This is a genomic window from Aminobacter sp. HY435 (genome assembly GCF_027568395.1).
In the GTDB taxonomy this organism is placed as follows: domain Bacteria; phylum Pseudomonadota; class Alphaproteobacteria; order Rhizobiales; family Rhizobiaceae; genus Aminobacter.
In genome coordinates this window covers 1-55,696 of the sequence record NZ_JANKZL010000006.1, presented here as the reverse complement: position 1 = coordinate 55,696, position 55,696 = coordinate 1, and the positions used below count along the sequence as shown (strand labels likewise).

Below are 55,696 nucleotides of genomic sequence, written 5' to 3'. Positions count from 1 at the left end.
GAATTCCAGCGCGTAGTCGCGGTCCGACACGCTGTCGAGCGAGTTGCGGGTCGGCTCGCGGAAACCGAGCGCCTTGGCCGTCTGGAAGCGGTCGATGGGGAAGCCGGTGCCGGCAAGGGCGGCGGCGCCCAGCGGGCTTTCGTTCATGCGCTCGATGGCGTCGCGGACGCGGCTCAAGTCGCGGGCGAACATCTCGACATAGGCCATGCAATGGTGGCCGAAGGTCACCGGCTGGGCCGTCTGGAGATGGGTGAAGCCGGGCATGACGGTCGAGGCGTGCTGTTCGGCGCGTTCGAGGAAGGCCGCGATCAGCCCCTTCAGCGCCTCGGCGACGCGGTGGAACTCGTCCTTGACCCAGAGGCGGAAATCGACCGCCACCTGGTCGTTGCGCGAGCGTGCCGTGTGCAGGCGACCGGCGGACGGCCCGATCAAATCGGCAAGCCGGGCCTCGATGTTCATGTGGATGTCTTCGAGCCGCGTCGAGAAGGCGAACTTGCCGTCCTCGATTTCTCGCAGGATCGTGTTCAGCCCGTGAGCGATTTTCTGTTGATCCTCGGACGAAATAATGCCCGTTGACGCCAGCATTTCGGAATGGGCGACGGACCCGCGGATGTCCTGGGCGTAGAGCTTCTTGTCGAAGCCGATCGAGGCGTTGATCGCCTCCATGATCGCGGCCGGGCCCGAGGCAAAACGTCCGCCCCACATCTGGTTGCTGGCCTTCTTGTCGCTCATCGTGATACCCGGGCTCCGGAGAAAATTGATTAGATGTCGGACCGCAGAAAAATGTTTCCCACGTCACGCCATATCGCTCTTGCCGCCGTCGCGGGCGTGATCGCCGGCGCGGTCGCGGTATATGTCAGCTCGACCCTTCCTGGCAACAAGATGCCGGCGCCAGCAGTGGTGGCGAACGACACGGCTTCTTCCGCCAGCGCTGACGACAAGCTCTGCGCCGCCAAGGCGGACAGCGCAAAGGCAATTGCCGCCGCCGCCACCGGCCATGTCGCGGCGATGATGCCGGCCGATCCGCCGCGCTCGCTGAAGAACCTCGCCTTCAACGGTCCGGACGGAAAGCCGATGACCGTCGCCGACCATTCCGGCCGTACGCTGCTCATCAATCTGTGGGCGACATGGTGCGCGCCCTGCCGTGCCGAGATGCCCGCGCTCGACGCACTCGAGCGCGAAATGGGCGGCGAGAATTTCGAGGTCGTTGCGGTCAATGTCGACACCGGCGACGACAGCAAGCCGAAGAAGTTTTTCGAGGAGATCGGCATCGCTTCGCTCGGCTTCTATCGCGACAACACGCTCGCGCTGTTCAATGACCTGAAGAAGCAGGGCCTGGCGCTCGGCTTGCCGGTCACGCTGCTGGTCGACGGCGACGGCTGCCTGCTCGCTAACATGAACGGCCCGGCGGAGTGGGCCAGCCCCGACGCCAAGAAGCTCATCGAGGCCGCGCTCGCCAAATAAGGCCCACACGTCCACACACTCTTGTTATCTTGCATCTGCAATTCAAGATTGCATTGTTGAGCCGACGCTTTCGCGGTTTTCATCCACGAAGAGGCCTGCGTGGCATATCTATTCCATTTCCAGCCTTTCGCTGGCCGGTGTTGCCGGCAGTTGAGATGGGTCTAATTCTTGCCGAGTTGCTTTCGTTTTCTGGAAAAGCGAAAGCCTGTCATGAGGTTGTGGAGAAAGTGAAATCGAAGCGAGCCAAGTGCGACCTTCATGCGATCGCTACAAAACTGTTGTAGCGCTGTCATAATCCGACAATACTGCTCCCCGCGGAACTAAACATTTCGCCAACCAGAACGGGAGCGAGACATGAAGACCCTAGGCTTCGCGGCCGGAGTTGCCGCCACCATTACGTTGCTTTCCAGCACCTCCGCCTTCGCAGTCACCGAGATTTCGTGGTGGCACGCCATGACCGGCGCGAACAACGAGGTCGTCAACCAGCTGTCCGACGAGTTCAACAAGAGCCAGAGCGAATACAAGATCGTTCCGGTCTTCAAGGGCACCTACCCCGAGACGCTGAACGCCGGCATCGCCGCCTTCCGCGCCAAGCAGCCGCCTGCCATCATGCAGGTCTTCGATGCCGGCACGGGCACGATGATGGGTGCCGAAGGCGCGATCAAGCCGGTCGCCGAGATCCTGTCGATGGGCGGCCAGGCGTTCGACAAGAGCCAGTACCTGCCGGGCATCGTAGCCTACTATTCGAAGCCCGACGGCACGATGCTGTCGTTCCCGTACAATTCGTCCTCGCCGATCCTCTATTACAACAAGGACATCTTCCAGAAGGCCGGCCTCGATGTCGACAACCCGCCCAAGACCTGGGCCGAGGTCTGGGACGCCGCCAAGAAGATCAGGTCGAGCGGTGCTGCCCCTTGCGGCTTCACCTCGACCTGGCTGACCTGGATCCACACCGAGAATTTCGCCGCCTGGAACAATGTGTCCTACGGCACCAATGAAAACGGCATCGGCGGCACTGACGTCGAGCTCAAGATCAACGCCCCGGCATTCGTCAAGCACTTCCAGGAGCTCGCCGACCTCGCCAAGGACGGCACCTTCAAGTATGGCGGCCGCACCTCCGAGGCCAAGCAGATCTTCCTCGCCGGCGAATGCGGCATCTTCACCGAATCCTCCGGCGGTCTCGGCGACATCGTCAAGTCCGGCATGAACTATGGCACCGGCCAGCTGCCTTACGAGGCTGACGCTGCGGGTGCGCCGCAGAACACCATCCCGGGCGGCGCTTCGCTGTGGGTCTTCGCCGGCCTGCCCGAAGAGCAGTACAAGGGCGTCGCCGCGTTCTTCAACTTCCTGTCGCAGACGCCGATCCAGGCTCGCCTGCACCAGGTTTCTGGCTACCTGCCGGTGACGCTCGCCGCTTACGAGGAAACCAAGAAGTCGGGCTTCTACGACAAGAATCCGGCCCGCGAGATCCCGATCAAGCAGATGATGGGCAAGGCCCCGACCGAAAACTCGAAGGGTGTGCGCCTCGTCAACCTGCCGCAGGTCCGCGACATCCAGAACGAAGAGTACGAGAAGATGCTCGCCGGTCAGCAGACCGCGCAGCAGGCCCTCGACAACGCTGTTGCGCGGGGCAACAAGGCGATCCAGGAAGCGATCGGCAACTGATGCTCGCTTAATGTCATCGTAGCGCCGCCCCTCATCCGCCTGCCGGCACCTTCTCCCCGTAACGACGGGGAGAAGGGACAAGCGGCACGGTGAACGCCCTCCCTCTCCCCGTCCTTCACGGGGAGAGGGTAAGGGTGAGGGGCGGCGCAAACGCTGAGCCGAAAGGCGAAACGCCCTATACGAGGCCCGCATTGTCCCCACGCGTCGTCTTTCCCAACAAGATCCTGCCCTACCTGCTGGTCGCGCCGCAGCTGGCGATCACCATGGTCTTCTTTTACTGGCCGGCCAGCCAGGCGTTGCGCCAATCGATGCTGCGCGAAGACCCGTTCGGGCTGTCCTCGAAGTTCGTCTGGTTCGCCAATTTCAAGAAGGTGCTGTCGGATCCGAACTACCTGAATTCGGTTCAGGTCACGGCTGTCTTCTCGATCGCCACCGCCGCCGTCGCCATGGGCACGGCGCTGCTTCTTGCCGTCATGGCCGAGAAGGTGGTGCGCAGCCGCGGCCTCTACCGCACCCTGATGATCTGGCCTTACGCGGTCGCGCCGGCGATCGCCGGCATGCTGTGGCTTTTCCTGTTCAACCCGTCGATCGGTTCGCTGGCCTATGGCCTGCGCTGGCTCGGCATCCACTGGGATCCGTTGCTCGACGGCGATCAGGCGATGGTGCTGGTTGTGGCCGCCGCTTCATGGAAGCAGATCAGCTACAACTTCCTGTTTTTCGTCGCCGGCCTGCAGGCGATCCCCAAGACGCTGATCGAGGCGGCGGCCATCGATGGCGCCGGCGAGAACAAGCGCTTCTGGACGATCGTCTTCCCGCTGCTCGCGCCGACCACCTTCTTCCTGCTCGTGGTCAACACCGTCTATGCCTTCTTCGACACCTTCGGCATCATCCACGCCGTCACAGGCGGCGGTCCGGGCAAGGCCACCGAGACGCTGGTCTACAAGGTCTACAATGACGGCTTCGTCAATCTGATCCTCGGCGACTCGGCGGCGCAGTCGGTGATCCTGATGGTCATCGTGATTGCGCTGACCGCGATCCAGTTCCGCTATGTCGAAAAGAAGGTGCATTATGGCTGAGCCGAAGGCACTTCCGCCCGCAAGCGGGCACGACAAGCTGATGATTGGCCAGTCGGCGGCCAGCATCTATGTCGCGCACGCTATCCTGATCCTCGGCATCGTGATCGTCGCCTTCCCGATCTACTACACCTTCGTCGCCTCGACGCATTCGCTGCAGACGATCCTGCGGCCGCCGCTGCCGCTGTTGCCGGGCGACCGTTTTGTCGAGAACTACTCCGAGGCGCTGTTCGGCGGCGTCGGGCGCATCGGCGGAGTCAGCGTCACGACGCTCCTGCTTAACACCACCATCGTTGCGCTCGGCATCGCCATCGGCAAGATCATCATCTCGATCCTGTCGGCCTATGCCATCGTCTTTTTCCGCTTCCCGGGTCGGATGGTGTTCTTCTGGCTGATCTTCATCACGCTGATGCTGCCGGTCGAGGTCCGCATCCTGCCGACCTACAAGGTGATGGTCGATCTCGGCCTGATCGACACCTATGCCGGGCTGATCGTGCCGCTGATCGCGTCGGCGACGGCGACGCTCCTGTTCCGCCAATTCTTCCTCACCATTCCGGGTGAACTGGTCGAGGCGGCACGGGTCGATGGCGCGGGTCCCTGGCGCTTCTTCAAGGATATCCTGCTGCCCTTGTCGCGCACCAACATGGCGGCCTTGTTCGTCATCCTCTTCATCTATGGCTGGACGCAATATCTCTGGCCGCTGCTCGTCACCAACCGCAACGACATGAACACCATCGTGATTGCGCTCAGGAAGATGATCTCTTTCGCCGACGCCGACACCGAATGGCATCTGGTGATGGTCACTTCGATGCTCGCCATCATCCCGCCGATCCTGGTCGTGGTGCTGATGCAGCGCTGGTTCGTCCGCGGTCTCGTTGAAACGGAGAAATAATGGCAACCGTCGATCTCAAGGACGTACGCAAGGTCTATCCGGGCGGCGTCGAAGCGGTGAAGGGCGTGTCGATCGCCATCCCGGACAAGGCACTGTGCGTGCTCGTCGGGCCGTCGGGCTGCGGCAAGTCCACGCTGTTACGCATGGTAGCAGGCCTCGAAACCATCTCGGCCGGCACTTGCTCGATCGACGGCAAGGTGGTCAACGCCATCGGCCCGACCGAACGCGACATTGCCATGGTGTTCCAGAACTATGCGCTCTATCCGCATATGAAGGTCTACGACAATATGGCCTATGGCCTGCGCAACCGCGGCACGCCCAAGGAGGAAATCGACAGGCGGGTGCGCGCCACAGCCCAGACGCTGGAACTCGATCACTTGCTCGAACGCCGCCCGCGCGAACTGTCGGGCGGCCAGCGCCAGCGCGTCGCCATGGGCCGCGCCATCGTGCGCAACCCCAAGGTCTTCCTGTTCGACGAGCCGCTCTCCAACCTCGACGCCAAGCTGCGCGGCCAGATGCGGGTCGAGATCAAGAGCCTGCAGCGCAAGCTCGGCGTCACCTCGGTCTATGTCACCCATGACCAGCTCGAGGCAATGACGCTGGCCGACGTCCTGGTGGTGATGAACGCCGGCCTGGTCGAGCAGCTAGGCGCGCCGCTCGACATCTACGAGAAGCCGGCCTCGACCTTCGTCGCCTCCTTCATCGGCGCGCCGCCGATGAATCTCTTGCCGCTGCGCGGCGGCCAGCTCGAAGGCGCCATCACGCTTCCTGCGGTGGCCGGCAATGCCACGACGATCGGCTTCAGGCCGGAGGATTGCGAGGTGGGGGTGGACGGCGCCACCTCGAATGACGGCCTCCGGCTGATGGCCAATATCGAAGGCGTCGAACCGGTGGGCGCCGAGAGTTTCCTCTACTGCCAGGCCGGCGGCGGCAAGATCGTCGTGCGCGTGGCTGGTCGCACGGAAGTGCAGGCCGGGGACCAGCTGCCGATCTTTGCGAGGCGCGAAAAGCTGCATTTCTTCGGCAGCGACGGGAAGAGGGTCTAGGCTGGCGAGGGTGGCGCGCTTCGCTGGTGCAATTGCTCTGTCGTGCGTCCTTCGACAGGCTCAGGATGAGGACGTTGGCGCTGACGCTGCCTCGAACTGAGCCTTCAGGGTAGCTGCCGGCACCCACGCTCCTCATCCTGAGCCTGTCGAAGGACGCACGACCGCCCAACAGCACTCCTTAAGCCGGATCGCTCGAATTTTAAGACCCGCTTCGGCCACGACGAGGGCGACGAGGCGCTGCGCATGATCGTTGCGGCGATCCAGCTCGCCGTCTTCCTGCCTGGAACATCACCGGTCAACGCCGCCGACATCGCCGCGCGCATCCGCCCTCGGTGGCCGAGGCACCTTTCCAGCCCGGCGGCACGAGCCACAGCCGGAGTCGACACCGGGCTGGCATGCGCCCAACCTTTTGAACTGACGGCTGCTAGCGCGTCGGAACCGGGTGCTCGCCGCGATAGTCGTAGAAGCCGCGGCCGGTCTTGCGGCCGAGCCAGCCAGCTTCGACATACTTCACCAGCAGCGGGCAGGGGCGATACTTCGAATCCGACAGGCCGTCATGCAGCACCTGCATGATCGACAGGCAGGTGTCGAGGCCGATGAAATCGGCCAGCTGCAGCGGTCCCATCGGGTGGTTGGCGCCGAGCTTCATCGCGGTGTCGATGGCTTCAACGGTGCCGACGCCTTCGTAGAGCGTATAGATCGCCTCGTTGATCATCGGCAAAAGGATGCGGTTGACGATGAAGGCGGGGAAGTCTTCGGAGACGGTGACCGTCTTGTCGAGGTTGCGGACAAATTCCTTGGCCGCCTCGAAGGTCTTGTCCTCGGTGGCGATGCCGCGCACCAGCTCGACCAGTTTCATCACCGGAACCGGGTTCATGAAGTGGATGCCGATGAAGCGTTCCGGACGATCGGTCTGAGCCGCAAGGCGGGTGATCGAGATCGACGACGTGTTGGTGGCGAGGACAGCCTCCGGATTGAGCAGCGGACAGAGCTGCGCGTAGATCTTGCGCTTGATCGTCTCGTCTTCGGTTGCCGCCTCGATGACCAGGTCCGCGCTGGCGAGATCAGCCATTGCCGGTGCTGAGGAAATGCGCGCCATGGCGTCCTTGCGCGCCTGGTCGTCGAGCTTGCCCGAGGCGACGTGGCGGGCCAGGTTGCCGTTGATGGTGGCGATGCCCTTTTCGATGCGCTCGGGAGAGATGTCGTAGATCAGCACATTATATCCGGCCAGCGCCGAAACATATGCGATCCCGCCGCCCATCTGGCCCGCACCAACAATGCCGACCGTCTCGATCTTACCCGTCATCACACCTATCCCGTCGTCTTTTTATGAATTTGTGCAATGCAAACTAAATGGCCGGGGTAGCGTTCGTCTACCCCGGCCATCACATTTAATACCTCACCCGGCAAGGCGTCAAAGCGCCTTTTCGAGTTCCGGCAGGACGGTGAAGAGGTCGCCGACGATGCCGTAGTCGGCGACCTGGAAGATCGGCGCCTCTTCGTCCTTGTTGATGGCGACGATGACCTTGGAGTCCTTCATGCCGGCGAGGTGCTGGATGGCGCCCGAAATGCCGCAGGCGATGTAGAGATCCGGCGCCACGACCTTGCCGGTCTGGCCGACCTGCCAGTCGTTGGGGGCGTAGCCGGCGTCGACCGCGGCGCGCGAGGCGCCGACAGCGGCGCCGAGCTTGTCGGCGACCGGCAGGATGACTTCCTGGAACTTCTCGGCGGAACCCAGCGCCCGGCCGCCCGAGATGATGATCTTGGCCGAGGTCAGCTCCGGACGGTCGCTCTCCGACAGCTTGTTTTCGACGAAGGTCGACAGGCCCGGGTTGGCGGCAGCCGAGACAGTCTCGACGGCGGCCGAACCGCCTTCAGGTGCCGCCTGGAAGGAAGCGGTGCGGACGGTGATGACCTTCTTGGCGTCGGTCGCCTGCACCGTCTGGATGGCGTTGCCGGCGTAGATCGGCCGCTTGAAGGTGTCGGCCGAGATCACCTCGATGATTTCCGACACCTGGGCGACGTCGAGGAGGGCTGCGACGCGCGGGGCGACGTTCTTGCCGGTCGAGGTCGCGGCAGCGACGATGGCATCGTAGTTGCCGGCGAGGCCGACAATGAGAGCCGCGGTCGGCTCGGCCAGGCGCTCGGCCAGCTCGTCGGCCTCGGCGAGCAGAACCTTGCGCACGCCCTTGAGCTTGGCGGCCGCATCGGCGGCAGCCGCAGCACCCTTGCCGGCAACCAGCACGTCGATGTCGGAGCCGATCTTGAGCGCCGCCGACAGCGCCTTGGCGGTCTGGTCGGAGAGCGAAGCGTTGTCGTGTTCGGCGATGAGGAGAATTGCCATGTTTTTGATCCCTTTCCGCTTCGCCTAGAGCACGCCGGCTTCGTTCTTCAGCTTGTCGACAAGCTCGGCGACAGACTTGACCTTGACGCCAGCCTTGCGGCCACCCGGCTCCTCGGTCTTGATGACCTTGAGGCGCGGTGTGACGTCGGCGCCGAAATCTGCCGCGGTCTTTTCGTCGAGCGGCTTCTTCTTGGCCTTCATGATGTTGGGCAGCGAGGCGTAGCGCGGCTGGTTGAGGCGCAGGTCGACCGTCACGATGGCAGGCATCTTGAGGTCGACGGTCTGCAGGCCGCCGTCAACTTCGCGCGTCACCTTGGCACGATCGCCGGCGAGTTCGATCCTCGAGGCAAACGTGCCCTGGGCCCAGCCCAGCAGCGCCGCCAGCATCTGGCCGGTCTGGTTCGAATCGTCGTCGATCGCCTGCTTGCCGAGCAGCACCAGGCCCGGCTGTTCAGCCTCGACCACGCCCTTCAGCACCTTGGCGACGCCGAGCGGCTCGACGGCTTCGTCGACCTTGACGAGGATGGCGCGGTCGGCGCCCATGGCGAGCGCCGTGCGCAGCGTTTCCTGGGCCTGGGCAGCTCCGATCGAGACGACGACGATCTCCTCGACCTTGCCGGCTTCCTTGAGCCGGATCGCCTCTTCGACGGCGATCTCGTCGAACGGGTTCATCGCCATCTTCACATTGGCGAGCTCAACGCCCGAACCGTCGCTCTTCACGCGCACCTTCACGTTCGCATCGACAACCCGCTTCACCGGGACGAGAACTTTCATCGGCTTGGTACCTCTCTGAACAGCGATATTGTGCGCGCTATAGCAGCGCTTGGGGCCGCGCAATTGTCGATTGCCGACATACTGAGCGGAAAAACAGACTTGATCTCGTGCTTTTGGTAGCGGGAGGGCTGCCGCAAGCGCGCGGACCGTAGTTGTGGGCGAAGTCGGCTGTCAATATCCGTTTGGACGTCAAATCGTTTGAAAACCCGCTTTGCTCTTTACCTTTGCCGGCCCCAGCGCGGGGCGGCCTGAGGGGCAGTCGGTGGCTGTGGTTGAGGCCCCGGCGCGACGGGCTCCTCCGCCTGTTTTGGCGCTGCCGCTGTCTGCTCGGCTTCGGCAAACAGCGGAACGTCGCGGCTGCGCAGCAGCACCACCAGGATCGCCCCCGCGATGATGCCGCCGACATGGGCCGCCCAGCTGACTTCGTCGTCGCCACCGATGGCTATCATGCCGAACTGGAAGACGACCCACAGTATCAATGGAATCCAGGCCGGGATGCGCAGCGGGATTCGGGCGAAAGCCAGCACCCATACCTTCACGCGTGGGTAAAGGATCAGATACGCGACGACCACACCGGCTATGGCGCCGGACGCGCCGATCAGCGGGGTCTCGGAGTCGGGGATGATCCAGCCATGCAGATAGGCGCCGGCCACCGCGCACAGCAGATAGAAGATCAGGAAGCGGAAATGGCCGAGCGCGTCTTCGACGTTGTCGCCGAACACCCACAAGAACAGCATGTTGCCGAGAAGGTGGAAGATATCGCCGTGCAGGAAGGAATAGGTGACGTAGCTCAGTTGCTCCGGGATGATGACCAGGTCCGGCGACAGCTCGGCGGTATCATGGACGACGGAGGGAATGTAGCCTAGGCCGAGCACCGCGGCCGTCATGAACTCTTCGGTGCCGAGCGTGGTGACGAAATAGGCGATGACGTTGAAGGCGATCAGGCCGAAGGTGACGTATTGAAGCCTGATGTGGCGCAGATGGTTCGAATCGTAGAGCGGAATGAACATGCGGCTCGCTTCCGCCCTCCTGGCGCAATTGTCGGTTATCGATTCTTACCCGGCACCCATAACACATCGGCTTTTCCGTTGTCATTGACGACGCGGGCAGCAACGAACAGCAGGTCGGACACGCGGTTGATGTAGCGGATGCCCTCGCGGTTGACATGCTCTGCCGGGTCCTGGCTGAGCGCTACCATGACCCGCTCGGCGCGCCGCGCCACGGTACGGGCAAGATGAAGCGCCGCCGCCGCAGGTGAGCCGCCGTTCAGCACAAACGAGCGCAGCGGCGCCAGATTGGCGTTCAGAAGATCGATATCGGCTTCGATGCGCGCCGTCTGCGAAGCCACGATGCGCAGCGGCTCGTAGCCAAGGTCCTTGCCGGTGTCGGGCGTGGAGAGATCGGCGCCGAGGTCGAACATGTCGTTCTGGATGCGGTTGAGCATCGCATCGATGTCGGGGTTCTCGGCAGCGGTATGCACGCGCGCCATGCCGATGCAGGCGTTGGCCTCGTCGACGGCGCCATAGGCCTCGACGCGAAGGTCGGACTTCAGGCGGCGTTCGCCGCTGCCAAGCCCCGTCGTGCCGTCGTCGCCGGTGCGGGTGTAGATCTTGTTGAGCTTGACCATGCCGATACCTGCTCAGCGGTGCGTGAAATAGAGAGTCAGTACGATGAATACCAGCGCGATGGCCTGGAGCAGCACGCGCGCCTGCATCAGCTTGTTCGAGGTGCTGCCCGAGCCGCCGCGCAACATGTTGATCAGGCCGCGGATCAGCACGATCACGACGGCGACCATGAAGAGGACGGCGATGATGTTGAACACGGATGCCATGCAAGTTTCCTGTCCTGTTGGCCGTCGCCGGTCTCAGCCCTGACGCGCCAGTATCCTGTAAAGCAGCGAGGCCGGAAGAAGCCGCTTCAGCGTGACGCCGATTCTCGCCGGAATCGTCACAACATAATGTGGACGGGGGCGCGGCGACAGCAGGGCGTGTCGCAATACCGCATACACGGCGTCCGGACCCAGCTTCAGCCGCGATTTGGAGCCGCCGCCCGACAGCCGGGCGATCTGGGCGCGATAGGCCTCGTGATGCACCGAATGCTCGCGGTCGATGTAGCGCTGGAACCATGGCAGGCCATTGCTGGCGATCTTCGAGGTCACGGGTCCGGGCTCGATCATCGAGACATGCACGCCCGAACCCGCCAGTTCCTGGCGCATGCACAGCATCAGCCCTTCGAGCGCATGCTTGGAGGCGGCATAGGCGCCGCGGAATGGCACCGGCGTCAGCCCGAGGATCGACGAACAGTTGACGATGCGGCCCTGGCCCTGCGCCCGCATGATGGGCACGATGCGGCGCGTCAGGTCATGCCAGCCGAAGAAGTTGGCCTCGAACTGGTCGCGCAACGCCGCAACCGGCAGGTCCTCGACAGCACCAGCCTGGGCGTGGGCGCCGTTGTTGAACAGCGCGCCGAGGCTTCCGCCGGTACGCGCAAGCACGGCCTCAACCAGGGTTTCAATCGAAACCGGATCGGCATAGTCGAGGTAAAATGCCTCGATCCCGGCGGACTCGAGCGCAGCGATATCGTCGGGCTTGCGCGCCGTGGCAAAGACGCGCCAGCCCTCGGCCTTCAGCGCGCGCGCGCAATAGGCGCCGATGCCGGACGATGCGCCGGTGACGATTATCGTGCGTAACTCCTTGATTGAGCTCACTTCACTGCGCCAAGACTTGCCATTTGGGTCAAACCCTTCCCATATTCGCGACTTGGAAACAATCGGATGGAGCGGTAAACTGGAGCTGATGCGCAAGATCGTCGCCGTGCGGCGCGTGCTCTTCGACGCAGTCGGCCATTTCCATGACGACGACGGCTGGGCAATGGCCAGTCATCTCGCGATCTCGGCGTTGATGGCGCTGTTTCCGTTCCTCATCTTCGCCACCACGCTGGCCAGCTTCCTCGGCGCTGACGCTTTTGCCGAAACGGCGGTGCATCTGGTGTTCGACACCTGGCCCGACCAGATCGCTGCCCCGATCGCCCGGGAGGTGGTCAACGTGCTGACGGTACAGCGAACCGACCTGTTGACCTACGGTGTGGTGCTTGCGGCCTACTTCGCCTCAAACGGCGTCGAGGCGCTGCGCACCTCGCTCAACCGCGCCTACCGCGTCGTCGAAACGCGCACGATCTGGTTCCGGCGCACCCAAAGCCTGATTTTCGTTTTCATCGCCACGGTCAGCTTCGTTGCCATTTCGGTGCTGCTGGTCTTCGCGCCGATCATCGCGCGCATCCTTGAAGCCAGGTTCGAATGGATCAAGCCCTATATGGGCACCATCACCGTGTGGCGATTCTCCGTCGCCTCGGCGGTCATCGTCCTGGGCCTGGTTGCGGTGCATATGTGGTTGCCCGCCGGCCGGCGCCGCTTCCTCAGCATCGTGCCGGGCATCATCTTCACACTTGTCGCCTGGCTGATCGGGTCTACGGTGTTCGCTGCCTATCTCGATACTTTCGCGTCCTACGTGACGACCTATGCCGGACTGGCCTCGATCATGATCGCGATCGTGTTCCTCTACATCATCTCGGCGATCTTCATCCTGGGCGGCGAACTCAACGCCGCGATCAGCCGCTACCTGGAAGCGCGTGCCCGCGTGCCTGGCTGAGCGGTCGCCAGGCCCACGCCCAAGGTGGCGATCGCCATACCGACGAGCTGGATGGTCGACAGTTGCTCACCGAACAGCAGCCAGGCGATGACTGCGGTTACTGCCGGCACCAGGTAGAACAGCGACGCGACTTTCGACATTTCGCCGTCGCGGATCATCACCATCAGCAGGAAGATGGCGCCGATCGACAGCACCAGAACCAGCCAGGCCATGGCGAAGATCAGCTCGCCGTTGATCGTTGTCTGCCGCGTTTCGAAGGCGAATGAGGCGATTGTCATCAGGATCGCGGCGCCGACATATTGCCAGAATGTACCGGTCACCAGATCGCCGGTCGAGCCGGCGCGCTTCTGCCAGATGGTGCCGGCGCTGATGCCGGCCATGGCGATGAGCGAAGCGGTCAGTGTCTGCCAGGTGACGCCGCCGCCGATGGCACCGAGCTTGGGCCACAAGACCGTGACGACGCCGACGAACCCGACAGCCAGTCCGATCCAATGGCGCGGGCGGATCTGTTCGCCCAGCAGCTTGCCGGCCAATACGGCAGTGACGAGCGGCTGCAGTCCGGCGATCAGCGCCGACATTCCAGCCGGCAGGCCCTGATGGATCGCCCAGAAGACGCCGCCGAGGTAAACGCCGTGCAGCATCATGCCGATCAGCACAGCGTGGAAGACGGCGCGCGGCCCAAGGCGCTTCGCGCCGATCGCCAGGATGATGCCGCCGAGAATCACGAAGGCCAATACGAAGCGCACGGCCAGGAAGGTGAAGGGTTCCGCCCATGGCATGGCGTAGCGTGCGCCGATGAAGCCGGTCGCCCACAGCAGCACGAAGGTGGCCGGGATCAGCCGCTTGGGAGAGGTCATTGAGGACACCACGGGCATGGTCGGGCGACTTGCCCGGCGAGGACTTAATGAGATCGCTCTAATGCCGAATATTCGGGCAAGCAAAACGAAACGATTGATCCATAGATTCAGTCCGCCTGATCCGACGATCCGATCTGGAACCCAACGTCCCGGATGCGGCCGGGAGACAACTGCACTTCGGCCTCTGAGAGGACTGCTGATGTTGTGGAATCTCGACCCCGGCTGGTTGATGATGGCGGTCGCGTTCGTCGCTGTCATGGCGTTCTTCTTTGGCGCAGCACTCGACGCCATCATGAAGGACGACGGCTTTGGCCCGATCGGCAACATGATCTTGTTTACGGCAGGGTTCTTCGGAGCTGTGCTGATCGCAAACAGCTATGGCATTACATTGCGCGAACTCAACCTTGCCGTTGCCTGGGGGCTCGGCGGAGCGTTCGTCTTCATCAGCGTGCTTGCGCTGCTGAAGGCCGGCATCGCGCGGTTATTGCAGCCCTAGCTTCGACCTGACCGACTGCGGCGTCTCACCGGCCTGGCGCAACGCGTCCAGGCCGGTGTCGCGCAGGCTCTTGGAGAGCTTGCGTCCATCCGGTCCGAGCACCAGGCGATGGTGAAAATAGGTGGGCTGCGGCAGTCCAAGCGCGTCCTGCAGCAGCCGCTGCAGCGAGGTCGCGAAATAGAGGTCGCGGCCACGCACGACGTGGCTCACGCCCTGCAGCGCGTCATCGACGACCACCGACAAATGGTAGCTGGTCGGAATCTCGCGCCGGGCGATGATGACGTCCCCCCACTCAAGCGGATCGGCGAAGATAGCTTCGGAGGCACTCATCGTTTCGTCGGCCCATTCGCGCCAGCCTATGCGGCTTTTCAGGCGCGACAGCGCTGCCGCCGTATCGAGCCGCCAGGCGAAGGGCGTGGCGGCATCGATGCGTTCGGAGCGCTGCCGCATCGACAGGCGCCTGTCATTGCCCGGATATAGCGGGGCACCATCGGGGTCGCGCGGCCAGTGTTGTCCGCCGGCCTCATGCTCGACGATCGCCGCCCGGATTTCGCCGCGGCTCATGAATGCAGGGTAGACAAGATCCTCGCGCCGCAACCGGTCGAGCGCTTCGGCGTATGCGCCGAAATGCTCCGATTGCCGCCGAACAGGCTCCTCCCAACGCATGCCGAGCCAGGTCAGGTCGCGCAGGATCGCGGCCTCGAACTCCAGCGTGCAGCGGGTCAGGTCAATGTCTTCGATGCGCAGAAGCAACCGGCCGCCACAGCCGTCGGCCATGCGCTGGTTGGTCAGCGCCGACAGCGCATGGCCAAGATGCAACTCGCCGTTCGGGCTAGGGGCGAAGCGAAAGACAGGAGCGGTCATGAACGTTGCGGTTTCGGATTGAACGTCTGCTGCGCCGATTGCTACGTTGTCCGCCGCAACCCGACAAGAGACGCCATGCGCCGGATTTCCAACCTCGATGACATTGCAAGCGGCCTCGATGCCCTTTGCGCGCTCGATCCGCGGCTGGCGGCAGTGCGCGGCGCTGCCGGCGAGGTGCCGCTGAGGCTCACCGATCCGGGCTTCGCCAGCCTGGCGTCGATCATTGTTTCGCAGCAGGTCTCGACGGCGAGCGCCAAGGCGATCTTCGGTCGCCTGGCCAGCCTCATCGATCCGCTGACGCCTGATGCGCTGCTTGGCGCAGGCGAGGATGTCTTCCGTCTGGCCGGCCTGTCGCGGCCCAAGCAGCGGACGCTGCTGGCGGTCGCCCAGGCGGCGAGCCAAGGGCTCGACCTCGACGGCCTGTGCCTGCTGGATGCCGGCGAGGCCATGGAGCGGCTGGTCGCGATACCCGGCATCGGGCCATGGACCGCGGAAGTGTATCTGCTGTTTGCCGCAGGCCATCCGGACATTTTTCCGGCACGCGACGTGGCCCTGCAGTCGGCTGTCGGCCAGGCGCTCGGCATCGATCCGCGGCCGGGAGAGAAGGCGCTGATTCGGCTTGCCGAATCATGGGCGCCGTGGCGGGGAGTCGCCTCGAGGCTGTTCTGGGCGTATTATCGCGAAACCCGTGGCCGCGATGGCGCGCCGCCGGCCGGAAATCCTCAGTAAATGCGCAAGATCGCGCAATTTTGACGGGGTTTATGACCGGCTAGGCGCTTCACATTCCTGTCACCTCGGGCTTACAGTATTCGCACCGTTAGGTTCGAAGACCAAGGAGGTAAGCGAAGTGACGGTTGCCGTGTCTCCGGATGGGCTCCCAGCACTAGTGCTGAACGCGGATTACCGTCCGCTCAGCTACTACCCCTTGTCGCTGTGGTCCTGGCAGGATGCGATCAAGGCGGTGTTCCTTGATCGGGTCAACATCGTCGCCGAATACGACCACGCGGTGTCTTCGCCCACTTTTTCGATGAAGCTGCCGAGCGTCGTCAGCCTGAAGCACTATGTGAAGCCTTCGCGCTACCCGGCATTCACGCGTTTCAACGTGTTCCTGCGCGACCGCTTCCAGTGCCAGTATTGCGGCACGCCCGAGGATCTGACCTTCGATCACGTCGTCCCACGCCACAGCGGTGGTGCGACGACCTGGGAAAACGTCGTCGCCGCCTGCTCACCCTGCAATCTCAGGAAGGGCGGGCTGATGCCGGCTCAGGCCAAGATGTGGCCGCTGCAGAAGCCGTTCCAGCCGACAGTGCATGACCTGCACAACAATGGCCGGCTGTTTCCGCCCAACCATCTGCATGAAAGCTGGGTGGACTACCTCTACTGGGATGTCGAACTCGAGCCGTAGAGTTCACCGCGAGCTTTCGGTTCCCACGGACCTCATGACCGCTACGCCCGGCTCCCGAAAGCCCAGTCATTCGACTCACCCTGACGAATTCTTGGCGGACCCTGCCTCGATCTGTCTTGCTCAAGCCTTCTTGAACGCGGCGCGCATGGCGACGAACGCCAGCAACGCACTGGCGATGACGTTCCAGCCGGCGAAGGACAGGCCGAGCACGCGCAGCGCGGCATCTTCACAACGTGGCGGCACGACCTCATTGAGGATGTCGAGCAGGCCCTTTCCGCCGGTGTCGATCGTTCCGGTCACCGCGGCGCAGTCGGCCGGGCCGGCCCACCAGCGCCATTCGACGCCAGCATGGAAGACGCCGAGATAGAGACCGTAGAGCATCAGCAGGCCGCCGGCGACCAGCAGGCCGCGACTCAACCAGCCCGGCCAGCGCATGGACGACGACAGGGCCGCAACCGCCATCAACGGCGCGCCGACATAGTAGGGCGTGCGCTGCTCAAGGCAGAGCTTGCAGGGCAGGTAGCCGCCGATGTGTTCGAAGCCGAGAGCTGTTCCGACCACCGCCGCCATGGCGAAGGCGAGGAAGAGCGCAGCCAGGGTCTGGCGGCGGCCGGTCGAGGAACTGAGCGAGGTCATGTCTTGATGTCCGAACTGGTGCTGGCGGCCGTCCGGGCCGGTCAGTGGAGGTATCTGACGAGAAGATAAAGCAAAATGAGGGCGGCGGCAGCCAGGCCGGCGAGCAGGCCGAGACGCTTCTCGATGAACTGCCTGATCGGCTCGCCATAGGTGCGCAGCAGCCAGGCGAGGAACAGGAAGCGCGCGCCGCGTGCGACGATCGCCGAGAAGATGAACCAGCCGAGCGGGAAGCCGACGACGCCGGCGAGGATCGTCACGACCTTGATCGGCGGCAGGTGGGCGAGGCCCGAGGTCACCAGCATCAGCAGGATGATGCCGGTACCCGAGGCGACCTTGAGCGCTTCGAAGTCGTCATACTTGCCGTAGAATTCGAGCACCGGCCTGGCGATCGCCTCGAAGGCATAGTGGCCGATGTACCAGCCGGCGATGCCTCCGAGCACCGAAGCGACCGTCGCCACGATTGCGTAGCGGTAGGCGCGGTCGGGACGCGAAAGCGCCATCGGCAAGTAGAGCACGTCGGCGGGCACGAGGAAGATCGAGCTTTCGACAAAGGCGATGAAGGCCAGCCACCATTCGGCGGATTTCCTTGCCGCGAGCGACAAGGTCCAGTCATAGAGTCGGCGAAGCATCTGATCCCCTTGAAATCTGCGCTGCCTGTGTAGGAAGAATTGTCGCGCCGCACAATGCCGGGTCGCTTCACGAAATCGAAAGCCGCCGCGACATGCGGTTGCGAGAGCATTGCCCGGCGCCGGAATGCGCTGCCGGGAAAGGAAGTTGCACAAACAGCCGCCTGGACAGTTGACGACAGGCCGCCCGACCGTATAGTCCGCGACCATTCTGTCCTTCTGGGGCAGGCCCCTATGGCGGAATTGGTAGACGCGCTCGACTCAAAATCGAGTTCCGCAAGGAGTGCTGGTTCGATCCCGGCTAGGGGCACCACCTTATCTCGCGGAGGAGCGGAGACGAACGTCCATGCTCGAACGGCGCGACACCTACGCCGCCCTCTATCGTGATTTCCGCTGGAACATTCCGAAGAAGTTCAACATCGGGACCGCCGTTTCGGACCGTTGGGCCGCTGTCGACCCCGAACGCACGGCGCTGATTGAATATCGTGTCGAGGGTGCGGAACAGCGGCTTTCGTTCGGCGAGCTGTCGCGGCGCTCGAATGCCTTTGCCAACGCACTGCGCGCCAAGGGCGTGAAGCGCGGCGACCGGGTGGCGCTGCTTTTGCCGCAGAGCTTCGAGACGGCGATCGCCCATATCGCGATCTACAAGCTCGGCGCGATCGCCGTGCCACTGGCCTTGCTGTTCGGCGTCGAGGCGCTGGAGTATCGGCTGCAGACGGCCGGCGTCAGGGCCGTCGTCACCAACGCGCAGGGTTTTGCCAAGGTGAGCCAGATCGGCGCGCGGCTACCCGAGCTTGAGGCTATGGTCGTTGTCGAGGGCGGTGGGGAGGACGATTTCCACCGGCTGGTCGCATCGCATTCCCCGGTCTTCGAGGCGGAAAACACCGGACCGGATGATCCGGCGATGATGATTTTCACCTCGGGTACGACCGGCCCACCAAAAGGTGCGCTGCACGGACATCGGGTGTTGCTTGGCCACCTGCCCGGCATCCAGATGGCACAGGAATTCATGCCGCAGCCAGGCGACTTGATGTGGACGCCAGCCGACTGGGCGTGGGCCGGAGGCCTGCTCAACCTGCTTTTGCCGGCGCTCTACTTCGGCTTGCCTGTGGTGGCGGCGCGCTTCGAGAAATTCGATCCGGAAGCGGCGCTGGTGCTTGTCGAGAAGGTGGGCGTGCGCAATGCCTTCATTCCGCCGACGGCACTGCGCATGCTGAAAACCGTGCCCGAAATCCGCAAACGCTTCCGGCTGCCGCTGCGCAGCATCGGTTCGGCCGGCGAGGCGCTGGGGCGCGAAACCTACGACTGGGCCGCAGCCGAGCTTGGGCTGGTGGTCAACGAGTTCTACGGCCAGACCGAGTGCAACGCCGTGCTGGCCTCCTGCGCCGGCATCGGCGTCAGCAAAGGCGGGGCGATCGGCAGGGCGGTGCCCGGCCACAGGGTCGCGATCATTGACGGTGAGGGCAGGCGCGTGCCGACCGGCGAGGCGGGGCAGATCGCCATTGCGAGGCCCAACCCCGTGATGTTCCTCGAATACTGGCAGAACCCCGAAGCGACGGAAAAGAAATTCATCGGCGACTGGATGACGACGGGCGATCAGGGCATCGAGGACCGCGACGGCTACGTCGCCTTCTTCGGCCGCGACGACGACGTCATCACGTCGGCCGGGTTCCGCATCGGCCCTGGCGAGATCGAGGACTGCCTGACTGGCCACCCAGCGGTGGCGCTGGCGGCTGCGGTCGGAAAGCCCGACGCGCTGCGCACCGAGATCGTGAAGGCCTATGTCGTGCTCAAGGGCGGGGTCGTCGGCGACGCGGCGCTGGCCGAAGAGATCAAGCTCTGGGTGCGCGAGCGCCTGTCGGCGCACGAATACCCGCGCGAGGTCGAATTCGTCGATTCCATGCCGCTGACCACAACCGGCAAGGTCATTCGCCGCATCTTCCGCGAACGAGCGAAGCGTGAAGCGAAGCTGGTGGCGCAACACGCTCCTTAGGGCGAATGCCTCAGCGCCGACTGACCAGTCGGCGCACGCGGTCACGCAGCCTGACCGCCAGATTGCGCGTTTGCCGGTAAAGGTGGAGCTGCGAGGCGGCTTGGCGGGTCAGGCGGTCGGCGTCGGGCGTCAGGCCGATGACCAGCGTGCCCATTGGCCTGCGCTCGCTCCACATCTTGCCGACCATCGGATGGTCCGGTACGGCGCAGGAATCGGTCATCACGATGTTGGGATCGTCGAGGTGCTGGCTGGTGACGCCCATCATCAGCAGCACGCCGGGCGAGAATGTCGCCATGGTCTCGTCATAGGCGATCTTCCAGGTATAGGCGACGCCGGCCTCGATGAAGACGACCAGGCTGGCTATGGTTCGGCCATCAAGCGTCAGCGAGTGGATGCGGCAAAGGTCGTGCTCGGACATCCGATGCACCGCTTCGCGCGCGAAAGCGGCGCGGTAGCGATCGGTTGCCATGGCGGTGCGCTTGCGGCCCTTCCAGCCCGAGGCCTCCAGCGTCAGGAACTGCTCGAGGCCTTGTCGCACCTCGTCTTCGCTGCGGGCGACCCTGTGCTCGACGAGGCCCTGGTCGGCCAGCCGCCGTCCGAGGCGGCGAAATTCCTTGTAGTGGCGGTTGCCAAGCGAAGCCTTGAGGTATTCGTCGCCTTCGAGATTGCTTTCGAGGAACGGGCGATCAAATCGACCTGTGACCTGGAGGGGCAGCCCATTGACGTCGGCAACCGCACTCAACATGCGGGCCACCGCGCCGTCGAGGCGCATGTCCGGCAAGACGAAGACCTTGGGCAGTTTGAGATGCGGCCGCGCCAGCATGGCAAAGAAATCGGCGATCACGCCTTCCGGGTCGTCGCGGTCGAGCAGCGGCGTGCCGAGTGGGCCGAACGGGCTCGACCACGTGCGCATGACGGGAACGCCAAGCGGTACGGCTGGCTTCTCCACCGAGTAGGGCACGAGAAGGCGCAGCCTGCTGCGATATTCGCTGCCGTCGCGAATGACGGCCAGACGGACCTCGCGATCCTCGAGGCGCGGCATGGCCGGTGCGAGGAAGCGCGGGTTGAAGAAGACGTTCGGTTCGATCGTGCGGGCGCTGAGATGGTCGAGTTCCTCGACCAGATCGAAGCCCGCGGATGCCGGATAGATGGCCAGCGTCCGCAGCGGGCGCTCGTTTGAAGCAAGTTCCAGTTGCGCCGTGCCCGGCAGGTCGTCGGCAACGCCCGCGAACCCGGCAATCATCGAGCTTGCAGCGCCGCCGCTGCTGGTCTCTTCAAGAAGCGGGATGGCGACCATCAGGCTTTCTCCAGGCTATGCCGAGCGGGGATGAAAACGGCCATGGCGATGCCGAGCTTGTGCCAGACGGTGACGGACAAGGCGGTGGCTTCGAAAATCATCGCTGCGGACGTGGCGATCGCCGCGCCCCAAAGTCCCAGGCTCGGGATCAGCACCACATTCAGGCCGATGTTCAGCGCCAGCGTTGCGGCATAGACGACGGCGCAGATATTCTGGTTGCCGCTCATGGTGAGCAGGCTTTCGCAAGGACCAACCGCCGAGCGCGCCACCACGGCGGACACCAAAAGGAAAAGCAGCGGATAGCCGGCGTCGAATTCGGGGCCGAAGAGGATCAGCAGCGGCTTGCCGAGCAACAGCACCAGCAGGCCCATGGCGAGCGACGGCCAGAAAGTCCACGACACCGTCTCGCGGGCGAAGGCGGCAAGCTTCGCCGGTTCGCCATGGCTGAAATGGGCGTAGCGCTGGGCGACGCCGGCCTTGACGGCGAAGTAGACGAAATGCACCAGCGCCAGCGTCTTGACCGTGGCGAAATACACGGCCACCTGGTCGGGCGGCATGTAGACGCCGACCATCAGCACGTCGGCGTTGGTCAGCAGGAAAAAGAAGCTCTCGACCAGGAAGATGGGCAGCGAAATCTTCAGCCAGTAGCCGAGGCGAATGGTGCGCGGCCCTGCCGGGACGCGCTTGTCGGTCCGTGCGGTGACCCGGATCAGCTGGCTGATGGTGGTGATGTAGGACGCCAGGATGGCGGCGATGACCGCCGTCTCGGCGGTCGGCGCAAAGCCGCTCCAGATCGCGCCTGCCATGAACACCAGGATCAGGACCGGCCGGGTGATGTAGGTCGGGACCAGGGCGGCAAGGCCCCAGGAGTTGGCTCGCGCCAGACCCTGCAGAACGTCCGACAGGGCCAGCATCGGCAGGCAGAACATACCGAGGATGAACGGCACGACGTAGTAGCCTTCGATGGCGCCGGAAAACAGCCAGACACCGCCGATGCCGAGTGCAGCGACGATGGTCGAGGCGACGAGCACGAACAGCCGGCTGGCCACCAGTACGCCGCGCAGTTCCGCCAGCATGCCCTTTTCGCGGTACTCGGGGATGAAGCGTATGACGGAGGTGTGGAATCCGAAACACGACAGGCTGCCGACGATGACCATCGTCACCCAGACCAGAACGAAGATGCCGTATTCGAAACTGCCCATCCAGCGGGCCAGCAGGACCTGGCTGACGAAGGCAATCGCTGCGCTGACGATACGGACGGCAAACGCAAGCAGCGACATGCGTCCGGCTTCGCCGCGCTCGTCTGCGCTGAACAGCACAGCGTCGACCCGGCGCAGCAGTGGCATGGCGCGCGAGGCGATCTGCCCCGGCAGCAAGCGCTCGGCCGTTGTCGCTGCGGAAAAACGCACTCGTTACAACTCCATCTTCCGCCAATACCCGTGAGGGTCTACGTCAGAGCCATTAAGAAACGGTTGGGCGGCAATCTTGGCCAATGGGGAGCGCATGATCTCGCCGGAACAACGAAAACTGATGCTGCAGGCGCATTCCATCGGTCCGACGATGCTTCGCTATCTCGAGGAAATCGGCGTCGAGCGGCTGTCCGAACTGCGCGGAGCGGATCCCGAGGAGATCGCCATGCGCATGAACATCGCGCTCGGACGACGGCATATCAACAGGCAAGGCGTTGCCGCCTTGCGCAATCTCATCGAGCTTGCGAACAGCGAGCCGTCCTGATCTGCCACAAAAATCTTAGGCGATCTGAAAATTGCGCTTGACCTTAACTTTGGTTGAGGTTGCACAAGTCGTTTCGTCAAAGCGAAGAGAGGGAAAAGAGATGGATCAGAACGCAAGCAAGGCACAGCGTATCTACAGGGTCGACAGGTTCACCGTTCCTGATGGCGCGCGCGCCGAATTTCTCGGCAAGGTCCTGCAGACGCATGAGTTGCTGAGGGTGCAGCCGGGCTTCTTGCAGGACATGCTGCTGGCGCAGCCGGCGGCGCCTGGCGAGCACAACGTCATCACGATCGTCGAGTGGGAAAGCGAGGCGGCAATCGCGCCAGCCAAGGCCAAGGTCCAGGCGATGCATGCCCAGGCGAATTTCAACCCGCAGGAGTTGATCGCGCGGCTCGGCATCAAGGCCGACATCGCCAACTACAGGCACATATAGGACCAAAAGAAGCGGCGACCTACGCATCGTGCTTGCCGAAAATCGGAATCGATTTTCGGCAAGCACGATGCGTAGTTTCAAAGACCTGGAGCGTCCTTTGTGAGTCCATTCGGACGCACGGCGCTCCAATAGGTCGCCGCTGAACTTTCAAGCCTGCCTTCGATCAGGCGAACGTGCCGTGGCAGTGCTTGTACTTCTTGCCCGAGCCGCAGGGGCAGGGCTCGTTGCGGCCGATGCGGCCCCAGGTCGCCGGATCGTTGGGGTCGCGGTCCTCTTCGGCGACGACGCGGGCTTCCTCGAGCAGGGAGACCGAGGAGCCTTCGCCGAAATCGTCCTCGCCGGTGGTGCCGTCGATGTGGTGGCCATGCATCTCGGGCGCTTCCGGCAGCGGTGCTTCGGCCGCCTGCCGGACCAGTTCGACACGCATCAGCTGGGAGACAACAGCCTGGCGGAGATTGCCGAGCATGGCCTGGAACAGCTCAAACGCCTCGCCCTTGTATTCGTTGAGCGGATCGCGCTGGGCGTAGCCGCGGAAGCCGACAACGGAACGAAGGTGGTCGAGATTGACCAGGTGTTCGCGCCACAAATGGTCGATCGTCTGCAGCACCACCGAGCGTTCGACATAGGTCATGACCTCGGGTCCGAAGCGCTCGGCGCGGTCGGCTGCTGCCTTGTTGACCTCGGCGGTGATGCGCTCGCGCACTTCCTCTTCGGCGATGCCTTCTTCCTTGGCCCACTGTTCGACCGGCAGGTCGAGGTTGAGATACTGGATCACGCCTTCCTTGAGGCCGGTGACATCCCACTGCTCGGCATAGGCGTTTTCGGGAATGTGCTTGGCGACGAGATCTTCGATCACGTCCTGGCGCATTTCGCCGACGATGTCGGTCAGGCTGGTCGCGTCCATCAGCTCGATGCGCTGCTCGAACACCACCTTGCGCTGGTCGTTCGACACGTCGTCGTATTTCAGCAGGTTCTTGCGGATGTCGAAGTTGCGGGCCTCGACCTTCTTCTGAGCCTTTTCCAGGGCCTTGTTGATCCAGGGATGGATGATGGCCTCGTCTTCCTTGAGGCCAAGCTTCTGGAGCATGCCGTCCATGCGATCGGAGCCGAAGATGCGCATCAGGTCGTCCTGCAAGGACAGGAAGAATTTCGAGCGGCCCGGGTCGCCCTGACGGCCGGAACGGCCGCGCAACTGGTTGTCGATGCGGCGGCTTTCATGGCGTTCGGTGGCAAGCACGTAGAGGCCGCCGGCGGCGAGCGCCTTTTCCTTGAGGCGAGCGACGTCCTCGCGGATCGCCTTTTCCTTGGCTTCGCGCTCGGGACCTTCAGGCACTTCGGCCAGTTCTTCGGCAATGCGCATGTCGGCGTTGCCACCGAGCTGGATGTCGGTGCCGCGGCCGGCCATGTTGGTGGCGATGGTGATGGCACCGGGCTTGCCGGCCTGGGCGACGATAGAGGCTTCGCGCTCGTGATGACGGGCGTTGAGAACTTCAAAGTCCTTGAAGCCGTCCTTGCGCAGGCGCTCTGCGAGCTGCTCGGACTTTTCGATCGAGGTGGTGCCGACCAGCGTGGGCTGGCCCTTTGCGTTGGCTTCCCTGATCTCGCGGACGATCGCCTTGTACTTCTCTTCCACCGTCCGGTAGACCTCGTCGTCCTCGTCAATGCGGCTGACGGGGAGGTTGGTCGGGACTTCGGTGACTTCGAGATTGTAGATGTTGCCGAATTCTTCGGCTTCCGTCAGCGCCGTGCCGGTCATGCCGGCGAGCTTCTCGTACATGCGGAAGTAGTTCTGGAAGGTGACCGAGGCCAGCGTCTGGTTCTCGGGCTGGATCGCCACGTGTTCCTTGGCTTCCAGCGCCTGGTGCAGGCCTTCGGAGAAGCGGCGGCCGGGCATCATGCGGCCGGTGAACTCGTCGATGATGACGATCTCGCCATCCTTGACGATGTAGTCCTTGTCGCGCTGGAACAGGCGATGCGCCTTGAGCGCGTTGTTGACGTGATGGACCATGGCGACGTTTTCGACGTCGTAGAGCGACTCACCCTTCAACAGGCCGGCCGCTCGCAGCAGGTTTTCCATCTTCTCGGTGCCTTCTTCGGTGAAGATGGCGGTCTTCTGCTTTTCGTCCACTTCGTAGTCGGACGGAACCAGGTTGAGAAGGAAGGCGTCGACGGTGTTGTACATTTCCGAACGGTCCTCGAGCGGACCGGAAATGATCAGCGGCGTGCGCGCCTCGTCGACCAGGATCGAGTCGACTTCGTCGACGATGGCGAAGAAGTGCCCGCGCTGCACCATCTGGGCGCGCTCGTACTTCATGTTGTCGCGCAGATAGTCGAAGCCGAGTTCGTTGTTGGTGGCGTAGGTGATGTCGCAGGCGTAGGCGGCGCGGCGTTCTTCGTCGGACATGCCGTGCACGATGATGCCGACCGACAGGCCGAGGAACTTGTAGAGCCGGCCCATCCATTCGGCGTCGCGCCTGGCGAGGTAGTCGTTGACGGTAACGACGTGCACGCCCTTGCCGGTCAGCGCATTGAGATAGACGGGCAAGGTGGCGACAAGCGTCTTGCCTTCGCCGGTGCGCATTTCGGCGATGCCGCGACCGTGCAGCACCATGCCACCGATCATCTGGACATCGAAGGGCCGCATGCCAAGTGCACGCTTGGCGCCTTCGCGCACCGTGGCGAATGCCGGAATGAGGAGGTCGTCGAGGGTGGCGCCGTTGGCGAGATCCTGGCGGAACTGCTCGGTGCGGGCACGCAGTTGTTCGTCAGTCAGGGCCTGAAGTTCATTTTCCAGTGCATTGATCGCTTCCACCCGGGGCCGGGTCGACTTGACGCGGCGGTCGTTGGAGGAACCGAAAATCTTACGGGCGAGACCGCCGAGACTGACCATCAAGTGGCCCTTTCAATTCGAATGAAGCCGACTGTCTGCCGGCCGAAACTGCCGGGGTGAGACGGGTGGCAGATTCAACACGAAAAGCGCCAGCCCAAAACGGTTCTGGACGCGAAGACGATGGACAGATAAGAGGGGGCACACCTTATGTCAACGTTGCAGGGAACCTGCCGGAGACGCCAAATTTCGCCACATTCAGGTTGATTTGGAACTACGGTCATTCCACCACCGGAGAGTCTAGATGTCTTTTTCGTTCCGTAGTGCCTCGCTTGCCCGCGTCGGGCTTGCAGCCAGCCTCGTGGCACTATCGTCCCTGCCGCTCGCCGCGCAGGAATCTGCGCCGGCCCAGCCGGCTGCTCCGGCCGCTGCGGCTGTTGACCCGAATGCGGTCGTTGCCACCGTCAATGGCCAGCCGGTGACCGAGGCCGACATCGCTCTCGCCGAGAAGGATCTCGGCGCCCAGTTCGGCCGCCTGCCGCCCGAACAGCGTCGCGCCGCAGCGCTTTCGTCGATCATCGAAATTCGCCTGATGGCCGCCAAGGCAACCGAGCAGGGCCTGGACAAGGATGCCGAGTTCCAGCGCCAGATGGCGTTCCTCAGCCAGCGCGCCCTGCATGGCGAAATGGTCGACAAGGAAGTTGCAGGCAAGATCACCGACGACGAGATCCGCGCCCGCTACGACAAGGAAATCGCAGCGACCCCGCCAGTCAACGAGGTTCATGCGCGCCACATCCTGGTCAAGACCAAGGAAGAGGCCGACGCCATCGTCAAGCAGCTGGACGGCGGCGCCGACTTCCAGAAGCTGGCCAACGAGCACACCACCGATCCGAGCGGCAAGACCTCGGGCGGCGACCTTGGCTATTTCGGTCCCGGCCAGATGGTGCCGGAATTCGAGAAGGCAGCCATGGCGCTCGACGTCGGCGCCTACACCAAGGAGCCGGTGCAGAGCCAGTTCGGCTGGCACATCATCAAGCTCGAGGACAAGCGTGCGCAGCAGCCGCCGGCATTCGACGCCGTGAAGGACCAGGTCAAGTCGCTGCTCATCCGCGAAAAGTACATCGAACTGGTCAAGCAGGTTCGCGATGGCGCCAAGGTCGACATCACCGATCCGGAGCTGAAGAAGGCCATCGACGCCATCGACGCGCAGAAATAATTTTTCGCCGATATTTTGTTGAGAAGGGCGGCGCTTGTGGCGTCGCCCTTTTTGCTTGTGGCTCGATATCGGCGTCGCGCCCTATGCCAGCGCTTGGCAAGATCACTCTCGGGTGGTCGTGGGAGATGCCGCCCTGACAGCGCACGCTGCTGATTGTGCCTTTGATGGTCGCCATGATGATCCGGGGCTGATCCCCGCAGGGCACCGGCGCTTCGGCCGCTTTCTCAATCCGGTTGTGCGCTGAGGTGGGACCATGCGTTCGTGAGGTGAAAACGCCTTGCGAAGCCTCGCGCTATCGGGCAAACGGAGCCAACTTCAACCGTTTCCCGAGCCCGCAGAGGTTCCCTGATGTCGACAGCCGTTTCCCCGCTCGCACCCAAGAAATATCCCAAGATGCCCGCCATCGAGGGCGTGCGCATCGCCACCGCCGAAGCGGGCATCAAGTACAAGGGCCGCACCGACGTGCTCGCCATGGTATTCGACGAGGGCACTGCGGCCGCCGGCGTCTTCACGCGCTCGAAATGCCCGTCTGCGCCGGTCGATTTCTGCCGCCAGAACCTTGCCGGCGGCACGGCACGCATCCTGGTTGTCAATTCCGGCAATGCCAATGCCTTCACCGGCAAGAAGGGCCGCGAGACCACCACGCTGACCGGCGAGGCTGCTGCCAAGGCCGCCGGCTGCACGCCCGGTGATGTCTTCCTTGCCTCCACCGGTGTCATCGGCGAACCGCTCGACGCCGGCAAGTTCAGCCACCTGCTTTCGGGCATGGTCAAGGACGCCAAGCCTGACCAGTGGAGCGAGGCCGCCAAGGCCATCATGACCACTGACACCTACCCCAAGGTGGTGACGGCAACCGTCAAGCTCGGGGACGCCGACGTTACCATCAACGGCATCGCCAAGGGCGCCGGCATGATCGCGCCCGACATGGCGACGATGCTCTCCTTCGTTGCCACCGACGCGCCGATTTCGGCCGCGGTGCTGCAGGACATGCTGTCGAGCGGCACGGCTAAGACCTTCAATGCGGTCACCGTCGACAGCGACACCTCGACCTCCGACACGCTGATGCTGTTTGCGACGGGTGCGGCTGCCAAGCGCGGCGCGCCCCAGATCAGCGACCCCAAGGATGCGCGGCTTGCCTCGTTCCGCCGGGCGTTCAACAAGATGCTCAAGGCGCTTGCGCTGCAGGTTGTCCGCGACGGCGAGGGAGCGCGCAAGCAGGTTGAAGTCACCGTCACCGGCGCCAAGTCGGCGCGTTCGGCCAAGCGCATCGCGCTGTCGATCGCCAATTCGCCGCTGGTCAAGACGGCGGTTGCCGGCGAGGACGCCAACTGGGGCCGCGTCGTGATGGCGGTCGGCAAGGCCGGCGAACCAGCCGATCGCGACCTGCTGTCGATCTGGTTCGGCGACAATCGCCTCGCGCACAACGGCGAGCGCGACCCGAACTATTCCGAAGCGGCGACATCGGCCTATATGAAGGGCGACGAAATACTCATCCGCGCCGATATCGGCCTGGGCCGGGGCAAGGCCACGGTGTGGACCTGCGACCTGACCAAGGAATACGTCGCCATCAATGGCGACTACCGGAGCTGATAGTGAACCAGAACCGCCCTTCGCACGAACTCGCGATTGTCCGCCGCTACGAAGCGGCGGGATTTCGCGCGTGGCCGGCGGCGGCGGTTCATTATGACGGCACGTGGCTGGTCAGGCTTACCGCGGGCCACCCGGCCAAGCGGCTGAATTCGGTCAATCCGCTCGATCCGGCCGACATCCGCAACATTCCCGACCGCATCGCCCGCGCCAGCCGTCGCTTCGAGGCCTATGGCCGGCCGCTGACCTTCCGCATGTCGCCGCTGTCGGGGCCGGCGATCGCCGCCCATCTCGACCGCGAGCGCTGGAGCGTCTTTTCGGAATCCATGGTGATGCGGCTGTCGCTCGATGACGGCATTGTCGAAAACGCCATGGACCAGATCCCGCTCAAGGATATCGGCCGCTTCGTCAGCGCCTCGATGGCGGTGCACGGCCTTGATGCGTCGCTGCGCCCGGGGCTGTCCGAGATCATCGGCGCCATACAGCCGGAAGCGGGATTGTTCGTGCTCGAGCAGGATGAGCAACCGGTTACATCGGCGATTTGCGTGCACGACACCGACCTTGCCGGGCTGTTCGAGATCGCCACGACCGAAGCCGAGCGCGGCAAGGGCTTTGGTCGCCGCCTTATCCTGTCTTCGCTCAAATGGGCGCGTCTGAGGGGGGCTCGCCAGGCCTGGCTGCAGGTCGAGGCCGCCAACGAAGACGCAATCCGCCTCTACAAGAAGATGGGCTTCAAGGAAGTCTATCGCTATCACTATCGCCGCGCGCCGGAGGCATGACTTGAGCCAACAGGGAAAACGCATGCTGCTGGTGGCTGCCTGCGCGCTGGTCGACGCCGACGGGCGCGTGCTGTTGGCCCAGAGGCCGGAAGGCAAGCAGCTTGCCGGGCTGTGGGAGTTTCCCGGAGGCAAGGTCGAGCCGGGCGAGACGCCGGAAGAGACCGTTGTGCGCGAACTGCGCGAGGAGCTTGGCATCGAAACCAAGATTGCCTGCCTGGCGCCGCTGACCTTTGCCAGCCACAGCTATGACGACTTCCACCTGCTGATGCCGCTCTACATCTGCCGCCGTTTCTGGGGCATACCGGAAGCGAAGGAAGGCCAGGCGCTGAAGTGGGTCCGTCCCAAGCAGATGCGCGATTACCCCATGCCGCCTGCGGATGAGCCGCTGATTCCGTTCCTCATCGACCTGCTCTGACGCGGCTCGCCTTGCAGCGCCGCGCGTCCTGTTGGACGCAAGCATTGCCAGCGTTAAGGCAAAGTTTATCCAATCGTGAAAAATTGAGCTGCCGCCAACTGCATGGGTGCGCACCGAGATGGGATTTCACGAGGGGACGGGGCCGATGCAGGCTGACAAGGAGTGGGATCTTATCCGCCCCGAGCGCCAATCCACGGCCGCTAGGGCGAGCGCCGGCATCCTGCGGGTGGCGCTGCTTTTCGGCTTCGTGGCCGTCGCCATCGCTCTCTTCGCTACGCCCTATCTCGCCGACCAGACGCGTCCATTGATCGGCCAGGCCGGCCTTGACGGGCTGGATTTCACATCGACCGGATCCATCGGTCGCGGCAGCAACTACACTTTGCGCCGCAGCGTGCTGCAACAGTCGCCCAATTCCGTCTGCGTCATCCGCGAGAACGGCGCGCGGCTCGGCGATTGCTGACCCGTTGGCCCCGGGCTTCACACCCCGTTAAGGCTGCGTCGTTAACCTTTCTTAAGCTGTGGCTGCTAGGTATGCCCGACCAGACGGGTGGACGCGACCGATGATCTTACGTTTCCTGAAGGACGAACGTGGCGCAACGGCAATCGAATACGGGTTGATTGCCGTTCTGATTGCCGTGGCGATGCTCGGGGGCTTCCGGCAGTTCGCCAGTCAGCTGGAGCTGCTGTGGGGCCACAACGACAGCGAGATCAGACGGGCGCTGCAATAGCTCAATCTTGTTTCTCGTCGCCCAGAATGCTGGCCAATGACACCTGTGCCGAACCTGGCTTGAGCGGTTTCTGCTGCGACGCATCCGGCGCCCAGCCCGACAGCCAGACAAAAGAAAAGCTTGCGCGCACCCGTCCATCCGGATCGGAAAACCGTTCGGCGTAGATTTCCGCCGCGCGTTGGAACAGCCGTCTGGTTGCCGGCTTTCGCGACCTGTCCGCAAGCGCGCTGGTGACGCCCATCGCTCTCAGGTCCGCCATCAGCCCGAACATCGTGTCGTAGCGGACGGTCACCGTTTCGACATCGGCGACAGGCAGGGCGAAACCCGCTCGCTGCAGCAGGCCTCCGGCATCCCTCACATCGGTAAAGGGGATCACGCGTGGGCTCGCTCCGCCGGTCAGTTCGGTCTCCGCCGCCAGCAGGCTTTCGCGCAACTCGGCCAGGGTGCCGGCACCCGCCAGCACGCCAAGGAAAAGGCCGTCGGGCTTCAGCGCCCGCCTGATCTGGATCAACTGGCCGGGAATGTCGTTTGCTTCCTGCAGGGCCAGGAGAGATACCGCGAGGTCGATGCTGGCAGGTTCGAGCGCAATCGTCTCGGGATCCGACACGATGCCCGGGCCGCCGCCGAGAAACGCTTCATCCGCCTCGATCCTGAGCACCTCGGTGGCCTTGCCACTGGCCGCCAGCACAGCGGTAGCTGCCGGACTGACGCCGAAAAGCGCCGCCGCCCGGTCGAACTTACGCTCGACGACGGCCAACCTGTCGGCGAGGTCTTCAGCCGCGCGGGCGATCAGGAAATCAGCGCCGGTCACGCCTTGCGCCAATGCGCGCCGGCGATGGGCGATGATGATGCTGGCGTCGAAGATTGCTTGCACGTGCGATGTCCTTCATCGTCGGGTTTCTGCTATGCTCGCCCGACATCACGCTCAAGTGGCCGATCCAATGCCGGAGTTCAAGAGCCTCGCTTTTGCCGTTGCCGGTTGGCCCGGACGCCTGCTGTTTCCACCTGCTTGCGCCGGCTGCCGCCGGCAGGTCACCCAACCGGGCTCATTGTGCGCTACATGCTGGCCAAAGCTGCGGTTCCTCGAAAAGCCATGGTGCGAGGTGATGGGTACACCGTTCAGCCATGATTTCGGCGCCGGCTTCCTGTCGGCCGAGGCCATCGCCAATCCGCCGCCTTTTTCACGCGCCAGGGCGGCGGTGGCCTATTCGGGCGTCGCGCGGCAGATGGTGCAGGGCCTCAAATTCAACGACCGAACCGATCTTGCGCCGTGGATGGCGCGCTGGATGCTGCGCGCCGGCTCGGAGTTGATCGCCGATGCCGAGGTCGTGGTTCCCGTGCCATTGCACTGGCGTCGGTTCTTCTGGCGTCAGTACAACCAGTCGGCCGAGCTGGCGCGCAACATCGCCAGGCTCGCCGCTCTGCCATATGCGCCGACTGCCGTTCGCCGCATCAAGCGCACGCGCCAGCAGATCGGGCTCGGCCAACGGCAGCGCGAGGAGAATGTGCGGGCGGCGTTCGCCGTTCCTGACGAGACTGAAATCGAAATTCGCGGCCGGCGCGTGCTGGTGGTCGACGACGTCTACACGACGGGCGCAACTGTTGCGGCGGTGGCCCGCGCATTGAAAAAGGGCGGAGCCAGCGCCGTCGATGTGCTGACCTTCGCGCGCGTGCTTCCCGGGGACTTCCGGCCCGACGAGGCAGACACTATATAGTCGACCAAGGACAACGGAATTTCGTCATGGTCGATGTGACTATCTATACGCGCATGATGTGTGGCTACTGCACTGCGGCCAAGCGCCTGCTGGAGCGCAAGGGCGTTGCATTCACCGAACATGACGCTAGCTTCTCACCTGAGCTTCGGCAGGAAATGATCACGCGCGCCAACGGGCGGGCAACGTTCCCGCAGATCTTTATCGGCGACACCCATGTCGGCGGTTGCGACGACCTGCACGATCTCGACGAGCAGGGCAGGCTAGACACGCTTTTGGCAACCGGCGCGTAGACCGAGGACAGATGATGGCGATTTTCAAGGCGGCAGCTGTGCAGATGCGCTCGGGCAAGGAGCCGGAACGCAACGCGCGCGATTTCGAGGCGCTTGTGCGCGAGGCAGCCGGCAAGGGCGCCACCTACATACAGACGCCGGAAATGACCGGCGCCGTGGTCGGTGACAAGGATGCGCGGGCTGCAGCCTTCACATCCGAGGATCGCGACCTGATCGTCGCTTCAGGGCGCAAGCTTGCGGCCGAGCTCGGCATTCATCTCCACGTCGGTTCGACGGCGATCGTGCGTCCCGATGGCAAGCTTGCCAACCGTGCCTTCCTGTTCGGGCCGGACGGTGGCACGCTCGCCGTCTATGACAAGATCCACATGTTCGACGTCGATCTCGACAATGGCGAGAGCTGGCGCGAATCGTCCGCCTACGAACCGGGGACAGAGGCTGTTGTCGCCGACACCGCGTTGGCGAAGATCGGTTTCGCCATATGCTATGACCTGCGGTTCCCTCAACTGTTCCGCGCGGAAGCGCTGGCCGGCGCCGAAATCCTGACCGTGCCGGCGGCGTTCACCCGCCAGACCGGGCTTGCCCACTGGCATTTCCTGCTGCGCGCCCGCGCCATCGAGAACGGCGCGTTCGTCATTGCGTCGGCGCAGGGCGGCAAGCACGAGGACGGCCGCGAGACCTTCGGTCATTCGCTGATCATCGATCCGTGGGGCCGTATACTTGCCGAGGCCGACCATGATGAGCCGGGCGTGATCGTTGCCGAGATCGATACGCGACACTCCGCCGATGCGCGCAAGAAGATTCCAAATCTCAAGAATGCGCGCGAGTTCGACGTATCGCTGCAGGGGGGCAAGGGGGCTTTGAGAGGCGCCGCATCTTGATCCGCTTTTCGCTCCACTGCGACCATGCGCATGAGTTCGAGGGTTGGTTCCGCAGCAACGACGACTTTGAAACCCAGCGCAAGCGTGGATTTGTCTCCTGTCCGGAATGCAGCTCGCAGAGAATCGAAAAGGCGCTGATGGCGCCTGCCGTTTCGACCTCGCGCAAGCAGGAAAAGATGGCGCTCGCGCTCGGCGACGAGCAGCGCAAGATGATGGCTGCGCTCAAGGAAATGTCGGCAAAAGTGCGTGAGAACGCTGAAAATGTCGGCGACAAGTTCGCCGAGGAAGCGCGTAAGATCCACTTCGGCGAAACCGAGGCTCGCGGCATCTATGGCGCCGCCACCATCGAGGAGGCCCAGGGCCTCGCCGAAGACGGCATCGAGTTCATGCCGCTGCCGGTATTTCCCGACGACCGGAACTGAGCCTTTTCACACTGCCTCACTCGCCGGTGGTGGTTGAGCTGAAGGGCCATGCCTGCGGCAGTTGGGCCAAAGCAGGCCCGCTGACCGGCGCCCTTGTGGAGCGGCGTCGGGGATCCATGTCGTGACCTATCCACCGCAAGTCCGGTGCAGAACAGCGGCAATCGATCCAAGCGCGCACTCGCGGACTGGCGCCGCGTCCCGCCACTCAAGGCTTCTTGCAGAAGACCCCAGCTAACGCCGAGCACCCGCAAGCTCACCCGCCCGCCAGATCGAACGCCTTGCGCAATGTGTTCGGCGCGGTGTTGCGCCAGGCCGTCACCAGGGCGCTGAGTAACGTCTTCTCGTCGGCCACGTCCAGCATCACCCGGGTCCAGCCCTGCTTGCCCCAGCCGCCATCCACCGGCTGAAAGACAGTGGGTTCGGCTCCGCACATCATCTCTTGCTGGTCGCGCGTCAGCTTGATCACCGCGTTGCCGTCCTCGGGCAGGGTGGCGAAGACGCGGTCGCGCACGCGGAAGTCGGGTTTGCCGAAATGCGATTTCTCCGTCGCCCCGGGCAGCTCCAGGGCGATCCGTCTGACATCCTCGGGTGTCATGGTCCTCGATCCCGTCATGGCGAACTCACCATTCCAAGGTCCGGACGCCGGTGCAAGTCTCAGGCGTGGCGACCATCGGGGGCGCGACGCCTGATCCTGGCGAAGCAGGAGAGCAGGCCTCAGGCGGCCTTTTCGGCCAGCACCATGTAGTTGACGTCCATATCGCGGGATTTCTGCCAGCGGTCGGAGAGCGGGTTGTAGGTCACCCCGGTGCGGTCGATGGTGGCGAGGCCGGCACCGATGAGCGCCTTGTCGAGTTCTTCGGGACGTACAAGCTTGCCATACTGGTGGGTACCGCGCGGCAGCCAGCGCAGAACGTATTCGGCGCCGACGATGGCGAGGCCGAGCGCCTTGAAGGTGCGGTTGATGGTGGCGACGAACATGATGCCGCCGGGCTTTACCATCTCGCCGCACTTCTTGACGAACAGGTCGACGTCTGCGACGTGCTCGACGACTTCCATGTTGAGGATGACGTCGAATTTTTCGCCCGCATCAGCCAAGTCTTCGGCTGTCGTGGCGCGGTAGTCCACTGTCACGCCGGCGTCAGCCGCATGGATCTTGGCAACTTCGATGTTGGTCGCCGACGCATCGGCGCCGACGACTTCGGCCCCCAGGCGCGACATCGGCTCGCACAACAGGCCGCCGCCGCAGCCGATATCGAGGATGCGCAGGCCCTCGAAAGGGCGCGCCGCGTGGGTGTCGCGGCCGAAACGTTGCGCGACCTGGTCGCGGATGTAGCCCAGGCGAACCGGGTTGAACTTATGCAGCGGGCGGAACTTTCCATTCGGGTTCCACCATTCGGCTGATAGTGCCGAGAAACGCTCGACTTCTCCGGCATCGATGGTCGATGGGCGGGGCTCTGCCATGGATGTGGTCTCCTTCGAGCGCAAGGAAGTCGGGTTTGGAGCCCGGATTGTCAAGGTACGTTTTGACGCCGAGTGGTTGCGAAGGGTCGCGGAAAACGGGTGTGGGCGGGCAGGCGGCAGCGTTCGCGCTCAGGTTTTCCGCAGTGTTGCGGCGTCATGATGAGGCTGCAGAGCCTGCGTGCGATATCTCGCTGCCGACGGGCGGTCCCGCCTGCGATTTCCGGCGTTTCAGTCGCGCCGATGTCTCGGGCCGGGGGCTTGCGTCGTTTGCGGTTGGCGCAAAGGCCAGTCGATGCATGTTGCGCCGGCAAAGCGAGGCGCGGTGATTTGTCTGGCTGGGCGTCCTTGCGGAATGCGTGTGTTTTGGCTATGGAGGCCGCGCATTCGGTACCGCGTTGGCAGGCGGTATTTTCACTCATTTTACCGACCCCTCCGGGCCGGCGCATAGGCAAGGGCATTTCGCTTCCATGGCGCGCATCGTGATGAAATTCGGCGGGACATCCGTCGCCGACATCGCCCGAATCCGCAATGTGGCGCGGCATGTCAAACGTGAAGTCGATGCCGGCCACGAGGTCGCGGTCGTTGTTTCGGCGATGGCCGGCAAGACCAACGAACTGGTCGCCTGGACCCGCGATGCCTCGCCCATGCATGACGCGCGCGAATATGATGCCGTGGTCGCTTCCGGCGAGCAGGTGACGGCCGGGCTTTTGGCGCTTGCGCTACAGAACATCGGCGTCAACGCCCGCTCGTGGCAGGGTTGGCAGATCCCGATCAAGACCGACAATGCGCACGGCGCGGCGCGCATTCTCGATATCGACGGCTCGTTCCTGATCAAGCGTTTCCAGGAGGGCCAGGTCGCCGTCGTCGCCGGCTTCCAGGGCATTGGCCCGGACAACCGTATCGCCACCCTCGGTCGCGGCGGCTCCGACACCAGCGCGGTCGCAATCGCCGCCGCGGTGAAGGCCGATCGCTGCGATATCTACACCGACGTCGACGGGGTTTATACTACCGACCCGCGCATCGAGCCGAAGGCGCGCCGGCTGTCGAAGATCTCCTTCGAGGAAATGCTCGAAATGGCCTCGCTCGGCGCCAAGGTATTGCAAGTGCGCTCGGTCGAACTCGCCATGGTGCACAAGGTCCGCACTTTCGTGCGCTCGTCCTTCGATGATCCGGATGCGCCCGGAATGGGCGATTTTCTCAACCCGCCTGGTACTCTCATTTGTGACGAGGAAGAAATCGTGGAACAGCAGGTCGTCACCGGAATCGCCTACGCCAAGGACGAAGCACAGGTCTCGCTTCGCCGCGTCGCCGACCGTCCGGGCGTCGCTGGTGGGATCTTCGGACCGCTGGCCGAGGCCAACATCAATGTCGACATGATCGTCCAGAACATCTCCGAGGACGGCAAGTTCACCGACATGACCTTCACCGTGCCTTCAGGCGACGTGAACAAGGCGCTGACGGTGCTCGAGAGGATCCGTCCCGAGATCGGCTTCGACGCCATCCAGCACGACGAGGGCATGTCCAAGGTGTCGGTCATCGGCGTCGGCATGCGCAGTCATGCGGGCGTTGCCGCCACCGCTTTCCAGGCGCTGGCCTCGAAGGGCATCAATATTCGCGCCATCACCACGTCGGAGATCAAGATTTCGATCCTGATCGATGGTCCGTATACTGAACTTGCTGTTCGGACTTTGCATTCCGTCTACGGTCTCGATAAGCAGTAGTATAAGGAATCGCGCGTCACCGCGTTGCCGGCGTGCAGCATGTGCCGCGCCGGTTTCCAAAGCATTGGAGACGGTGAATGATACGTGACATGGCCGCAGGGCCTCGCGTACTTCTGAAACGGCTCCGCGAGTTGATGGCGGAGCCCCTCGAGCCTCAGGAACGGCTCGACAGGATCGTGCGCGACATCGCCGCCAACATGGTGGCGGAAGTCTGCTCGCTCTATGTGCTGCGCGCCGACTCCGTGCTCGAACTCTACGCTACAGTCGGTCTGAATCCCAATGCGGTCCACCTCGCCCAGCTCAGGCTCGGTCAAGGTCTGGTTGGCACGATTGCCGCCAGTGCGCGCGCGCTGAACCTTTCCAACGCCCAGGAACATCCGGCCTTTGCTTACCTGCCGGAGACGGGCGAAGAGATCTACCACTCGTTCCTCGGCGTTCCGGTGCTCAGGGCAGGGCGGACACTCGGCGTCCTGGTCGTGCAGAACAAGACGATGCGGCACTACCGCGACGACGAGATCGAGGCGCTCGAAACGACCGCGATGGTCATCGCCGAAATGATCGCCTCGGGCGACATCGCCCGGCTCAGCCGTCCCGGTCTCGAACTGGACATGACGCGCCCTGCGTCTTTCACCGGCATTTCCTTCAACGAAGGCGTTGGCCTCGGCCATGTCGTGCTGCACGAGCCGCGCATCGTCGTCACCAACCTGTTCAACGAAGACAGCGACGAGGAGTTGCGCCGGCTCGAGGATGCGCTCGGCTCACTGCGCCTGTCGATCGACGACATGCTGTCGCGCCGCGACGTCGCCTTCGAGGGCGAGCATCGCGAGGTTCTCGAAGCCTACCGCATGTTCGCCAATGACCGCGGCTGGGTGCGCCGCCTGGAAGAGGCGATCCGCAACGGCCTGACGGCGGAAGCGGCGGTCGAGAAGGTGCAGAGCGACATGCGCGCGCGCATGCTGCACATGACCGACCCCTATCTGCGCGAGCGGATGAGCGATTTCGACGATCTCGCCAACCGGCTGTTGCGCCAGCTTATGGGCCGTGGTCCCGAATCGATCGCCGCCTCGCTGCCCAAGGACGCCATTGTCGTTGCCCGCTCGATGGGGGCTGCCGAACTGCTCGACTATCCCCGCGACCGCCTGCGCGGTCTCGTGCTCGAAGACGGCGCGCCGACCAGCCATGTCGTCATCGTGGCGCGCGCCATGGGCATCCCCGTCGCCGGACAGATGAAGGGCGCCGTTTCCATGTCGGAAAACGGCGATCCGATCATCGTCGATGGCGAGGAAGGCACGATCCACCTGCGGCCGCAGCCCGATCTCGAGGCTGCCTATGCCGAGAAGGTGCGCTTTCGCGCCCGCCGGCAGGAGCTGTACCGCGAGTTGCGCAAGCGCCCGTCCGAAACCAAGGACGGCGTCAAGATCGACCTGCTGATGAACGCGGGCCTTGCGGTCGACCTGCCGCAGCTTGCCGAAGCGGGTGCCGCCGGCATCGGCCTGTTCCGCACCGAACTGCAGTTCATGGTCGCTTCGACCTTCCCGCGCGCCGAGGCGCAAGAGAAGCTCTATCGCGACGTGCTCGACACGGCGAAAGGCCGCCCCGTAACCTTCCGCACCATCGACATCGGCGGCGACAAGGTGCTGCCCTACTTCAAGGGCTCGGTGCAGGAAGAAGAAAATCCCGCGCTCGGCTGGCGCGCCATTCGCCTGACGCTCGACCGTCCCGGCCTGCTGCGCACCCAGATCCGGGCGCTGCTCAAGGCTTCGGGCGGGCGTGAGCTCAAGGTCATGCTGCCGATGGTCACCGAATTGTCGGAGATCGCGCAGGCCCGCGAAATCATCGACCGCGAGGTACGCCACCTGTCGCGCTTCGCCCATCATCTGCCGACCAGCCTGAAACTGGGCGCGATGATCGAGGTGCCGGCGCTGCTGTGGCAACTCGACGAACTGATGCAGACGGTAGACTTCGTCTCCGTCGGCTCGAACGACCTGTTCCAGTTCGTCATGGCCGCCGATCGCGGCAACACCCAGCTGGCCGACCGCTTCGACCCGCTGTCGGTGCCGTTCCTCAGGGTGCTGAGGCAGATCGCCGAGGCTGGGGCGCGCAACCACACGCCGGTCACGCTGTGCGGCGAACTCGCTGGCAAGCCGATTTCGGCGATGGCGCTGCTCGGCCTTGGCTACCGTTCGATCTCCATGTCGCCGGCGTCGATCGGCCCGGTCAAGGCGATGCTCACCGAACTCCCGCTCGGGGAACTCAAAGCGTTCCTCGACGACAATCTTTCCGGACCTGCGGCCAACCTGCCGATGCGCGCGTTGCTCCAGGCCTTTGCGGACGACCGTTCCATACCCCTATGATCAGCCTGCCAAACGACCGCATGGACCAAGTCGTCAAGCGTTTCGACATGCTCGAAGCGCAGATGTCTGCCGGCCCAGCCCCCGATGTCTATGTGAAGCTCGCGTCGGAGTATTCCGACATCCAGGAGCTCGTCGCCAAGATCCGCGAGCTTCGCGGCGCCGAGGCGGAGCTTGCCGATCTCGATGCGATGCTGTCGGACAAGAGCACCGATGCCGAGATGCGCGCGCTTGCCGAGATGGACAAGCCGGATGTCGAGGACCGTATCGAGGCGCTGCAGCAGGAAATCCAGATCCTGTTGCTGCCCAAGGACGCGGCCGACGAGAAAAACGCCATCCTTGAAATCCGCGCCGGCACAGGCGGCGACGAGGCGGCGCTGTTTGCCGGCGATCTTTACCGGATGTACGAACGCTATGCGGCGTCGCGCGGCTGGCGCTTCGAAGTCGCTTCCGCCAGCGATGGCGACGCCGGCGGTTTCAAGGAAATCATCGCGACCGTTTCCGGCAAGGGCGTATTCGCGCATCTGAAGTTCGAGTCGGGCGTGCACCGCGTCCAGCGCGTGCCGGCGACCGAAGCCAGCGGGCGCATCCATACGTCGGCCGCGACAGTCGCGGTGCTGCCGGAAGCGGAGGAGGTGGACATCGAGATTCGCTCCGAGGACATCCGGATCGACACGATGCGCGCCTCGGGCTCGGGCGGTCAGCACGTCAACACCACTGATTCGGCGGTGCGCATCACGCACCTGCCCACCGGCATCATGGTGGTGCAGGCGGAGAAGTCCCAGCACCAGAACCGCGCGCGCGCCATGCAGATCCTGCGCGCCCGCCTCTACGACATGGAGCGCAGCCGCGCCGACGAGGAGCGTTCCTCGTCGCGCAAGTCGCAGGTCGGTTCGGGCGACCGCTCCGAACGCATCCGTACCTACAACTTCCCGCAGGGGCGGTTGACCGACCACCGCATCAACCTGACGCTCTACAAGCTCGACAGGGTGATGATGGGCGAGCTCGACGAGGTCGTCGATGCGCTGATCGCCGATCACCAGTCGAAGCTTCTGGCAGACATGGGCACGGATGGCTGAGCGTCCGCTCGGTGAACTCCTGCGCCATGCGCGCCAACGCCTTGTCGACGGCGGCGTTGGCGATGCGGCCTTGGACGCGCGGCTGATCGTCGAATATTTCTCCGGCACCACGCGCACGGATGCGATTTCGACGCCGGACCGGATGATTGGCAATGTGGCCGAAATCGAACGGGCGCTCGACCGCCGCATAGCGGGCGAACCGGTGCACCGCATCCTTGGGCATCGCGACTTCTACGGCATGAAGCTTGGACTTTCAGCCGAGACGCTGGAGCCGCGCCCCGACACGGAGACACTTGTCGATGCCGTGCTGCCGTTCGTCCGCGAGATTGCCGCGCGGACGGGTGTTTGCCGCGTCCTCGACCTCGGAACCGGCACCGGGGCGATTGCGCTGGCGCTGGTCACGCAGGAGGCCCATGCCGTCGCGACCGGCGTCGATGTCTCGGACGATGCCCTGCGGACTGCTGCGGCCAATGCCGGGCGTCTCGGAGTTTCGTCGCGCTTTTCGGCAAAAAAATCTGACTGGTTCGCCGAAATTGACGGTCTCTACCATGTAATCGTCTCAAACCCTCCCTATATCAGGTCATCAGAGATCGAGGATTTGCAGAACGAGGTTCGCAACTTTGATCCGCGTCGCGCGCTTGACGGCGGCCCGGACGGTCTTGAGCCATACAGGGAAATCGCGGCGTCCGCTTCCAGCCATCTCGAAAGCGATGGCATTGTAGGCGTCGAAATCGGCCACGATCAGCGCGGCGACGTGACCGGCATATTCGAGCAGGCCGGATATCGGCTGGTCTCCCAGCACAAGGATTTGGGCGACAACGACCGGGTGCTCGTTTTCGGGCGGTGACCAAAGCCCTTGCGGCACCGCAAAAAACCGCTTGGCAAGGATAATGAATGCCGCTAGGTTCCGGGCGACCGGATGAGACGAAGCAGGCAGTACTGTAAACGTTCGGTTTCCCCTAGGAAACTTGCTGCCTTCTTGCGTAGACGACGCTCTAGCTTCGTGCGGGGATCGTCCGGCAGATATGTAACCGACAAAGGACGACATGTGGCGCCAGCGCATCGATTGCGGGCGGACATCGGCGGAAGAACACGAACGAGCTGGCCCAGATTGGGCGGCCGTTTGGACCAAGATTTCAACACGAAGAGAATCTGATGAGGCCACAACAGCAGAATAGGCGCATGCGCGGTCGTAATAACAACAATAACAACAATAATAACAATAATAACAACAACAACCGCAAGGGACCGAACCCGCTCACGCGTAACTACGAGAGCAACGGTCCGGACGTAAAGATCCGAGGATCCGCGCAGCAGATCGCCGAAAAATACGCCACGCTGGCGCGCGATGCGCAAAGCTCCGGCGATCGCGTGATGGCCGAGAACTATCTGCAGCACGCCGAGCACTACAATCGCATCATTGCCGCCGCCATGGCGCAGATGCCGGTCCAGCAGCAGCAGCAGAATCGCGACGACTTCGACTCCGACATGGACGACGAGCGCGACGACGAGCAGGGCGGGAACTTCTCCGAAGCGCAGGCCCAGCAGGTCACGAATCAGCCGCAGCCCGTCGTCAACGGCAGCGGTCCGCAGCCGGAAATCGAAGGCACGCCCGCCGAGATAGCACTCAATCCAGAGGCTGCCGGCGAAGGCCAGCCGCGTGAAGGCCGCCGCGAACGCCGTCCGCGCCCGGAAGGCCGCCGTCCCGAGCGTCGCCAGCCAGACCAGCAGGTCGAGGCAACTGTCCAGGTCAACGCCGTCGAACCCGAAGCGGCGCAGCCCCAAGCTGTTGCGGCGGAAGCTGTCGTAGCCGAGGCCCCGGCCGAGGGCGAAGTTGTCGCCGCGCCGCGCCGGGCACGTCGCCCGCGCCGCGGAGAGCGCGCCGCAACTGAGCCGCAAGGCGAGGCCGAGGCGCCCGAAGCCGGCATGGCAGTCGTCGAAGGCTGACCGCGCCGCCCGGCGTGACATTTGAAATGCTGGACGGCGGGGAGAAATCCCCGCCGTCTTTTTGTTTTTTGATCTCGATCAATACTCCTTGAGGGACAGCGCCCTACTTCCCATATTCACGCCCAAGGGTCCGGCCCGATCGGGCGGACCCGTCACCTTGAGCCAAACCGGTGCCGCAAAGCGGGCCGGCTAAGGAATGGAGACAACGAATGAATCTTGAGAAGTACTCCGAGCGCGTGCGCGGCTTCATCCAGTCCGCCCAGTCCTACGCCCTCTCCAACAATCACCAGCAGTTCACGCCAGAGCACATCCTGAAGGTGCTGATCGACGATGACGAAGGGCTCGCCTCTTCGCTGATCGAGCGCGCCGGTGGTGATGCCGGCCAGGTGCGCCTTGCCGTCGAGGCAGCGCTCAAGGCGATGCCCAAGGTCGAGGGCGCCAATGGCCAGCTCTACCTTGCGCAGCCGCTCGCCAAGGTGCTCGCGACCGCCGAGGAACTGGCCAAGAAAGCCGGCGACAGCTTCGTCACCGTCGAGCGCCTGCTGACGGCGCTGGCCGTCGAGAAGACGGCGAAGACCTCCGACATCCTCGCCAAGGCGGGCGTGACGGCGCAGGCACTGAATGCCGCCATCAACGAAATCCGCAAGGGCCGCACCGCCGACTCGGCGAGCGCCGAGCAGGGCTATGACGCCTTGAAGAAGTACGCGCGCGACCTGACCGCCGACGCCCGTGCGGGCAAGCTCGATCCGGTCATCGGCCGTGACGACGAAATCCGCCGCACCATCCAGGTGCTGTCGCGGCGCACCAAGAACAATCCCGTGCTGATCGGTGAACCCGGCGTCGGCAAGACGGCGATTGCCGAGGGCCTTGCGCTGCGCATCGTCAATGGCGACGTGCCGGAAAGCCTGAAGGACAAGCAGTTGATGGCGCTCGACATGGGCGCGCTGATCGCCGGTGCCAAGTATCGCGGCGAATTCGAGGAGCGGCTGAAGGCCGTGCTCTCCGAAGTCACCTCGGCTGCCGGCGGCATCATCCTGTTCATCGACGAGATGCATACGCTTGTCGGTGCCGGCAAGGCCGACGGCGCGATGGATGCGTCCAACCTGCTCAAGCCCGCGCTGGCGCGCGGCGAACTGCACTGCGTCGGCGCGACCACGCTCGACGAGTACCGCAAGCATGTCGAGAAGGATCCGGCTCTCGCCCGCCGCTTCCAGCCGGTTTTCGTCGAGGAGCCGACGGTCGAAGACACCATCTCGATCCTGCGCGGCCTGAAGGAGAAATACGAGCAGCATCACAAGGTCCGCATCTCGGACTCGGCGCTGGTTTCGGCGGCGACGCTGTCGAACCGCTACATCACCGACCGTTTCCTGCCCGACAAGGCCATCGACCTGGTCGATGAGGCCGGCTCGCGGCTGCGCATGCAGATCGACTCCAAGCCCGAGGCGCTCGACGAGATCGACCGCCGCATCATGCAGCTGAAGATCGAGCGCGAGGCGTTGAAGCTCGAAAAGGACGAAGCGTCCCGCGACCGGCTGGAAAGGCTGGAGAAGGAGCTGGCTGGGCTTGAGGAAGAGTCGACACGCGTGACCAGCCAGTGGATGGCCGAGAAGGAAAAGCTCGGGCTTGCCGCCGATCTCAAGGGCAAGCTCGAAGAAGCGCGCAACGAACTGGCGATTGCCCAGCGCAAGGGCGAGTTCCAGAAGGCGGGCGAGCTTGCCTATGGCCGCATTCCCGAACTGGAAAAAAAGCTGGTCGAAGCCGAAGCGCTCGAAGGACGCGGCACGATGGTCGAAGAGACCGTCACGCCCGACCATGTCGCCCACATCGTTTCGCGCTGGACCGGCATTCCGGTCGACAAGATGCTGGAAGGCGAGCGCGAGAAGCTGTTGCGCATGGAAGACGAACTGGGTGTCCGCGTCGTCGGCCAGGGCGAGGCCGTGCAGGCCGTGTCCAAGGCTGTCAGGCGTGCGCGCGCCGGCCTGCAGGATCCGAACCGGCCGATCGGCTCGTTCATGTTCCTCGGGCCGACGGGCGTCGGCAAGACCGAGCTCACCAAGGCATTGGCCGATTACCTGTTCGACGACGAGCACGCGATGGTCCGCATCGACATGTCGGAGTTCATGGAGAAGCACTCCGTTGCCCGGCTGATCGGCGCGCCTCCCGGCTATGTCGGCTATGAGGAAGGCGGCACGCTGACCGAAGCCGTTCGCCGCAGGCCCTATCAGGTCGTGCTGTTCGACGAGGTCGAGAAGGCGCATCCGGATGTCTTCAACGTGCTCTTGCAGGTGCTGGACGACGGCCGCCTGACCGACGGCCAGGGCCGCACGGTCGACTTCCGCAATACGCTGATCATCATGACGTCGAACCTCGGCGCCGAATATCTGGTGGCGCTGGGCGAAAACGAGGATGTCGATCTGGTCCGCGACGAGGTCATGGGCGCGGTCAAGGCGGCGTTCCGGCCGGAGTTCCTCAACCGTATCGACGAGATCGTGCTGTTCCACCGCCTGCGCGAGCAGGACATGGGCAAGATCGTGGCGATCCAGCTCCAGCGGCTCGAGAAGCTTCTGGCCGACCGCAAGATCGTGCTCGACCTCGCGCCCGATGCGATCGAGTGGCTGGCGCACAAGGGCTATGATCCGGCCTATGGCGCCCGTCCCCTCAAGCGCGTCATGCAGAAGGAACTGCAGGACCCGCTGGCCGAGAAGATCCTCGGCGGCGAGATCCTCGACGGCTCGACCGTCAAGGTGACGGCGGGTTCGGACCGGCTGAACTTCCGGTCCAAGCCCAGCGTGGTGACGGAAGAGGCGGCGTAAGGGCAATCGTTACCCTCCCCCTTGTGGGGAGGGTCGGCGCACAGCGTCGGGGTGGGGGTGACGGGCATCGAGCCCGGCATTCGTTCGACCCCCACTCCGTCTCGGCTCGCCTCGACACCTCTCCCCCGATCGACGGGGGAGAGGAAGTACCTTGCCGGCGATCCGCCTGACGCTCGGAAGCCGAGAGGGCGCATTTCAAATAGTAGGGCCGCGTAGACGCCCTGGGGTTTTCCTCTCCCCCGTCGAACGGGGGAGAGGTGCCGAGCGTAGCTCGGCGGAGTGGGGGTCGACACACTTGGCGTCGACAGATCGCGTGGGGGAGACATGACGCTCGACGAATACAACGGCTTTTGCGCCTCGCTACCGCACACGACCCATGTCGTGCAGTGGGGCGGCGCGCATGTCTGGAAGGTCGGCGGCAAGGTTTTCGCCATCGGCGGCTGGACTGACGGCGAGGGGTTTGCCGTGTCGTTCAAGGTCTCGGAGATGGCCTTCGACATCCTCAAGGAACAGCCTGGCCTCAGGCCCGCGCCCTATCTTGCCTCGCGTGGCATGAAATGGATCCAGCACCAGACCGGCGAGAGCATGGATGATGACGGGCTCAGGGACTACATCGGCGAAAGCCATCGAATTATCGCGGCGAAGCTGCCCAGATCAACGCGCGTACAACTCGGCTTGAGCGCCTAGTTGCGGTCATTTTCATGCCCTGTTCATGTTAGAAGGGTTAGCAGATAGTTGATTTGATGGGGCGGTGACCTGCCCGACGCGCATCAAGTCGAGCGAGGACCGGAGAATTGTGACGACCATGCTGCGCATGACGATTGTGCTTTCGACGCTGGCTTGTGGCCTGTCCGTGACGCAGGCGTGGGCATCGGTCGCCCCTGGAAGCGCCGCCACGGTGCGGCGCACCGAGGCGCAGGCGCCGAAGCAATTGCAACTCGCTCAGAACAGCGACCTCGAAATCTTCTACGACGGCAATGGCAATCGCGTGCTGGTCGATCCCTATACCGGCCGGGTGGTTGCCGTGCAGCCGCCGGAAGGCCGCCTCAACCGTCAGGCGCTGCGCCGCGAACAGCGCCGCCAGGAGCTTCGCCAGGACTACCAGCAGGGCGACGTCCTGCTTGGCCCCGCAGACGACTATTATTCCGACGACACGCCGGCGCAGTCCTCCGATCCCTATGCGGATGACTATTACAATTCCGACCCCAACGGTTTTCCGGATGCGCCGGGTCGCCGCGACGCGCGCGAGCCGTTGCCGACACCCGACGACCAGGTTGCGATCGGCGAGACCCCGCGAATCGTCGAAAAGCCGCTTGAGCCGTCGATTGCCGTGAAGGGCCGCGAGGACGTGGCGTCGCTGCAGATCCTGCTCGACCGCGCCGGGGCATCGCCCGGCGTCATCGACGGTCGCTTCGGCTCCAATGTCGACAAGGCGCTTGCCGCCTACAACGAACTGACCGGAACAAGCCTCAAGTCGACCGATGCGGAGGGTATCCGTCAGGCCCTTGCCGCAACCGGTGGCGACGCCTTCGGCAACTACACGATCACGCCGGAAGACGCCGCCGGCCCGTTCGTCGCCTCGGTGCCAGCCGACTACAGCGAAAAGGCCAAGCTCGAGCGGATGGCCTTCACGTCGGTGCCGGAAATGCTGGCCGAGCGTTTCCACATGGACGAGAACTACCTCAAGGCGCTCAACCCGGAGGCCAATTTCAGCCGGCCGGGGACCATCATCAAGGTCGCCAATTTCGGCAAGCTGGTGAACAAGCAGGTGGCACGCATCATCGCCGACAAGGGCCAGAAGCAGGTTCGCGCCTATGACGAGGCGGGCAAGCTGGTGGCCGCCTATCCGGCGACCATCGGCTCGAGCGACACGCCATCGCCAACCGGCATCCACGCGGTGTCGCGCGTCGCGCTCGATCCCAACTACACCTACAATCCCAAGCTCAATTTCAAGCAGGGCGAAAACGACAAGGTGCTGACCATCCCGCCGGGGCCGAACGGCCCGGTCGGTTCTGTCTGGATCGCGCTCGACAAGCCGACCTACGGCATTCACGGCACGCCCGACCCGTCGAAGATCGGCAAGACCGAGAGCCATGGCTGCGTGCGCCTGACCAACTGGGACGCGCGCGAGCTGGCGAAGATCGTCAAGTCCGGGGTGCCTGTCGAGTTCATCGAATAGCCCAATCGCCCAGCTTGGATTCCCTTGCGTCAATCTGTAGCCTGACCGGCCACGATGCGCAGGGAGACGGGTGATGACAGCGTCCGCAGGGTCTTTCGTCAGGGATTGGCAACGCTGGCTCGTTGCGCCTGCCATGGTGCTTTCATCGGAAGTGGCGTCGGCGCAGGATATTTCGCCAGACAGGATGGCGGCGGCGCTTGCGGCGCTCGAACAAATGGCCGAGGCAGCTGTCGCCGATGGCGATGTGCCCGCCTTGTCCATCGGCGTCGTCCACGATGACAAAGTTGTCTATCTCAAGGGTTTTGGGACGCGCGAGGCCGGCAAGCCCGAGCCTGCCGACACAGAAACGGTCTTCCAGATCGCCTCCCTGTCCAAGCCGGTGTCTTCGACTGTCGTCGCGGCGCTGGTCAGCGACGGACTGGTTTCGTGGAACGCCAGGATCGCCGATCTCGACCCGGCCTTTCGCCTCGCCGATCCCTATCCGGCCAGCGAACTTACCGTTCGCGACCTGTTTTCGCATCGCAGCGGGCTGCCGGGTACGGCTGGCGACGATCTTGAGGATATTGGCTACGACCGCGCCGAGATCCTCCGGCGACTGCGGCTGGTGTCGCCGTCCTCCAGTTTTCGGTCAGGTTACTCCTACAGCAATTTCGGTTTGACGGAGGGCGCGGTCGCTGCGGCGAAGCAGGCCGGCAAGGCGTGGGAAGACGTTGCCGAAGAGAAGCTCTATCGCCCGCTTGGCATGACCGCGACGAGCTCGCGCCATGCCGATTTCATCAAGCATGCAAATCGCGCAGCGATCCACGTCAAGCTTGACGGAAAATGGGTGGCGAAGGTCGAACGCGACCCCGACGCGCAGGCGCCGGCCGGCGGCGTCAGCTCGACGGCGCGGGACCTTTCTGAATGGATGCGCCTGGAACTTGGCAATGGTGTCTATGCCGGCAATACGCTGATCGCCGCCGATGCGATAGCCCAGACCCATGTTCCGTTGGTGACGCGTGGCAAGAACCCGGTTACCGGCGCCGACTCCTTTTATGGGCTCGGCTGGAACGTCGAGTTCGGCCGGCACGGATTGAGCTGGGGTCATGCCGGCGCTTTCAGTGTCGGGGCGCGCAGCCTGGTCACGCTTTTTCCGGACAGCGATCTCGGCATCGTCGTTCTGACCAACGCGTTTCCGACAGGCTTGCCCGAAGGCCTGTCCGACAGCTTCGCCGACATGGTTTTCGATGGCAAAGTCGGCAAGGACTGGATCGCGTCCTGGGATGCGGCTTATTCCGGGCTGTTCGGTCCGGCGATCGCCGCGGCCAAGGCGACATACGCCAAGCCGCCGTCGTCGCCTACTCCCGCCTTGGAAATCGCAGCCTATGCCGGCCGCTACTCAAGCAGCTTCGTTGGCGACGCCAACGTGGTTGCGGGGGCAGGGGGACTGGTCCTGCAACTCGGCCCGGATGGCGCGAAGTCCTATCCGCTGCAGCATTTCGACCGTGACATCTTCCTGACGTTCCCAAGCCCGGAAATGCCCGAGATGCCGTCGGCGGTACGTTTCAGCGTTGGCCCGGATGGCAGGTCGGCTGCGGTGACCATAGAGTTTCTCGATGACAACGGGCTTGGCACTTTGACGCGGGTTGGCAATTGAGGCGCTGGCTTTGAAGGGCCAGACAGGACCCGAAAGAAGGACCTTGCATGAAAATAAGGCCCGAGCAGCCAGGTGACGTCGAAACCATCCGGCTGTTGACGCAGGCGGCGTTCAAGAATGCGCCGCATTCAAGCCAGACAGAGGCGGCGATTGTCGACGCACTTCGCGACGCCGGTGCGCTGACGGTGTCGCTGGTTGCCGTGGAGGGCGATCAAATCGTCGGGCACGTCGCCTTTTCGCCGGTGACCATCAACGGCAAGGATGCGGACTGGTATGGCCTGGGCCCGGTGTCGGTGTGGCCCGACCGGCAGGCCAAGGGCATCGGCCAAGCGCTGATCCGCGAAGGGCTCGGGCGGCTCAAGCAGCGCGGCGCCGGGGGCTGCGTGGTGCTTGGCGATCCCGGTTATTATGGCCGCTTCGGCTTTGCCAGCGATCCCGGCCTTCGCTACGGCGATATTCCCCCTGAGTATTTCCAACGCCTGGCCTTTGGCCCGGCGCCGAAGGGCGAGGTCGCCTACCACCCGGGATTTGACGCCGGCTGAACCTCGATCCGCGCCAGATTGCAGGCGGGTTGGACTTCACCCGCCGTCTGCCGCTATTAGCTTGCCAGAGCGCGCGACGCTGCAGGGGATTCGCATGAAGTTCTTTCGACCTTTGATGCTGGCCGGTGTCGCGATGCTGCTGTCGCGGCCCGTGCTGGCCGAATGGCAGGCGGCGGAAAAGGTCGAGCCCTACTCGATTTCGGGAAAGACCGGCCCGGAGCTGTACGCATCGATCGGCGAAAAGGGCCCCAAGGCCAGCACTGGCACGCGGGTCATCGCGCACACCGATTTCAAGCTGACCTGGACGCGCAAATACGAACCGCAGCCGGATGGCTCATGCGTCCTTGTCACGGCCAAGCCGAAGCTGATCGTGACCTACCGGCTGCCCAAGCCGGCGGGAAAGCTGCCTGCTGCGACGCAGAAGAACTGGGATGTCTTTGCCGCCGGAGTGCACAAGCACGAGCTTGTCCACGGCGACCACATCAAGGAGATGGTCAAGGCCATCGAGCAGATGAGCATTGGTTTCAGCGCGCCTGCCGATCCCGGCTGCAAGACGATCCGAACCGAGCTGACCAAGCGCCTGGCCGAGCTGTCCCTGACACAGCGCCAGCGCAGCCGTGATTTCGACCGCGTCGAGATGAGCGATGGCGGCAACGTCCACCAGCTGATCCTCAATCTGGTCAACGAGTAGCCGGCGGCCCAACTGGCGCTCAAGTGCAGCGGTAGGTCAGGCTGACGCGTCCGTCGCTGATCTGACGAACTTCTGTCAGGTTCAGCTGCCGCCGCACGCCCGCTTCGGCAAACAGGATCTTGCCCGGTCCGGCAATCAGTGGGTAGACGATCAGCCTGAGTTCGTCGACCAGGCCGGCGTCGAGCAGGCTTGACGTCAAACGCGCGCCGCCGACGAGATAGATGTCCTTGCCCGGACGCTGCTTGAGGGCTGAGACATCATCCAGGGTGCGGATGAAACTGGTGTTTGGCCATTGCGCTGAACTCAAGCTGCCTGAAAGCACATAGTGCGGGGTCCGCGCGGCGAACCGCGCCCATTCGAGTTCAGCCGGCGTCGGTGGATTGCCAGTGATCCACACGGGCGTTTCCGGCTCGGCCTGCACCGCCGTCCAGTAGTTCTCGTAGCCCGGATACATGCCGCCGCCGAGCAGGCAGGCATCGATCTCGGGGATCAGCCCATAGTCGTCCGACCACGCCGCCACCCAGTCCGCGGCACCCTCGGGGCCTTCCATCCTGCCATCGATCGAGATTTTCATTCCCGCGATCAGTCGGCGCATGCGATCCTCCTCGTCTGGCGAGCAGGGGCTCGCCAACGTGTTCAGTTTCTGGGATGAAAATTGATTACCGTATGGTTGAATATACGCCGAATTGCGGGATAGTCAACCAAATGGTTTCATAAAGGTCGAGGACGCTTCGCCCGGCGCGGCAAAAGGCCTGTGGCTCCGCGAAAATGGTGTCGTGGTGGCTTCCCCGGGCCAGGCGCGCCACATAGTCTCGGCCGATGGACATCGCCGACACGACAAACCCGAAGCCCGCTGCAAATCATGTCTTCTGTCCGCCCGAGGCGCGCAAGTTCGTGCTCTTCTCGGCGATCCTGGCGTCGAGCATGGGCTTCATCGACGGCTCGGTGGTGTCGTTGGCGCTGCCGGTCATCCGCGAGGATCTCGGCGCATCGCTCGTCGATGCCCAGTGGATCAGCAACAGCTACATGCTGTTCCTGTCGGCGCTGGTGCTGCTTGGCGGAGCGGCCGGCGACGTGTTCGGCGTCCGCAACATCTTCGCCGCCGGCATTGCGCTCTTCATGGTGACTTCGGCGGCCTGCGCGCTCGCCGTCGATGCCGACATGCTGATCCTGATGCGGGCCGCCCAAGGCATCGGCGCGGCCCTGATGGTGCCCGGCAGCCTGGCGATCATCGCCAAATCCTATCCGACCGCGACGCGCGGCAAGGCAATCGGCCAGTGGGCGGCGTTTTCGTCGCTGACAACCGCCATGGGGCCGTTCATCGGCGGCATGGTGCTGTCGTTCGGGGCCGACTGGATGTGGCGGCTGATCTTCGCCATCAATGTGCCGATCGGTCTTGTCGCGCTTTCCATGCTGTTGTCCAAGGTGCCGCGCGACCGGCCGTCATCGAAGCGCCGGCTCGACGTCATGGGCGCCATCCTCGCCACCACCGGCCTCGGGCTGATGGCCTGGGGGCTGACCGCCCTTGGCCTGCCGGCGGCCGACAATGCGGTTTCGCCCTGGGCGTGGATCGCCATTGGCGCTGCGATCTTCATCGGCTTCGTCTTGTGGGAGAAAGTGGCGCGCTCGCCGATGGTCAAGCTCGAGCTGTTCGCCTCGCGTGCCTTCACCGGCGCCAATCTCTACACGCTGATCCTGTTCTTCGCCTTCAACGCCATCCTGTTCTTCCTGCCGATGACCGTGATCTCGGGCTGGGGCGCGCAGGAGTGGGAGGCGAGCCTGCTGTTCTTGCCGCTTTCGCTGTTCATCGCCGGACTGTCGAGCTATTCGGGCAGGCTGTCCGACGCCATCGGGCCGCGCTGGCCGCTGACCGTGGGCGCTGCGATCGTCGGGATGTCCTACACCGGGCTCGCGCTGACGATGCCGCTGATGATGCTGTGGCAGGTGACGTTCCCGATCCTGCTGCTCAACGGCCTCGGCATGGCGATCGTCGTGTCGCCTGTTTCGGCGGCTGTCATGCGGGCGACACCGGAGGAAGACACCGGCCTGGCCTCGGGCATCAACAACGCGCTGGCGCGCGCTGCCGGCCTGATGGCGGTGGCCTCCCTTGGCGCGGTTGCCGGCATCGTGTTCGCGAAAGTGCTGGGCAATGCCGCGCCGGGGGCGGAGTTCGGCGCCTTCAACACGCAGTCGCTTGACGCCGCGGCCGAGACGTTGCGGGTGGCGGCGACCAACAGCGCCTTTGTCGCCATCGCGGCGATTTCAGCTGCGATGTGCTTTCTGGCCGCCGCAGTTGCCTGGCTGACCCAACCGTCCTGGAAGAAAAAGGATTAGCGCCCTGCGCATCCGGCGGGCAGCTTCAACGACCGTGTTGCATGCGTCGCACACAGATCAAGTCGCGCCGATGCGCTAGCCGCTGGCCTTGGCGGTGCTGGCAACCTTCAGGGCGTCGGAATTGTCTTCCTTCAAAAGGTCGTCGATGCGCTCGCGCTCGTTCTTGAAGGCTTCTAGCTCGTCGCCCTTCAGCACGCGGCCGGTGGGCAGGCGCACGCGCATCGGATCGACCTTGGTGCCGTTGACGATCAGCTCATAGTGCAGGTGCGCGCCGGTCGACAGGCCGGTCGTGCCGACATAGCCGATGACCTGGCCCTGGCGGACCCGCGCGCCGGGCACGACGCCGGGCGCGATGCGGCTCTGGTGGTTGTAGGAGGTCTCGTAGCCGTTGGTGTGGCGGATCATCGTCTGCTTGCCGTAACCGCCGGCCCAGCCGGCCTTTTCGACGACGCCATTGCCCGAGGCGATGATCGGCGTGCCGGTGGGCGCTGCCCAGTCGACGCCGGTGTGCATCTTCACATAACCGAGGATCGGATGCTTGCGGCCGCCGAAGCCGGAGCGGAACTTGCCGTTGGGCAGCGGGTTGCGCAAAAGGAACTGGCGCGCGCTGCGGCCGTCCTCGTCGAAATAGTCGACGGCGCCATCGCCCATCTGGAAGCGGTAGAAATTGCGCGTGTTGCCGCCGAAATTCGCCGACACGTAGAGCAGCTGCGAGTTCTCGGATGCCTTGTCGTCGCCGTCGGGCTGCGAGAAGAACACCTCGATGCGGTCGGAGGGATTGAGCCGCGACTGGAAATCGACGTCGGAGGACAACAGCCGGACCAGCTGCTTGGTCATGTCCTGCGACATGCCGTAGGAAAAGGCGGCGCGATAGATGCCGTCATAGACCGTCGGCAGCGCGCCGCGCGAGGTGGTCGGAACCGTGGGCGTGTCGTCGAAGGCGGTGGCGATCTCGGGGTTCGGTTCCGGTTCGTCGCCGGGCACGAACTGGTTGCGGTCGTCGAGCGCAATGGTCAGGATGTGCTGCGATCGGTCGTAGACGCTGGTGCGGACGATCTTGCCGACATCGCCGCGAACCTCCAGCCCGACGCGCAGGACGGTGCCGGCCTTGAGTGCGGTGGCGTTGAGCAGCCGCGAAATGGCCTTGGCCATGCCGAGAGCGTCTTCGCCGCCGTAACCGGAGTCGCCGAGCGCGTCGACGATCTTGCGGTCCTTCTCGAAGGCGATGATGTCTTCGGCATAAGACAGCGTCTGGGGATCGACATCGGCGCGCGACGACACCGAGACATTCTCCGGCACGATCTTGATGCCGTAGGACCCGGCCAGTGTCTGGTCGGCGAAGGCGTCGCCGAAGCGCTGCGGATCGACATAGTGCAGCGAGGCGACCTGGATGTCGCCCTCGGTCAGATCGCCGCCGGCGTCGCGCACCACCTTTTCGACCTCGTTGGCGGACAGCGCGGAGGTTTCGTCGAAGCTTGCTGTCTCGAGCGGGAAGTCGACGGTCTTGAGGCTCATCTCGCTCTCGACCTTGACGCCATAGATCTGGCCGGTGGCGGCAGCCGGTTCGGGCTGCTGCGCCGGGCCGTCCTCGGCAAACACCTTCAGCGGGTCGAAAGCCGGATAGCTGCGGGTGGTCGGATGGTTCGCCGCCAGCGCCATCTTGATCTGGACGAAGGGCATGGTGCGGATGACGTCGCGGTCGCCCTGCTTGGTGACCATCGACACTTCCATGCGCCGGCGATCTTTTGCCTTGGCGATCTGGCGCAGCGGCGCAAGCCGGGTGGTCTTGGCCTTCTGTCCGGCATCGCCGCCGGCGGCAAGCGAGGCAAGTTCGGCGATCTCGGGCGGGGTGGCGAGCTGTTCGCGGCCGTCGAGCGCGGCAAACAAGGCGACGCCCATCAACACGCTCGACGTGACGCCGGTCAGGAACGTGCCCGACAGCCAGCGCGCGGAGACCTCGCGTCGATCCGGAGGACCTGCGCGACCGTCCGCGATAAGCGGCGGCTCATTGCCGAGCTCGGCTATGGTCTGGTCCGTATCCTGCATCCAGTACGGCTATGTCCCCGACGCTTCGCGCCCGCGTGCTTTTGGTTGCCAAGACATTTGCCTGTCATGGCGCTGCAAGTCAACGAAGCCCCACGAAAGCGGCCCCGATGGCCCTCTCTTCATATGCGTCGCATTGGACTCACTTGGGATCGGGGCAAATCAGACATCTTCCCGCAATGGGGCGGGAATAGGGCTCGGCCGGAGCGGGCATGTCTGCCTCTCTATAAGAGACTGTGGAAAGTCGTCGTCTCCGCCCTCTCTATATAGAAGCTGCATACAGGAGGCACGGGGGCAGGGCGCGCGCCTAGGTTTGAGCCGGCGCAGGCATGTCGGCCCCTCTATAAGAGGCTGCGGAAAGTCATGATCTCCGCTCTCTCTATATAGAGGCCGCATACGGGAGGCACGAAGACAGGGCGCACGCGCCTGGGAATCGGGCTTCGGGCTGCGATGCCCTACTGGGCCGGTGCGTGAAGCGCTGGTGAAACACAGGCTGGGCCGTCGCGAGGCCGCGAACAGGGGCGACAAGGATGCTTCGAGCGACGTGAATCGACTGATTTCGTCACATTCGCTGTATGCGGAGTGCCGGTTTCGCGCCGCGATTGCAGCGTTTTGCCCGACTTCTCAGCCGGCGCAAAGCTTTTTCGTTAAGCTTCCGCAGGGTTTTGTAGGGTTTGGGGATTTTGTCGCAAAAATTTCGCAAAAGATGGAATTAGGTCGTTGACAGTTTGAAGGGGTGGCGACTATATACGCCTCAACAACGAGGGCGGCGCGCCGCTGGCGGCCCCGGAGTTCG

54 protein-coding genes and 1 tRNA gene (1 of these 55 cut by a window edge) are annotated in these 55,696 nt (G+C 63.9%); 35 read left to right on the top strand and 20 right to left on the bottom strand.

Features of this window, described 5'->3' with window-relative positions; genetic code table 11:
* A protein-coding gene (gene argH / locus PCJ21_RS09615) for an argininosuccinate lyase (RefSeq protein WP_269931178.1) crosses the window boundary here: on the bottom strand, positions 1 to 732 show its 5' portion. Its footprint begins 669 nt before the window's first position; 732 of the gene's 1,401 nt are visible here — the first part of the coding sequence; its start codon is at positions 730 to 732; its stop codon lies off the left edge, out of view.
* Between the two features lie 33 nt (positions 733 to 765).
* Between argH and tlpA the strand changes: the two genes are divergently transcribed.
* From tlpA to ugpC, 5 genes are all read left to right on the top strand, one after another.
* Positions 766 to 1,464 (top strand): thiol:disulfide interchange protein TlpA, encoded by a 699-nt coding sequence (gene tlpA, locus PCJ21_RS09610; protein WP_269931177.1) that lies wholly within the window; start codon positions 766 to 768, stop codon positions 1,462 to 1,464.
* A gap of 354 nt (positions 1,465 to 1,818) precedes the next feature.
* Positions 1,819 to 3,129 (top strand): sn-glycerol-3-phosphate ABC transporter substrate-binding protein UgpB, encoded by a 1,311-nt coding sequence (gene ugpB / locus PCJ21_RS09605; protein ID WP_269931176.1) that lies wholly within the window; start codon positions 1,819 to 1,821, stop codon positions 3,127 to 3,129.
* Between the two features lie 191 nt (positions 3,130 to 3,320).
* Complete coding sequence (ugpA, locus tag PCJ21_RS09600; protein ID WP_269931175.1) at positions 3,321 to 4,205, top strand: sn-glycerol-3-phosphate ABC transporter permease UgpA; 885 nt, start codon at positions 3,321 to 3,323, stop codon at positions 4,203 to 4,205.
* Positions 4,206 to 4,245: 40 nt separating this feature from the next.
* Positions 4,246 to 5,094 (top strand): sn-glycerol-3-phosphate ABC transporter permease UgpE, encoded by an 849-nt coding sequence (gene ugpE, locus PCJ21_RS09595; RefSeq protein WP_269931508.1) that lies wholly within the window; start codon positions 4,246 to 4,248, stop codon positions 5,092 to 5,094.
* Positions 5,094 to 6,140, top strand: coding sequence for a sn-glycerol-3-phosphate ABC transporter ATP-binding protein UgpC (ugpC, locus tag PCJ21_RS09590; RefSeq protein WP_269931174.1), 1,047 nt, complete (start codon positions 5,094 to 5,096; stop codon positions 6,138 to 6,140). The genes ugpE and ugpC overlap by 1 nt, the downstream gene beginning before the upstream one ends.
* Positions 6,141 to 6,564: 424 nt before the next feature.
* On the opposite strand, the gene PCJ21_RS09585 is transcribed toward ugpC, so the two are convergent.
* From PCJ21_RS09585 to PCJ21_RS09555, 7 genes are all read right to left on the bottom strand, one after another.
* A complete protein-coding gene (locus PCJ21_RS09585) occupies positions 6,565 to 7,446 on the bottom strand; it encodes a 3-hydroxybutyryl-CoA dehydrogenase (protein ID WP_269931173.1) in 882 nt (293 codons plus the stop codon).
* 108 nt (positions 7,447 to 7,554) lie between these two features.
* The gene (locus tag PCJ21_RS09580) at positions 7,555 to 8,484 is read right to left on the bottom strand and encodes an electron transfer flavoprotein subunit alpha/FixB family protein (RefSeq protein WP_269931172.1); all 930 of its coding nucleotides are present in this window, start codon (positions 8,482 to 8,484) and stop codon (positions 7,555 to 7,557) included.
* A 24-nt stretch (positions 8,485 to 8,508) separates the two neighbouring features.
* Positions 8,509 to 9,258: an electron transfer flavoprotein subunit beta/FixA family protein gene (locus PCJ21_RS09575; protein ID WP_269931171.1), complete on the bottom strand. Its 750-nt coding sequence runs from the start codon at positions 9,256 to 9,258 to the stop codon at positions 8,509 to 8,511.
* 218 nt (positions 9,259 to 9,476) lie between these two features.
* Entirely contained in the window at positions 9,477 to 10,268 is a 792-nt protein-coding gene (locus PCJ21_RS09570) for a rhomboid family intramembrane serine protease (RefSeq protein WP_269931170.1), read from the bottom strand.
* Positions 10,269 to 10,303: 35 nt separating this feature from the next.
* Positions 10,304 to 10,885 carry a cob(I)yrinic acid a,c-diamide adenosyltransferase gene (locus PCJ21_RS09565; RefSeq protein WP_269931169.1) on the bottom strand — a complete coding sequence of 194 codons (582 nt, stop codon included), beginning with the start codon at positions 10,883 to 10,885 and terminating at the stop codon, positions 10,304 to 10,306.
* A gap of 12 nt (positions 10,886 to 10,897) precedes the next feature.
* The gene (locus PCJ21_RS09560) at positions 10,898 to 11,089 is read right to left on the bottom strand and encodes a twin transmembrane helix small protein (protein ID WP_269931168.1); all 192 of its coding nucleotides are present in this window, start codon (positions 11,087 to 11,089) and stop codon (positions 10,898 to 10,900) included.
* Between the two features lie 33 nt (positions 11,090 to 11,122).
* Positions 11,123 to 11,956 carry an SDR family oxidoreductase gene (locus tag PCJ21_RS09555; RefSeq protein ID WP_442866000.1) on the bottom strand — a complete coding sequence of 278 codons (834 nt, stop codon included), beginning with the start codon at positions 11,954 to 11,956 and terminating at the stop codon, positions 11,123 to 11,125.
* A gap of 97 nt (positions 11,957 to 12,053) precedes the next feature.
* On the opposite strand from PCJ21_RS09555, the gene PCJ21_RS09550 reads away from it, so the two are divergent.
* Complete coding sequence (locus tag PCJ21_RS09550) at positions 12,054 to 12,905, top strand: YihY/virulence factor BrkB family protein (protein WP_269931166.1); 852 nt, start codon at positions 12,054 to 12,056, stop codon at positions 12,903 to 12,905.
* Here the strand turns inward: PCJ21_RS09550 and PCJ21_RS09545 are convergent.
* A complete protein-coding gene (locus tag PCJ21_RS09545) occupies positions 12,872 to 13,762 on the bottom strand; it encodes a DMT family transporter (RefSeq protein WP_269931165.1) in 891 nt (296 codons plus the stop codon). The genes PCJ21_RS09550 and PCJ21_RS09545 overlap by 34 nt on opposite strands.
* Positions 13,763 to 13,961: 199 nt before the next feature.
* Between PCJ21_RS09545 and PCJ21_RS09540 the strand changes: the two genes are divergently transcribed.
* Positions 13,962 to 14,258 carry a hypothetical protein gene (locus PCJ21_RS09540; RefSeq protein WP_269931164.1) on the top strand — a complete coding sequence of 99 codons (297 nt, stop codon included), beginning with the start codon at positions 13,962 to 13,964 and terminating at the stop codon, positions 14,256 to 14,258.
* Here the strand turns inward: PCJ21_RS09540 and gluQRS are convergent.
* Entirely contained in the window at positions 14,244 to 15,122 is an 879-nt protein-coding gene (gene gluQRS, locus PCJ21_RS09535; protein WP_269931163.1) for a tRNA glutamyl-Q(34) synthetase GluQRS, read from the bottom strand. The two genes, PCJ21_RS09540 and gluQRS, sit on opposite strands and share 15 nt — an antisense overlap.
* Positions 15,123 to 15,197: 75 nt before the next feature.
* Between gluQRS and PCJ21_RS09530 the strand changes: the two genes are divergently transcribed.
* Both PCJ21_RS09530 and PCJ21_RS09525 read left to right on the top strand, forming a co-directional pair.
* A complete protein-coding gene (locus PCJ21_RS09530; protein WP_269931162.1) occupies positions 15,198 to 15,851 on the top strand; it encodes a DNA-3-methyladenine glycosylase family protein in 654 nt (217 codons plus the stop codon).
* A 118-nt stretch (positions 15,852 to 15,969) separates the two neighbouring features.
* Entirely contained in the window at positions 15,970 to 16,527 is a 558-nt protein-coding gene (locus PCJ21_RS09525; protein WP_269931161.1) for an HNH endonuclease, read from the top strand.
* Positions 16,528 to 16,647: 120 nt separating this feature from the next.
* On the opposite strand, the gene PCJ21_RS09520 is transcribed toward PCJ21_RS09525, so the two are convergent.
* Together PCJ21_RS09520 and PCJ21_RS09515 are read right to left on the bottom strand one after the other, a co-directional pair.
* Positions 16,648 to 17,163 (bottom strand): disulfide bond formation protein B, encoded by a 516-nt coding sequence (locus PCJ21_RS09520; RefSeq protein WP_269931160.1) that lies wholly within the window; start codon positions 17,161 to 17,163, stop codon positions 16,648 to 16,650.
* Positions 17,164 to 17,204: 41 nt separating this feature from the next.
* On the bottom strand, positions 17,205 to 17,792 hold the full coding sequence (locus PCJ21_RS09515; protein ID WP_269931159.1) for a YqaA family protein: 588 nt from the start codon (positions 17,790 to 17,792) through the stop codon (positions 17,205 to 17,207).
* 225 nt (positions 17,793 to 18,017) lie between these two features.
* Here PCJ21_RS09515 and PCJ21_RS09510 point away from each other — a divergent pair.
* Both PCJ21_RS09510 and PCJ21_RS09505 read left to right on the top strand, forming a co-directional pair.
* Positions 18,018 to 18,102: transfer RNA gene (locus tag PCJ21_RS09510), tRNA-Leu, on the top strand.
* 33 nt (positions 18,103 to 18,135) lie between these two features.
* Complete coding sequence (locus PCJ21_RS09505; protein ID WP_269931158.1) at positions 18,136 to 19,782, top strand: AMP-binding protein; 1,647 nt, start codon at positions 18,136 to 18,138, stop codon at positions 19,780 to 19,782.
* A gap of 10 nt (positions 19,783 to 19,792) precedes the next feature.
* Here PCJ21_RS09505 and PCJ21_RS09500 read toward each other — a convergent pair whose 3' ends face one another.
* Both PCJ21_RS09500 and PCJ21_RS09495 read right to left on the bottom strand, forming a co-directional pair.
* Complete coding sequence (locus PCJ21_RS09500) at positions 19,793 to 21,079, bottom strand: GNAT family N-acetyltransferase (RefSeq protein ID WP_269931157.1); 1,287 nt, start codon at positions 21,077 to 21,079, stop codon at positions 19,793 to 19,795.
* Positions 21,079 to 22,488 (bottom strand): lipopolysaccharide biosynthesis protein, encoded by a 1,410-nt coding sequence (locus tag PCJ21_RS09495; protein WP_269931156.1) that lies wholly within the window; start codon positions 22,486 to 22,488, stop codon positions 21,079 to 21,081. The genes PCJ21_RS09500 and PCJ21_RS09495 overlap by 1 nt, the downstream gene beginning before the upstream one ends.
* A gap of 76 nt (positions 22,489 to 22,564) precedes the next feature.
* Here PCJ21_RS09495 and PCJ21_RS09490 point away from each other — a divergent pair, with 76 nt between their 5' ends.
* Both PCJ21_RS09490 and PCJ21_RS09485 read left to right on the top strand, forming a co-directional pair.
* A complete protein-coding gene (locus PCJ21_RS09490; protein WP_269931155.1) occupies positions 22,565 to 22,813 on the top strand; it encodes a hypothetical protein in 249 nt (82 codons plus the stop codon).
* Positions 22,814 to 22,913: 100 nt separating this feature from the next.
* Positions 22,914 to 23,246, top strand: a complete 333-nt coding sequence (locus tag PCJ21_RS09485) for an antibiotic biosynthesis monooxygenase family protein (protein ID WP_269931154.1) — start codon at positions 22,914 to 22,916, stop codon at positions 23,244 to 23,246.
* Between the two features lie 163 nt (positions 23,247 to 23,409).
* Here the strand turns inward: PCJ21_RS09485 and secA are convergent, their stop codons facing one another.
* Entirely contained in the window at positions 23,410 to 26,136 is a 2,727-nt protein-coding gene (secA, locus tag PCJ21_RS09480) for a preprotein translocase subunit SecA (RefSeq protein ID WP_269931153.1), read from the bottom strand.
* A 241-nt stretch (positions 26,137 to 26,377) separates the two neighbouring features.
* Here secA and PCJ21_RS09475 point away from each other — a divergent pair, with 241 nt between their 5' ends.
* From PCJ21_RS09475 to PCJ21_RS09450, 6 genes are all read left to right on the top strand, one after another.
* Positions 26,378 to 27,289, top strand: coding sequence for a peptidylprolyl isomerase (locus tag PCJ21_RS09475; protein ID WP_269931152.1), 912 nt, complete (start codon positions 26,378 to 26,380; stop codon positions 27,287 to 27,289).
* 348 nt (positions 27,290 to 27,637) lie between these two features.
* Positions 27,638 to 28,879 carry a bifunctional glutamate N-acetyltransferase/amino-acid acetyltransferase ArgJ gene (gene argJ / locus PCJ21_RS09470; protein WP_269931151.1) on the top strand — a complete coding sequence of 414 codons (1,242 nt, stop codon included), beginning with the start codon at positions 27,638 to 27,640 and terminating at the stop codon, positions 28,877 to 28,879.
* Between the two features lie 2 nt (positions 28,880 to 28,881).
* The gene (locus PCJ21_RS09465; RefSeq protein WP_269931150.1) at positions 28,882 to 29,655 is read left to right on the top strand and encodes a GNAT family N-acetyltransferase; all 774 of its coding nucleotides are present in this window, start codon (positions 28,882 to 28,884) and stop codon (positions 29,653 to 29,655) included.
* A gap of 22 nt (positions 29,656 to 29,677) precedes the next feature.
* Positions 29,678 to 30,070 (top strand): 8-oxo-dGTP diphosphatase MutT, encoded by a 393-nt coding sequence (gene mutT, locus PCJ21_RS09460; protein ID WP_269931507.1) that lies wholly within the window; start codon positions 29,678 to 29,680, stop codon positions 30,068 to 30,070.
* Between the two features lie 145 nt (positions 30,071 to 30,215).
* Positions 30,216 to 30,530, top strand: a complete 315-nt coding sequence (locus PCJ21_RS09455) for a hypothetical protein (RefSeq protein ID WP_269931149.1) — start codon at positions 30,216 to 30,218, stop codon at positions 30,528 to 30,530.
* A gap of 100 nt (positions 30,531 to 30,630) precedes the next feature.
* Positions 30,631 to 30,798: a Flp family type IVb pilin gene (locus PCJ21_RS09450; protein WP_269931148.1), complete on the top strand. Its 168-nt coding sequence runs from the start codon at positions 30,631 to 30,633 to the stop codon at positions 30,796 to 30,798.
* A 1-nt stretch (position 30,799) separates the two neighbouring features.
* Here the strand turns inward: PCJ21_RS09450 and PCJ21_RS09445 are convergent, their stop codons facing one another.
* Positions 30,800 to 31,672, bottom strand: a complete 873-nt coding sequence (locus PCJ21_RS09445; RefSeq protein WP_269931147.1) for a methyltransferase domain-containing protein — start codon at positions 31,670 to 31,672, stop codon at positions 30,800 to 30,802.
* Between the two features lie 55 nt (positions 31,673 to 31,727).
* On the opposite strand from PCJ21_RS09445, the gene PCJ21_RS09440 reads away from it, so the two are divergent.
* From PCJ21_RS09440 to PCJ21_RS09425, 4 genes are read left to right on the top strand one after another with little or no spacing between them, the layout of a single operon-like run.
* A complete protein-coding gene (locus PCJ21_RS09440) occupies positions 31,728 to 32,513 on the top strand; it encodes a ComF family protein (protein ID WP_269931146.1) in 786 nt (261 codons plus the stop codon).
* Positions 32,514 to 32,539: 26 nt separating this feature from the next.
* Positions 32,540 to 32,803 carry a glutaredoxin 3 gene (gene grxC, locus PCJ21_RS09435; protein ID WP_269931145.1) on the top strand — a complete coding sequence of 88 codons (264 nt, stop codon included), beginning with the start codon at positions 32,540 to 32,542 and terminating at the stop codon, positions 32,801 to 32,803.
* A 14-nt stretch (positions 32,804 to 32,817) separates the two neighbouring features.
* Positions 32,818 to 33,681 (top strand): carbon-nitrogen hydrolase family protein, encoded by an 864-nt coding sequence (locus tag PCJ21_RS09430; RefSeq protein ID WP_269931144.1) that lies wholly within the window; start codon positions 32,818 to 32,820, stop codon positions 33,679 to 33,681.
* Positions 33,678 to 34,103, top strand: coding sequence for a DUF1178 family protein (locus tag PCJ21_RS09425; RefSeq protein WP_269931143.1), 426 nt, complete (start codon positions 33,678 to 33,680; stop codon positions 34,101 to 34,103). Before PCJ21_RS09430 ends, PCJ21_RS09425 begins: the two co-directional genes overlap by 4 nt.
* A 253-nt stretch (positions 34,104 to 34,356) precedes the next feature.
* Here the strand turns inward: PCJ21_RS09425 and PCJ21_RS09420 are convergent, their stop codons facing one another.
* Positions 34,357 to 34,698, bottom strand: coding sequence for an MmcQ/YjbR family DNA-binding protein (locus PCJ21_RS09420; RefSeq protein WP_269931142.1), 342 nt, complete (start codon positions 34,696 to 34,698; stop codon positions 34,357 to 34,359).
* Positions 34,699 to 34,817: 119 nt separating this feature from the next.
* Positions 34,818 to 35,564 (bottom strand): bifunctional 2-polyprenyl-6-hydroxyphenol methylase/3-demethylubiquinol 3-O-methyltransferase UbiG, encoded by a 747-nt coding sequence (gene ubiG, locus PCJ21_RS09415; RefSeq protein WP_269931141.1) that lies wholly within the window; start codon positions 35,562 to 35,564, stop codon positions 34,818 to 34,820.
* A gap of 467 nt (positions 35,565 to 36,031) precedes the next feature.
* On the opposite strand from ubiG, the gene PCJ21_RS09410 reads away from it, so the two are divergent.
* The 11 genes from PCJ21_RS09410 (at position 36,032) to PCJ21_RS09360 (ending at position 50,523) form a co-directional block, all read left to right on the top strand.
* Positions 36,032 to 37,285: an aspartate kinase gene (locus PCJ21_RS09410; RefSeq protein ID WP_269931140.1), complete on the top strand. Its 1,254-nt coding sequence runs from the start codon at positions 36,032 to 36,034 to the stop codon at positions 37,283 to 37,285.
* Between the two features lie 77 nt (positions 37,286 to 37,362).
* Entirely contained in the window at positions 37,363 to 39,639 is a 2,277-nt protein-coding gene (gene ptsP, locus PCJ21_RS09405) for a phosphoenolpyruvate--protein phosphotransferase (protein WP_442865991.1), read from the top strand.
* Positions 39,636 to 40,715, top strand: coding sequence for a peptide chain release factor 1 (gene prfA, locus PCJ21_RS09400; RefSeq protein ID WP_269931139.1), 1,080 nt, complete (start codon positions 39,636 to 39,638; stop codon positions 40,713 to 40,715). The genes ptsP and prfA overlap by 4 nt, the downstream gene beginning before the upstream one ends.
* A complete protein-coding gene (gene prmC / locus PCJ21_RS09395; protein ID WP_269931138.1) occupies positions 40,708 to 41,562 on the top strand; it encodes a peptide chain release factor N(5)-glutamine methyltransferase in 855 nt (284 codons plus the stop codon). Before prfA ends, prmC begins: the two co-directional genes overlap by 8 nt.
* Before the next feature lie 308 nt (positions 41,563 to 41,870).
* Positions 41,871 to 42,662 carry a DUF4167 domain-containing protein gene (locus PCJ21_RS09390; RefSeq protein WP_269931137.1) on the top strand — a complete coding sequence of 264 codons (792 nt, stop codon included), beginning with the start codon at positions 41,871 to 41,873 and terminating at the stop codon, positions 42,660 to 42,662.
* A 209-nt stretch (positions 42,663 to 42,871) separates the two neighbouring features.
* Positions 42,872 to 45,475, top strand: a complete 2,604-nt coding sequence (gene clpB, locus PCJ21_RS09385; RefSeq protein WP_269931136.1) for an ATP-dependent chaperone ClpB — start codon at positions 42,872 to 42,874, stop codon at positions 45,473 to 45,475.
* Between the two features lie 324 nt (positions 45,476 to 45,799).
* Positions 45,800 to 46,162 (top strand): MmcQ/YjbR family DNA-binding protein, encoded by a 363-nt coding sequence (locus PCJ21_RS09380; protein ID WP_269931135.1) that lies wholly within the window; start codon positions 45,800 to 45,802, stop codon positions 46,160 to 46,162.
* A 118-nt stretch (positions 46,163 to 46,280) separates the two neighbouring features.
* Positions 46,281 to 47,654: a L,D-transpeptidase family protein gene (locus tag PCJ21_RS09375; RefSeq protein ID WP_269931505.1), complete on the top strand. Its 1,374-nt coding sequence runs from the start codon at positions 46,281 to 46,283 to the stop codon at positions 47,652 to 47,654.
* A gap of 133 nt (positions 47,655 to 47,787) precedes the next feature.
* Positions 47,788 to 49,290, top strand: a complete 1,503-nt coding sequence (locus PCJ21_RS09370) for a serine hydrolase (RefSeq protein ID WP_269931504.1) — start codon at positions 47,788 to 47,790, stop codon at positions 49,288 to 49,290.
* Positions 49,291 to 49,337: 47 nt separating this feature from the next.
* Positions 49,338 to 49,832 (top strand): GNAT family N-acetyltransferase, encoded by a 495-nt coding sequence (locus PCJ21_RS09365; protein WP_269931134.1) that lies wholly within the window; start codon positions 49,338 to 49,340, stop codon positions 49,830 to 49,832.
* Between the two features lie 94 nt (positions 49,833 to 49,926).
* Entirely contained in the window at positions 49,927 to 50,523 is a 597-nt protein-coding gene (locus tag PCJ21_RS09360) for a DUF922 domain-containing Zn-dependent protease (RefSeq protein ID WP_269931133.1), read from the top strand.
* 19 nt (positions 50,524 to 50,542) lie between these two features.
* Here PCJ21_RS09360 and PCJ21_RS09355 read toward each other — a convergent pair whose 3' ends face one another.
* Entirely contained in the window at positions 50,543 to 51,118 is a 576-nt protein-coding gene (locus PCJ21_RS09355) for a dihydrofolate reductase family protein (RefSeq protein WP_269931132.1), read from the bottom strand.
* Positions 51,119 to 51,342: 224 nt separating this feature from the next.
* On the opposite strand from PCJ21_RS09355, the gene PCJ21_RS09350 reads away from it, so the two are divergent.
* Positions 51,343 to 52,857 carry an MFS transporter gene (locus PCJ21_RS09350; protein WP_269931131.1) on the top strand — a complete coding sequence of 505 codons (1,515 nt, stop codon included), beginning with the start codon at positions 51,343 to 51,345 and terminating at the stop codon, positions 52,855 to 52,857.
* 75 nt (positions 52,858 to 52,932) lie between these two features.
* Here the strand turns inward: PCJ21_RS09350 and PCJ21_RS09345 are convergent, their stop codons facing one another.
* A complete protein-coding gene (locus tag PCJ21_RS09345) occupies positions 52,933 to 54,903 on the bottom strand; it encodes a M23 family metallopeptidase (protein WP_269931130.1) in 1,971 nt (656 codons plus the stop codon).
* Positions 54,904 to 55,696 lie beyond the last annotated feature (793 nt).

Excerpts from the sequence above, each read along its gene's own strand:
- PCJ21_RS09485 (WP_269931154.1), top strand. The coding sequence starts at position 22,914 with ATGGATCAGAACGCAAGCAAGGCACAGCGTATCTACAGGGTCGACAGG.
- PCJ21_RS09450 (WP_269931148.1), top strand. The coding sequence starts at position 30,631 with ATGATCTTACGTTTCCTGAAGGACGAACGTGGCGCAACGGCAATCGAA.
- clpB (WP_269931136.1), top strand. The coding sequence starts at position 42,872 with ATGAATCTTGAGAAGTACTCCGAGCGCGTGCGCGGCTTCATCCAGTCC.
- PCJ21_RS09365 (WP_269931134.1), top strand. The coding sequence starts at position 49,338 with ATGAAAATAAGGCCCGAGCAGCCAGGTGACGTCGAAACCATCCGGCTG.
- PCJ21_RS09530 (WP_269931162.1), top strand. The coding sequence starts at position 15,198 with ATGCGCCGGATTTCCAACCTCGATGACATTGCAAGCGGCCTCGATGCC.
- PCJ21_RS09565 (WP_269931169.1), bottom strand. The coding sequence starts at position 10,885 with ATGGTCAAGCTCAACAAGATCTACACCCGCACCGGCGACGACGGCACG.
- ptsP (WP_442865991.1), top strand. The coding sequence starts at position 37,363 with ATGATACGTGACATGGCCGCAGGGCCTCGCGTACTTCTGAAACGGCTC.
- ubiG (WP_269931141.1), bottom strand. The coding sequence starts at position 35,564 with ATGGCAGAGCCCCGCCCATCGACCATCGATGCCGGAGAAGTCGAGCGT.
- PCJ21_RS09550 (WP_269931166.1), top strand. The coding sequence starts at position 12,054 with ATGCGCAAGATCGTCGCCGTGCGGCGCGTGCTCTTCGACGCAGTCGGC.
- PCJ21_RS09585 (WP_269931173.1), bottom strand. The coding sequence starts at position 7,446 with ATGACGGGTAAGATCGAGACGGTCGGCATTGTTGGTGCGGGCCAGATG.
- mutT (WP_269931507.1), top strand. The coding sequence starts at position 29,678 with ATGCTGCTGGTGGCTGCCTGCGCGCTGGTCGACGCCGACGGGCGCGTG.
- PCJ21_RS09420 (WP_269931142.1), bottom strand. The coding sequence starts at position 34,698 with ATGACACCCGAGGATGTCAGACGGATCGCCCTGGAGCTGCCCGGGGCG.
- PCJ21_RS09505 (WP_269931158.1), top strand. The coding sequence starts at position 18,136 with ATGCTCGAACGGCGCGACACCTACGCCGCCCTCTATCGTGATTTCCGC.
- PCJ21_RS09345 (WP_269931130.1), bottom strand. The coding sequence starts at position 54,903 with ATGCAGGATACGGACCAGACCATAGCCGAGCTCGGCAATGAGCCGCCG.
- argJ (WP_269931151.1), top strand. The coding sequence starts at position 27,638 with ATGTCGACAGCCGTTTCCCCGCTCGCACCCAAGAAATATCCCAAGATG.
- prfA (WP_269931139.1), top strand. The coding sequence starts at position 39,636 with ATGATCAGCCTGCCAAACGACCGCATGGACCAAGTCGTCAAGCGTTTC.
- secA (WP_269931153.1), bottom strand. The coding sequence starts at position 26,136 with ATGGTCAGTCTCGGCGGTCTCGCCCGTAAGATTTTCGGTTCCTCCAAC.
- PCJ21_RS09545 (WP_269931165.1), bottom strand. The coding sequence starts at position 13,762 with ATGACCTCTCCCAAGCGGCTGATCCCGGCCACCTTCGTGCTGCTGTGG.
- PCJ21_RS09575 (WP_269931171.1), bottom strand. The coding sequence starts at position 9,258 with ATGAAAGTTCTCGTCCCGGTGAAGCGGGTTGTCGATGCGAACGTGAAG.
- PCJ21_RS09475 (WP_269931152.1), top strand. The coding sequence starts at position 26,378 with ATGTCTTTTTCGTTCCGTAGTGCCTCGCTTGCCCGCGTCGGGCTTGCA.
- PCJ21_RS09560 (WP_269931168.1), bottom strand. The coding sequence starts at position 11,089 with ATGGCATCCGTGTTCAACATCATCGCCGTCCTCTTCATGGTCGCCGTC.
- PCJ21_RS09380 (WP_269931135.1), top strand. The coding sequence starts at position 45,800 with ATGACGCTCGACGAATACAACGGCTTTTGCGCCTCGCTACCGCACACG.
- PCJ21_RS09350 (WP_269931131.1), top strand. The coding sequence starts at position 51,343 with ATGGACATCGCCGACACGACAAACCCGAAGCCCGCTGCAAATCATGTC.
- prmC (WP_269931138.1), top strand. The coding sequence starts at position 40,708 with ATGGCTGAGCGTCCGCTCGGTGAACTCCTGCGCCATGCGCGCCAACGC.
- ugpC (WP_269931174.1), top strand. The coding sequence starts at position 5,094 with ATGGCAACCGTCGATCTCAAGGACGTACGCAAGGTCTATCCGGGCGGC.
- PCJ21_RS09375 (WP_269931505.1), top strand. The coding sequence starts at position 46,281 with ATGCTGCGCATGACGATTGTGCTTTCGACGCTGGCTTGTGGCCTGTCC.
- tlpA (WP_269931177.1), top strand. The coding sequence starts at position 766 with ATGTCGGACCGCAGAAAAATGTTTCCCACGTCACGCCATATCGCTCTT.
- PCJ21_RS09390 (WP_269931137.1), top strand. The coding sequence starts at position 41,871 with ATGAGGCCACAACAGCAGAATAGGCGCATGCGCGGTCGTAATAACAAC.
- PCJ21_RS09500 (WP_269931157.1), bottom strand. The coding sequence starts at position 21,079 with ATGGTCGCCATCCCGCTTCTTGAAGAGACCAGCAGCGGCGGCGCTGCA.
- PCJ21_RS09520 (WP_269931160.1), bottom strand. The coding sequence starts at position 17,163 with ATGACCTCGCTCAGTTCCTCGACCGGCCGCCGCCAGACCCTGGCTGCG.
- PCJ21_RS09580 (WP_269931172.1), bottom strand. The coding sequence starts at position 8,484 with ATGGCAATTCTCCTCATCGCCGAACACGACAACGCTTCGCTCTCCGAC.
- PCJ21_RS09410 (WP_269931140.1), top strand. The coding sequence starts at position 36,032 with ATGGCGCGCATCGTGATGAAATTCGGCGGGACATCCGTCGCCGACATC.
- gluQRS (WP_269931163.1), bottom strand. The coding sequence starts at position 15,122 with ATGACCGCTCCTGTCTTTCGCTTCGCCCCTAGCCCGAACGGCGAGTTG.
- ugpB (WP_269931176.1), top strand. The coding sequence starts at position 1,819 with ATGAAGACCCTAGGCTTCGCGGCCGGAGTTGCCGCCACCATTACGTTG.
- PCJ21_RS09360 (WP_269931133.1), top strand. The coding sequence starts at position 49,927 with ATGAAGTTCTTTCGACCTTTGATGCTGGCCGGTGTCGCGATGCTGCTG.
- PCJ21_RS09540 (WP_269931164.1), top strand. The coding sequence starts at position 13,962 with ATGTTGTGGAATCTCGACCCCGGCTGGTTGATGATGGCGGTCGCGTTC.
- PCJ21_RS09355 (WP_269931132.1), bottom strand. The coding sequence starts at position 51,118 with ATGCGCCGACTGATCGCGGGAATGAAAATCTCGATCGATGGCAGGATG.
- PCJ21_RS09370 (WP_269931504.1), top strand. The coding sequence starts at position 47,788 with ATGGTGCTTTCATCGGAAGTGGCGTCGGCGCAGGATATTTCGCCAGAC.
- ugpE (WP_269931508.1), top strand. The coding sequence starts at position 4,246 with ATGATTGGCCAGTCGGCGGCCAGCATCTATGTCGCGCACGCTATCCTG.
- PCJ21_RS09455 (WP_269931149.1), top strand. The coding sequence starts at position 30,216 with ATGCAGGCTGACAAGGAGTGGGATCTTATCCGCCCCGAGCGCCAATCC.
- PCJ21_RS09515 (WP_269931159.1), bottom strand. The coding sequence starts at position 17,792 with ATGCTTCGCCGACTCTATGACTGGACCTTGTCGCTCGCGGCAAGGAAA.
- PCJ21_RS09430 (WP_269931144.1), top strand. The coding sequence starts at position 32,818 with ATGGCGATTTTCAAGGCGGCAGCTGTGCAGATGCGCTCGGGCAAGGAG.
- PCJ21_RS09570 (WP_269931170.1), bottom strand. The coding sequence starts at position 10,268 with ATGTTCATTCCGCTCTACGATTCGAACCATCTGCGCCACATCAGGCTT.
- grxC (WP_269931145.1), top strand. The coding sequence starts at position 32,540 with ATGGTCGATGTGACTATCTATACGCGCATGATGTGTGGCTACTGCACT.